We start from the raw sequence: 47,513 nt of genomic DNA, 5'->3' as shown, positions 1-47,513 counted from the left end.
CTATTAAACTTATTAAATATTAAAATCTTAATATATTTTTAAATGGTTAATGAAAAAATTCAAACCTACAAGCTATTTCTCATGTCTTTATAAAGGACTAGATGTAATTTAAAAGCAAAAACATGAAGAATTCATAAAAAATATATGAATTTTGTGTAAACTTTATATACTTTTGTGGGCAATAATAGTTTTTATACTATTATGCTAGCAACAGCATTGTTTGATTTAATACATAATTTACAGTGCTAATAAAACCCTAGTTCAATACTGAATTTTTAACTACGTTTAGTTACTCTGATTGTTGAGCAACTGCGTCTTTTTAAAAGCAGCGATTGTATAGGGAAATTTTTTGTGAATTTCATCTAAACAGGTTCAACTTTAGAAAGATATCGCATGAAAAATTGTTACAAATTAGCAATGACGGCTGCTATTGTTGGATTTGGATTAGGAATGCTGAACGTAGCGCAAGCAGCAACTGTTAGTTTGAGTAGTTCAAATCAAGGCTGGTGGAGTAAGACCGCTGGTAACAGCAACCAGAACGACAACTATATCACTGGAAATCTCGACGCGACCAATTATGCTAACTTTTTTACATTCGATCTTAACGATCTAGCTGGAGTCTCCACAGCAACTTTGCAAGTTAAACGGTTTCAAGGTGCAGGAAATCCAACAAAGACCCTAGGTTTTTTTGATGTTTCAACAGCCGCTGATGTACTTGCTCAAAAAGTTAACAATCCTAATGCTGTTATCTATAATGACTTGGTAAGTGGTAAAAATTACGGTACTTTTAATGTCAGCACTTTTGGCAATTCAGACGAAATCCTAAGTTTTGTCCTCAACTCGGACGCTATTGCAGATATTAACGCCAGCAGTGGACGATTTTTCTCAATTGGAGGTGCGCTTTTGGGCGATATTGGAATTGGAGAGCAGTATCTGTTTGGATTTAGTTTTGATTCATCTGCTACGCTTGTGCTAAATACCGATTTAGCTAGTGTTCCAGAACCTGGCATTCTTAACGGGGCAGTACTTGTTGGTATTACGGTTTTGTTGTTGAAGCGCAAGGGAAAAGCATTCTAAAATGTATAAGTTAATTTAATTTGATACTTATCGAACAAACTATTTTTTCCTAGAAAAATTTTAATGCTCTTGCTAAAAAGCAAGAGCATTTTTGACATTAACTAATAAAGTTAATAGTTATTAAGATTATTCTTCAATACGCTTGGGTTATGCTTTACTTAACCCAACAAAGCCACAGAAATATTGGGTTTCGTTCCTCAAACCAACCTACAAAGTTTAAGGTTTTTGGCGCTAACCTAAGCGTATTAGATTATTCTTTGCTTTCTTCTTCCTCGATCGCTTCAGATTTATCTTGTAACGGCTTCACTACCCGCGCGATCGCTTCTTGAATAAAAGCTTTAATAAATTCATCTCGGCGATTAATTTGAAACTGTTTCTGCACAACTTCCGTCATTCCCCCATCACCCCAATCTTGATCGTGACGAAAATATTCAATAAAACTTTTACCAGCAATTCGCGTTAAATAAGCTGCTGTCACACCTTGAATCGCCCTACCAATAAGAAAGGTAGCAACATTAAGTTGCAAGGCTGTAGATAATAATTGAATTGCTCCCTTGACAATGCCCAGACTAGCAATAGTTTTCGCTAAAGAAAGGGCTAACTCTCGTCCCCGTTCCATATTCAATTCACAGCCGTAGACTCTGCCAATTTCCACAACCATTTGAGCGTTGACTGCGGCTGTCGCCAATAAATCCACAACTGGTATTGGCGTGACTGACACCACACCAGCACCAATCCACTGAAACCGTTCTACGATTTTGTCAGCTTGACGACGACGCTGGCCATCGATGAGTTTTCGCGCCTCGTCTCCCAATCGCAGAGATTGCAAAAGAATGTTATCCGCCACCAAATCTTCACCTTCGGCGCGTAAAACAGCAGCCGTGCGTCGCAGTAAAGGGACAATATCGGGTTCCGGCTGGTAGGTTTCGCCAGTTTCTAGTTGTGCAGATTGGGGATTAGCTGCGATCGCCACCACATCATTAGTAGCAATAAATCCCCGTACCCGTTGACGCAACCTAGCCAGGATGGATTCTTTATCTTCATCTGTATATAAATCGGTTTTGTTCAGCACCAAAAGCGATCGCTTCCCAATTTCTGCTAATCCCCGCAACGGCTCATATTCTGAGCGTCGTAAGTCATTATCCACCACAAATAACAGTAAATCTGCTTCTGTTGCCAGTTCTCGCGCCATTTGTTCCCGTTCCGTTCCCGCCACCCCCGCTTCTAAAATCCCTGGCGTATCTGTAATTAAAATCTTGCGTTCTAATCCCTTCAACCGCAGACAATAGGTTTCTCCAACCTGGGTTGTACCCATCGGTGCATCCACTTGACCCACCATGCGTCCCATAATTGCATTCACTAGGGAAGTTTTGCCAGCACTCCCCGTACCAAATACCACTACTTGAATTTCACCCCGTGCTAAGTTCGCTTCAATCTCGCGCGATCGACTTAATAAAGCCTGACGTGTGACTTCATCTTGAATTTGCGCTACCTGTTGGCGCACAGCTTGGAGAGTTGTAGAAGCAGCGTCAGATTTAGCAGCAGGAATTTGCGCCGCAGTTACTCGCTTGGGGTTGCGGCGCGATCGCTTTTCTCCAGATTGGATTACCAATACATAATAGACAAAAGCCGCAACCAAGGCTCCTATAAGGACAATCAGCAGCAACAGCAGCAAATTGCCAAGCAACGGCGAATAGGACAATTGCCAATAGAGGCGTGATAGGGAATCAATTAGCCATAGGGCTAGCCCCAAAATGACTATCAGACCAACAATTAGCGTTACTATGCGCGACAGAGGCATGGCTAGGAAAGATTAGTGGGTATTTCAGTAGGTAGATGCTTCTGATCTTAATAGTTTCAGTCTTTCTTACCAGAGTAGTAAGAAGCAGCTTTTGCAAAATTTGAACCTTTGACGGTGAAACTTAAGCGCAATGCTGTACCCCACAATAAATCATTCTATATGTCAATACGCTTGGGTTCAGCCTTTTTCTCCCCTCTGCTTCCCCTCCTCTGTTTTATCAACATTCAGTAGGCAGATACTTCTAATCTTCATAGTTTCAGTATTTTTGACCAGGGTAGAAAAAAGCCCCTTTTGATAAACTGAGAGCGCATTTTGTATCAAATGTGTTCCCACTTGCGGCTGGATTTCTTGTTTTTGATGAAAAACCACTTAGTAAAAAAATTCAATAGCGAGTAATACCATGACTGCGATACCTAAATTAAAATACTTTAACTGGGTTCAACAAAGATTCCATCGCCTTAGTATTCGGCAAAAAATTTTTTATGGATACGGTTTGGCTTTGGGAGTTGCAGTTTTAGGAACGACAGCAGGGTTGGTAATAGGCGATCGCTACTTTCAACAAGCTAGACAAGAGATGATCTTAGTAGATGAAGAAGCAAACTTGTTAAGTAGTTTGCAAGGTGAACTGTTAGAAATACAGATCAACCAGCAAGAAATAGTGCCTTCTATACAGCATTTGCAAGCGTTGCAAAGACGAATTTCTGATTTCAAAAGCGATATGGCAGAGGCTGAAACGTTGCTTTCTCAAGCACAGGAATTTAGTCAAACCAATTCGCAAGGGGATTTACAAACTCTGCTGACAAAGCATAACAGTACAATAAGCGGATATTTTGAACAACTCAGGGCACTGATTCAACAAATTTTGCCATTAAGTTCACAGCCAGAGGGAGCTATAAAAGCACAGCAATTAATCTTGAAATTTAGTCAAGGTCAGAATGCTCTGAAGTTTTATCAATTTGCCCATGAGTTAACCGACTTTGCTAAAACACTTCAAGAACGCCAACAGGAAGGAGATGTAGCCCAAAAACAAGCTGCGCTTATCCAAGCCCAAATTATTATTGCTAGTATGCTGCTGTCAGTAGCGATCGCTGCTATCCTGGCTTTCTACACCAGTACAATCATTGCCTATCCGATTAAAGCGGTGACAGATATCGCCCAAAAAGTTAGCCAAGAAGCCAATTTTGACTTGCAAGCGCCCGTAATTACTCAAGATGAAGTTGGGGCTTTAACTAATTCCCTTAACCAGCTAATTCGACAGGTGAAGCACCTTTTAGAAGAACAACAGGCTGAGTCCCAAGTCCGACTAATTCAAAGTGAAAAAATGTCTAGTTTAGGAAGAATGCTGGCTGGTGTTGCCCACGAAATTAATAATCCTGTAAATTTCATTTCTGGCAACCTCGTACACGCGAAAACCTATACTGACGATTTATTAGCATTACTGCAAGTATATAAAGCCGAAGTTCCTCAGCCTTCCACTGCCGTGCAAACTCTCGCAGAAGAAATTGATTTGGAGTTTCTAGAAGTCGATTTGCCAAAGCTCTTTAATTCAATGAAAGTTGGTGCTGAACGCACGCGAGAAATTGTCCGAAGTTTGAAAGATTTCTCTCGTTTAGACGATGGAGAAGCACAGTTAGTCGACATACACGCTTGTCTAGATAGTACATTATTGATTCTGAATAATCGCCTGAAAAATGGCATTAACCTTGTTCGTAGCTATGGAGAAATTCCAGAGGTTCCAGGTTATACAGGTTTACTTTATCAAGTATTTATGAATCTTCTCAGCAACGCACTTGATGCTTTAGAGCAAAAATCAGCTGAAAATCCCGAATTTCTCCCTGAAATCACTATTATTACAGAATGCTGGGAGAATAATTTGGTGATAGTGCGAATTGCCGACAATGGCCCTGGTATTTCACCAGAAAATCAGAAAAAGATATTTGAAACATTTTTTACCACCAAACCACGAGGCATTGGTACTGGTTTAGGGCTAGCGATCGCATATCAAATTGTGGTAGAAAAACATCAAGGTAAGATTACCTGCCAATCTGAGTTAGATAAAGGTACAGAGTTTGCGTTGGCTCTGCCCATCGCAGGTATCGCTCTGCCCATTTCTCATCCTTGAGTTAGTAGCTTTTCAAAGTTAATTTTTTCATAATAATTAACAGCAAGTATAAGGTTGCGTGTTTAAATCTTTTAGTGGACTGACGAAAGTTTGCCTACACAAACACTTCAAGCCAGTTTTGGCAAGCTTTTTGAGAACAAAGGGAGAAATAAATTTATGGGACTTTTCGATCAAATTCTTGGTGCAGTTGCTAATCCCAATCAACAGGGAAGCTTAGGGCAACTGGGAGGAATTATTAACACTGTACAACAATTAAGCCAAAGTACTGGTGCAGACCCTTCTACCATTCAATCAGTTTTGTCAATTGTGGGTGGTCAAGTGCGTTCCGCTTTACAAGACAAGCAAGCCACAGATGGTAATGAAGCCGCACAAAGTTTAGTGAATCAATATGCTGGAACTTCACCTAATCCCCAAGCCGTCAATTCGCTGTTTTCTCCTCAGATACAACAACAGGTAGCTCAAGTTGCTGCCCAGCGCACTGGATTGGATGCTGGTATAGTTCAACAATTGCTACCTTTAGCAGTACCTTTAGTCCTGAATTTTTTGCAATCAGGTGCAAATGCTCAAAATCCCCAAGCTGGCGGGAATCCTGTACTGAATTCCTTCTTGGATGCTGACGGCGATGGTGATGTAGATATCGCTGATGCCATCCAAATGGCTAGTCGGTATATGAGACAGTAAGTAAGTTGGCACAATAAAATCAAACTATGTAAATAAAAAGGAACTAGGCTAAAACCCTATTGCCTATTGCCTATTGCCTTATCCCAAAGACAATTATTTACGCCCACTTACTTAATACTTTTCCTAACTCCAAACTCCCATTTGCTCAGACATCGGCAATTGGGCCTTGCTAGATATTTAGCTAAGGCATAGGCTGAGAAGATGAGAAATTTGTATGTGAATATAAATCAGACAGTCTATGTCTAAACTTTTTGACTGTATTACAGACGAACTGCAAGACTTTATTGCAGCCCAACACCTTTTCTTTGTTGGCTCTGCACCCTTGAGTCCTACGGGTCATGTTAATCTATCTCCTAAAGGTTTAGGATGCTTTCGCGTTCTCTCTCCCAAGCAAGTAGGTTACGTAGACCTTACAGGCAGTGGTAATGAAACCTCAGCCCATTTGCAAGAAAATGGGCGAATAACCTTCATGTTTTGCGCCTTTGAAGAACCCGCATCTATTCTGCGTCTTTACGGTCAAGGAAAGACGATTTTACCGAATTCTCCAGACTGGGACTCTCTGTACTCTCTGTTTTTACCAATGCCTGGAACTCGCCAAATTATCGTTGCTGATATTGAAAAAGTACAGACTTCTTGTGGTTTTGGCGTACCACTTTATGAATATCGGGGTCAGCGCCAGACTTTAGTAAACTGGGCTAGTAAAAAAGGTGAAGAGGGAGTTCGAGAATATCAACAGAAGAAAAATCTTGTCAGCATTGACGGTTTACCAACACCGCTAAGTAAATTATCCTAAATTTTACAAAAGCGGACTTTAGGGCATGAGTTATGGATTATTCTATTCGTCCATTGACACAGGAAGATGAGCCTTTTCTCTGGCTTATGCTTTATGAAGCAGCGCATCTAGAAAAAGAAGGTAATCTGACAGTGCAGGATGCCATAAATAATCCTGATTTGGCAAAATATGTTAAAAATTGGGGATGTAAAGATGATAGCGGCTTTATCGCTATTCTGGAAACTAGTAATCAGCCAGTAGGATCTGCATGGCTGCGTCTATTGACAGGTGAAAATAAAGGATATGGCTATGTTGACGATCAAACTCCTGAACTAGCTATTGCCATTCTTCCCCAACATAGAAATAAAGGTATAGGAACGCAGTTACTCACACATTTGTTAGCAGCAGCCCAAACATCTTATTCATCAATATCACTTAGTATCAGATCGACAAATCCAGCCTTGAGTTTATATAAAAGGTTTGGCTTTGAAGTCGTTCTTGGTAGCGAAATAATCAACCGAGTTGGTAGCATCTCTTTTAAGATGAAAATTGATTTTTGAAATAGTTTTAAAATCCTCCCTTTATTTTGATTTTGCTTTTAGGGAACTCCAAAAAATAAATTATCCAATCTCTGCACTTCACTACGATTTTCCCTCTCCCTGCTTCCTGCCCTTAAAGCGATGGGATATTTTTTTATTTGGAAGTCCCTTATGACCCTTTTGGGTTGGTGTCATCAGCAATTATTGCTTGAAATAAGTTTCCAAGTAAAGAGAAAAATGCCGAAACTAACACTACCAGCATCAAACTAGCAAGGGCAGCAAAGGGAGAAATGATGAATAAGAGTAACAGTGCAAGCATCAAAATCGTTAGTAATGTCTTATTCATCTTTTTCATCTTTACATAGTTGCTATTCTCAATTTAACCAACTAATCTATGAACTTGACCACAGTCAATAGAAAGAATTAGTCTTATTTCTCTGGTAAGAATTTGCAAACTAATTGAATGCCAAAGTTTAATTTATAAACCAAAAATCGAGCCACTATAGTTTTGCAGTCATAGCAATTTCTGATTTTCTAGCACAGCAGTTACAAAAAATTCTCTTACACCTTCTCCTTTGCTGCTGGCACAATGCCCAACTTATTTAAACCTGCATCGATTTCCCTAAGTGCTTTAAAATCCTCCTCTGGTAAGGGATAGCTGCTACTGCTGAATAAACCCCCACTAACAGCAGGCTGCTTTTCCAAAAAAGAGAAAGCTTGACGAAACTGATACGCTTGGGCTTTTATCGGTGCATCAAAGTGGCAGGGAATAATCCACTCGAAGTCCCAACTAGCAACTTTATCAGCCCAGTCAATAGTTTCTTGTGGTGCGCGGTTGAGAATCAACGTCTGTAAAATTGGTGCAACAAACAACCGCCCATTACCTCGCAGGGCATCAAACGATCGCAGCCAATCTGGATTCCATTGAAAGGGGTACAATCCAAAATAAGCTTTCCTTGAGCGTTCTGGGGCTTTCAAGGCATCTTGCAACACCTGATTCCATTGGGGTATATTTAGTGCGCTTGGTTGAAAGTACAAAGCAAACAGACAGATACGCTGCCAACCCTTACGGCGATTTACCTGAATGTCTGCAACAATATCAGAAGCACGATCCTTGGCATGGAATAGTAAAGGATATGGATCTAATAAAACGATCGCAGGTGGATCGTCTGGGATAGAGAGTACAGAATCTGTTACTAAAAGAGTATGCGATCGCTTGTGGAAAAAAGCAACTTCTGCAAATCGACCAGGGCCAAGGTCGATGGGGCCCAGCATCGCATAATCAAACTCGTCAGCAAAGGGTGTTTTGCTACTATCTTCTGGGAGTACCTGAGTCCGTTTTGGGGGTAAACCAAGCCAGCTAAGAGGCAGATTTAGCGGGAAACTCCATTGATGGGGAGCCACAAATACCTGTGCAGTCGGAAAATATCTGGCGAAGGGGCCAACAAAGACTTTGTGTTCTATACCGGAAATAGTCGGCAGAATAATGTACTTAACATTACCGTGTTCCGCCACCAACTCATTCACAAGCCTGATGCACTCTGGGGTTGGTGCAACAGGCGCATAGATAAGAAGACCTCCCGCTTCGAGTTTAACTACAGTCATGCGAATCGGCACAACAACGTAGAAAATGCCCTGAATCTGGTCAAAATTCCAGATTGTGTCCTTAACCACTTCTTTGCGGATTGTCTGCCGCCTGCCATAAGGGTAGAGTGGCAGAACAGGCCATAATCCCCATGAAAAGTCTTTTGGATTTATCTGTTGTGCATTGACTATGCGTTCATCATCAGCCACTCTGCAACCCCCTCCAAATTCCCTGCTCAAATTGTTTTTATTTACTATCCCCAAAGTTGGAGTTTAGCAAATTGTTGAGATCATCAGCTCAATTCTTAATTCTTAATTGTAATTCGTAATATTTACTGCGTAGTTCATTACCGATAAAATTATGCGTAAATATAGAATTTTAAAACCCGATCAAAGTTACACTTTTACTCAATACTTTTTGTTACCTAATCCAACAATAGATGTAGTAGCTGAGTTTGAGTACAGTTACGAACGCACAGAGCTAAAATTACCAATATACTTTGCTGAAGTTAGCTATTTAGAATTTTTACAAAATATTCAAGCTTCTCAATGTCAGTTTAAGCTGATTTTTGCACGGTGTAATTATGCAAGTCTACGCGATCCCCTCATAGAAAAAATTACGTCAATTTTGTGAATTTGATATTAAAGTTTTCCATCTAATTGAATCAGAAATTGATCTTTATAACGTCATTCTTGAAGAATCCAATGATGGGGTAAAAGTCTTAATGATTCTAGGTTTGGAATCCTTATACAATCTACCTCAATTTTGGACTTCTGCTAATTATATGCACAAGGAGTTTTTCAATAATTTTTCTTTTCCTTTAGTGCTGTGGCTCAATAACGATGTTTATCAGCAGATGATGCAGTTAGCTCCAGATTTTGAGAATTGGGCGACTACGATAACTTTCCTATCCTATCTATTTCAATCAAGCTCATTACTCCGATTTAGAGTTCTCTGTACAATTTCTTGTAGTTCTAGCGAAGTTAGTGGAGCCAAGTAATCAAAAATTTTCTTATTACGAACAAATTCATTACTATGAAAAAAAGCATTATTGCAAGCATAAGCAGATAGATTTAAAGGAAATTCATCTGGATCTGAGCCTCTAATGTTGACATCTGCGCCAGCCTTAACTAGCAATTTAACTATATCTAGAGATTCTTCAAAAACTGCATACATTAAAGGAGTCCAATAAAGTTCACTACTGTCTCTAGAATTGATATTTTGCTGAACGGAAATAAGAGCTTGAACTTCTTCCAAGTAATGAAAGCGAATTGCTCGAATCAGTGCTTCGGCAAAATCTTCATCAGGTATAATGTAGTCTCCATACATTATTTTTTCCTCCTGCTAGTTTTTAGAATTATTTAGTACAAGTAAGTGAGCGTAAGTAAATAATTAAAGCTTTGTAGTAAGCGGCTCTTGGTGATTTAGACATATTGCAAGAATAGCGATGACTCATTACATTTTAAAAGCTACTAAGGAAACCGTGCATCTGGGTGGTTTCTCCCATCTGCTAGAACCAGCACTCACTATTGATTCTGGTGATACAGTTGATGTGGAAACTTATACTGGTTACTACGTTTACGATAAAGCACCACCTGAATTTATCACGCCAGAATTTCTCGATATCTGCCAAAATCTTTTACCAGAACGCAAGATTGCTGGGGGGCCGCATTTACTCACAGGGCCAATTTATGTGCGTGATGCCGAACCAGGGGATGTTTTAGAAGTACAATTAGATGCGATCGCACCTAGTGTACCCGTTGGCTTCAATGCCATTCGTACAGGTTGGGGAGCTTTACCACATCAGTTTCCTCAACCTGCGTTGAGATTCATTCCTCTAGATTTAGTCAACAATATCGCTGAATTTCCGGCGGGTGCTGGCATAAAAATTCCCCTCAAACCGTTTTTTGGAATTCTTGGTGTCGCTACCCCAGAAACTTCTCGAACTTCTGTCCCACCAGGTTCTTACGGTGGTAATATCGACAACCGGGAATTACTAGCTGGTTCTCGTTTATTTTTGCCGATTTTCGTACCAGGTGCATTATTTTCTATTGGTGATGGGCATTCTGCACAGGGAGATGGCGAAGTAAATGTCACTGCCATTGAAACTTCCATGAATGGTAGAATTACCCTCAAACTTCGCAAGGATTTACAGCTAACAACACCAATTGCCGAAACTCCAACTCATATCATTACAATGGGGTTTGCCCAAACCTTAGATGAAGCCTTAGAATTGGCTTTAAAAAATATGATTGATTTTCTGGAACGCTTTGCAAATTTATCGCCAGAAGATGCTTATGTATTGTGTAGTTTAGCTGTAAATTTTCACATTACTCAAGTTGTGAACAGTCCTCAAAAAGGCGTGCATGGAATGCTACCCAAATCTATTTTGTCTAATACGGTAAATTTGTAATTTGCAATATATCAACCATTTTTATGTCTAATATCTCGATCCAACTGTTGTTAATCGGTTTAGTTTCTGGCATTGCTGGTGGAATGTTTGGTATCGGTGGCGGTGCAATTATGATTCCGGCAATGGTGTTAGTAATTGGTTTGGATCAGAAGTTAGCTACAGGAACATCTGTGGCTGCTCAAATTTTGCCAATCGGGATTTTAGCAGCCTTAGTTTACCATCGCAACGGTAATCTTAATATCAAATATGCCCTGATTATTGCAGTTGGTTTAATCGTGGGTAACTTCTTCGGGGCATTGTTTGCAAATCAGCCGTTTATTAGCAGTGAGTTGATGAAAAAGCTGTATGGCATCTTTGTGCTAATGATAGGTATTCGCTATCTACTATCAAATTGAAGAATTTAATTAAGCTTCAGCAATATCTTTGTTAAGTCATCGCCTAGCTTTTCAATAGATTGTTGCTGTTTAGGATCTTTTAACGTGCCATCAGGATTAAAGGCTTCGTAAGCTTTGGGTACGGCTAACTGGTCAGGAAGTACCAAAACTTTGATGTTTCCCAAAATAGAGCGCAAGTGAACCAACCCCCGCAAACCACCAAGAGCGCCTGGGGAAGCGCTCATAATACTAGCAACCTTCCCTGCAAAAGCAGCCAATGGTGCTTCATTTGGGGCTGGACGGGATGCCCAGTCAATGGCGTTCTTCAAAACTGCTGTGAGTGAACTGTTATATTCCGGCGAAGCAATCAACAATCCTTGATGAGAAATCATCAAGTCCTTAAACGTGCGGGCGTTGGCTGGTAGTCCTTTTTGAGCTTCCAAGTCTTCATCAAACAGAGGTAGGGGCAAATCGCGGAGGTCTATGTAAGTCACTTCTGCGCCTGCTGCCTTAGCGCCAGCCGCCGCGATTTTTACCAGTTTTTTGTTGTAAGAATCAATCCGGGTGCTGCCAGCAAAGGCGAGGATTTTCGGTGGAGATGCCATAATTCTAGGTTGAATGGGAATAATTAACCTGTTCAGCTGCATTATCCTGTTTTCAGGCGATCGCTATTTGCTACCTTTAGAGTTTCTTTACAAACTTTCTCGTTATGGCGAATTGGTCAGACTCTTATCTCGGCAAGTTACGACAAGTTGTAGGCGATCGCCTACTTCTGATGTTTGGCGCACGTGTGATTATTGAAGATAATTTGGGGCGCATTTTGTTGCAAAAGCGGAGTGATTTCAAAATTTGGGGGCTACCTGGTGGCTGTCCAGAGGTAGGCGAATCTGCCGAAGAATGTTCTGCACGAGAAGTTTTTGAAGAAACTGGTTTAACGGTTAAGCGTTTTGCAGCTGTGGGGTTTTCTTCCAATCCAGCCTTTGAAACTGTAACTTATCCCAATGGCGATCGCGTCCAAACCTTCATTTTAATTTTGCGAGCCGTTGAATGGTCAGGCAGCCTCGCTTGCTTAGATGGAGAATCGCTGGCGCTGGAATTTTTTGATTTGGCGGACTTACCGACGTTAATGCCAAACGATCGCCCCGTTTTAGAAAAGTTTCAAGAATACAAAAAAAGCGGCGAATTTCTGATGTTCTAAAGCATTTTTTCTAAGAACTGCTTGGCGCGATCGCACTGAGGATTTTGGAAAAACTCGCCAGGAGTAGTATCTTCTGCTAGAATCCCCTGGTCGAGGAACATAATTCGATTGGCAACAACTCTTGCAAACCCCATTTCATGAGTAACGATCGCCATTGTCATTCCAGATAATGCTAAAGCTTTCATCACTTCCAGCACATCTTTGACCATTTCGGGATCTAGTGCAGAGGTGGGTTCATCAAACAAAATCATCTCTGGTTCCATTGCTAATGCACGAGCGATCGCTACTCGCTGTTTTTGTCCCCCAGATAGTTTGGATGGGTACACAGACACTTTTTCTTCTAAACCTACCTTAGCAAGCAATTCTAAGCCATATTCTTCTGCTTTTTGCTTGTTTATTCCTTTCACCTTTATGGGTGCATAGGTGACATTTTCCAGCACATTCATGTGGGGAAACAAATTAAAATGTTGAAATACCATCATCAAATGCTGCCGTACTTTAGCGATGTTTACCTTGGGATTGGTAATTTCTTGGTCGTGAAAATAGATTCTTCCTCTGGTGGGTTGTTCTAGCAAGTTTATGCATCGCAAAAAGGTAGACTTACCTGAACCAGAAGGGCCTAATATGGCAACCACTTCGCCTTGGTAAAACTCAGTGGAAATATCTTTGAGTACATCCAGTTTGCCAAAGGATTTACATAAGAATTCCGTGCGAATTACTACATTACTCACTTTCGCGTAACCTCCTTTCTAAAGCCGATGCACCCAAAGTCATCCCCATTACCAAAACATAGTAGATTAACCCTGCAAATAGCAGTGGTTCAAAATAAATATATTTGTTTGCACCAACGATTTGGGCGCTACGTAATATTTCCACTACCCCAATCGTTGACACCAGCGCAGAATCTTTAAGCAATCCGATAGTTTCATTCACCAATGCTGGGAGAATGTTCTTCAATGCTTGGGGTAAAATCACATCCCACATCATCAACCAATAGGGAACACCCATAGACATCGCTGCTTCACTTTGTCCTTTATCCACCGCTTGAATCCCACCTCTGATGGTTTCCGACATATAAGCGCCAGAATTCAGCGTAAAAGTTAGCACCCCAGCCTCCAATGCAGAAATGTCATAGCCTGTAAGCTGTGGCGTTGCGTAGTAAACTAATGCCAACTGTAATAACAAAGGTGTACCTCGAAAAACAGAGGTGTAGGCATTAGCAACCCAGGTAAGCGGCTTGATGCCGAGAATTTTTAATAGAGACAGGATTGTTCCCCAAATTAACCCCAAGGTTACAGATAATAGGGTAAACAACAAAGTTAAAGGGATTCCCCGCAGAATAAAAGGAATATCTGGAAGAATTCTGGTGAAGTCGAGATTTAATCCGCCTTTGACAGGAGTTGAGGATGCAGGGTTAGCGGTGGTGTTCTCTGAAAACCATTTGGTTACTAGTTTAGCCAATGTGCCATCGTCCTTCATTTGTTGAAGAACTTTGTTAAACGGTTCTACAAAAGAAGAACCTTTAGGAAAAGCGATCGCCGAGCCACTTGCTTCCTCTGACGGAATAGTATTAAATTCTAAATCTGGGTTAGCTTGGGCAAATCCCTTAGCGACGGTATCCTCAACAATTGCAGCATCAATTCGCCCAGATTTGATTTCCTGAACTACTTCCGGCACTTTATTAAGTTGCTTTAACTGAATACCCGCAACTTTTTTAGCAATTTTCTGAGCATTTTGTTCTTGTATGGTTCCTAGTTGTACCCCAAGCTTTTTTCCTGATAAGTCTTGGGGTTGCTTCAGGTTGCTACCTTTAGGAGCGACAATCGTATCTTTAGCTTCGTAATAAATAATTGAAAAATCAATATTTTTTTGACGTTCTGGAGTCGGAGTCATCCCAGCCATTACAAAGTCAGCGCGATTTGCTTGGAGTGCAGGGATTAATCCATTAAAATCGGATTCCATTATTTTAAGTTTAAACCCTAGTTTTTCAGCAAGGGTTTTGGCAATATCTATATCAAAGCCAACGATTTGGCGATCGCCTCCTTTAGTATCATAAAACTCATAAGGAGGATAATCTGGGGAAGTAATCATCGTTAGCGTGTCTTTACCTAACGATGAGACAGCTTTTAAAGAATTACTATGTCCTGTAATGATGCTGATTCCTACTACTGCTACAACCAGTATTGTTAATAGCCATGCTTTCTTTTTCTTCATAAACTTGATAATTATATAATCGGTATTCTGCACCTGAAACTGTCACATAAATCAAGCAGATAATACCTGTAACACCAAAATCCTCTCTATTCCTCCTCACTCTGTGTTCTCTGCGTCTCTGTGGTTCGTCAAATTCTCACTTTTGTTGCCTCCAGCAACTTAACGCTGGCATAAATAGCATCAATATAAGGCGTGGGAATTTGAGTCAGTTTTCCCAATTCTGCCACCGCGCCAACAATAGCGTCTATCTCCGTAGCGCGTCCTGATTCAATATCTTGTAACATCGAGGTTTTATGGGCACCAACATTTTCTGCCCCATTAATTCGCTGCTCTAAACTAATACCAAACTTTATACCCAAATTTTCTGCGATCGCTTGAGTTTCTGTCATCATTTGTCGCGCTAGTTCGCGGGTGAGGGGATAGCGGCAAATATCCTCCAAAGTAGCACCAGTCAGGGCACTGATCGGATTAAACGCCACATTACCCCACAACTTAATCCAAATTTCCGTGCGAATTTGATTGCGGATTGGTGCTTTGAATCCTGCCTGTTTTAAAGTCTGTGCCAGTAATTGGATGCGATCGCTTTTACTACCATCGATTTCACCGAGAGTAAAGCGATCGCCTTCAATATGTTTGATCACACCCGGTTCAATTATCTCTGTTGCCGGATAAACCACACAACCAATAGCGCGTTCAGCACCAATACTAGTTTCAATAATCCCATCTGGATCGACAGATTGAATCCGCGTACCTTCATACTCACTGCCATGTTGACGAAAGTACCACCAAGGAACGCCATTTTGGGCTGTCACCACCATTGTGTGCGGATTGTAGAGTGCAGGGAGAAAGGGTGCGATCGCAGGCACACTGTGAGCCTTAACAGTTAGAATTACTACATCCTGTGGCCCCGCTTCCTGAATATTGCTAGTTGCCAAAAACGGAGTAGCAATTTGGCTAGAACCGTCTGCCATGAGCAACTTCAGCCCATTTTTTTGAATCGCCTCTAAATGGGAACCACGTGCAATTAGCGTCACTGCTTCACCTGCCAGTGCCAGTTTTGCCCCTAAATATCCACCGATTGCACCTGCGCCAACAATACAGATTTTCATTTTGTTTAGGGATAGTTAGCAAATAATTAACTACTTATTTACCCTCAAACAGGTAGGCTTTGCATTGCTTTCAGTAAATCTTGATGAACAGATTTTGAGGCAGCTATTATCAATCCGGGCAGACTATAGTTTTGACAAGTATGCAATGGCGGTAAAGTCGAACCGTCCAGAGTAGTTACAATCCAACCAGCCTCTTTCACAATAAAAGCGAGTGCAGCAACATCAATAAATTTACCCGATTTAATCACTGCTCCACTCAAATCACCAGTGAGAATACCATTAAGATTAGGAATTTGAATATCACTAGAGTAATCAGTTGCTATATCGATTACTTGATATTGATCTTTTAGTAAATGTCCAATAGAATTCATTGCCCATCCCAACAAAATAGCAGGTTTGGCAGATGTTATATGTAATGGGGCACAGGCTTCTAGGCTCATGTCCAGAGTCCCTTTAAAAGCACCTTCACCTCGAAGGGCATAAAAATAAATGTTTTGGGCAGGAGAAATGGCGATTACGGCCTCAAAGTCATCTGCATTTAGAATACTGAGAATAATTTGGTAATTAGAATGTCCATCCATGTAAAACTTTGTACCATCGATTGGGTCGAGTGTGACTAAGTAATCACCTTCTGAACCGAGTTCGGTAGCACGAAAATACTTGGTGTTGTTAGAACTTGCATACTCTTCTCCATAAAAGCGAATATCTGGAAAAGTGCCCAGTAATACCACTTCTACTAGATTTTGAATAGCCACATCCGCATCAGTAAGTGCAGCACTAAAAAAGTTGTTTCCTTCCCCTTTAGCAGGAAGTGCAGCAATTTTTGGTTGAAGAAAATGGGCATAAGCTGCTGCTACTTTCAGATGGGGGAGTAAAGTCTCCAAAATTAGTCGAGTAGTTGGTGTTGTGGACATTGCAGCAAACTCCTTTCAGAAATAATCTACCGTTGGCAGAGCGATAGAATTCTATATCTAGACAAAATTACGGTATCATTGTGGTGCAATGATACCACAATCTTTACCAATCTACCGGACGTTCAAGGAACTACGGCACTGATTGGAGAAACTGCTAGTTAATGCCTATAAATGTAAAAGCTGTTGCTGCTTCAGCAGGATTTGTGGAATTGGGGGTGGCTGTTTTTTATCTAACTTCTGAAAATAACTCCAAAAGTTCCTGGCAACTTCTACTGAATTACAAGAAGATGCAAATGATGATGTTCTAAATGCAACATTAACCAGTTTCTAATTATCTGAAATGGGTACAAAAATTATTGGCATTGCTGAATTAAGGGATGATTCTTCTTGTGGGGTGGGCATCCTGCCCGCCTGGAAATACAATGAATGGGCAAGATACCCCATCCCACAAAAATGGTAAAACCATACCGCAAATATGCAACGCCGAATTATTGAATGCTATTAGCAAAGTCGTATTTGCCCCCACGTTCAAGAGCGCGTTTGTAAGCAGGCCGCGCATGGATGCGCTCGATAAATTGTTTAATTTTCGGTCGGCTTGAGATGAGTTCGGCTTCCATAGCGACTATTTCCAAAGGAAAGCTCATTTGGATATCGGCGGCGGTGAATTCTTCGCCTAAAAACCATGTACTTTTACGAAGTTCACCTTCTATATAGTCAAAGTGAAGCTTAATCTGGGGTGCGATAAATCCTTCGTTTACGCTGTCTCCTACACCAAAACGGTTAAAGACGAGATTCATTACCAGAGGTGGCATTGCAGAGCCTTCGGCATAATGCAGCCAATAAGTGTAGCGCAGACGCTCTGGTGTACCAGATGGCGGGATTAGCTGACCATTGCCATAGCGATCGACGATGTATTCAATTATAGCGCCCGACTCAGCAACAGTATTTCCTGCATCTGTGATTACTGGTGACTTGCCGAGGGGATGGACTTCACGCAGGGATGTCGGTGCCAGCATCGTCTTCTGGTCGCGTTCGTAGAACTTAATTTCATAATCGATCCCTAATTCTTCAAGCAGCCATAGCACGCGCTGCGATCGCGAGTTGTTAAGATGATGGACAACGATCATAATAGCTACTTTTTTACAATGGAGTTATTACTGACTTTTCATCATCTGAAACTACCATCAGCTGACTAATTCTTCATCTATCTAATGGTTTGTTTTGCGTAGAGCTAAATCAAGCACTGATTTCTGGATTCGGAATTCTTCTTCAATTTCCTCCTACTGTGATTCAACAATTCGTGGGAAAAAATAACCACTACCTCTTGCTGTGATAATCAACTCTGGTAAGTTGGGGTCATCTTCTACCTTTGTCCGCAACCGGGAGATATGCACATCTACTACACGGGTGTCTAAATGAAGTCCTGGTACGCAACCCCACAATAGTTGCAACATTTCTAATCGGGAAAAAACTTTTCCAGAATTGTTCACTAACAACTCTAGTAAGCTAAATTCCACACCTGTCAGGCGAATACGTTGCTCATTTTTATAGACTTGCCGCTTATTTGTATCAATTTTGAGATTGCCCACATGGATGATTGTGGAATTAGGAGTGGTATTGACACTAGTTTTATGGAAGCATCGCCTTAGTATGCAGGCAATCCGAGCTTCTAGCTCCTTGGGAGAGAAAGGCTTTGTCATGTAGTCATCAGCACCTAACTCTAGCCCAGTAATCCTATCGGCTACGTTTCCCAAGGCTGTAAGCATAATAATTGGTACATCTGACTCTTTCCGTAATTCTTGGCATACACCGTAGCCATCGAGCTTTGGCATCATCACATCCAAAACTATTAAGTCAGGAGTGGTTACACGAAAAGTTGACAAAGCTTCTTCACCATCGCTAGCTGTGACGACATCATAGCCAATCATGGAAAGACGCGTCTCTAAAATCCGACGTATGCTCGCTTCGTCGTCTACTACCAGGATTTTTCCTTTATGACCTGACAAGTTTCTCAATGCTCCTTTACAGCGAGAACTCTTAACCCTCTATTATCAGGCTTGATTGAGTCTAAAACACAAAACGGCCTTGGACTTACTCTAAAGCAGTAGTGTAAATTGCTCAAACCATCTGTGCAAAATTATGCTAAGGCATCTGCACGAAAAAGAGATTTGCACTCAATTAAGAAATTCCTCAGCAGGGGACTCGTATTTTCCATAGATTTAGTGTATCTTGTTTATTCCGTGCAATTATTAACACTCATTTTACCCACGACTTTTTACAACTCTGTTGTCATCCGACTTTTCAGCCAATGGCTTTGATATTCAGTGAGTGAAAACTTTTAATTAATAGATATGAAGATCATCAAAAAATCTGACACGCTGACCCTGAAGAAAATGATGGAAATCCAAGACGCTGAAGACCAAAATCTTCAAGCTGATACCGTCAATTTTTCACCCCCTGTGGTTGATGAGCAACCAGTAGCGATTCCAGAGCCGAGAGAACCCGACTACATCCCATTGCGCGATAATCCCATAGTCCAATCTGTTGGCAATTCCGGTTGGCAAATTTCTGATATTTGGCGGGATATCCGCGTAGATGATTTTTGTAATTTTGGATAACTGTCAACTGTGCTTGTTGAAACTGCTATAAAGCTTTTAACGTATAGGTACTTTGTCAACCTCAAGATTTTAAGGTAATTCCGAATTTATCTTTGATTTTGACTTGGATTGATTGAATCTATGGGTGGTTTATTGTTTTACAATTTTCAACCATCTTTAGTCAAGTTAACTGTATTTCTGGTGTAATCGCCCGACTCAAAGCTAGCAATTATTTACGAGATCCATTCAATACTGTTTTGAGACAGCTTATGGCTTGGGAATCTTGCCCGTCTTTTAACTGGCAAGATACCTATGCTTGTTCTATTCCAAATAAAGGATTGCATACGTCTCCCGACTTTCAATACTAATTGGATGTGACAGCGATCGCTCTAGCGTTACAACTTCCTTCTAACCGCTTATGCACGCGTAATCGATGAATGCTTCTGTGGGGGCTAGATTCGTCGGATTTTTAGTTTAGGCGATCGCAAATATTAGAGACTAAGCCTACTTAGTTCTTATTTCCAGCATTTTCGACAGTGCTGACTCTAAGGAATGTAACCATATAAATTACATCAGTCAATATTATTCCTCATGGTCTTGAAGTGAACCAAGGCTTATGCAAAACTTGAGATCCTTCGCTTCTAGCCTACTTTTAAGGAATTGATCAATGGTGCGTCTAGCCCTGCTGAGTGTATCTAACAAAACTGGTATAATTGACCTAGCCCGTAGCTTGGTTGAAGAATTTGAATTTGATTTAATCAGCAGTGGGGGAACAGCCCAAGCACTCAAAGATGCAGGACTCCCTGTCACCAAAGTTGCAGATTACACAGGTTCACCAGAAATTTTAGGTGGTCGAGTCAAAACCCTACATCCCCGAATTCATGGCGGAATTTTGGCGCGGCGAGATGTTCCCCAAGATATTACAGATTTAGAAAATAACCAAATTCGCCCGATTGATTTAGTGGTGGTGAATCTATATCCTTTTGAGGAAACGATCGCTAAACCAGGGGTGACATTATTAGAAGCTGTTGAACAAATTGATATCGGTGGCCCTGCTATGTTACGGGCATCATCGAAAAACTTCGCTCATCTGGCTGTATTATGCGATCCGGCACAGTATGACGAGTATTTGGAGGAATTGCGGCAAAATAACGGCGTAGCATCCCTAGAGTTTCGGCAAAAGGCAGCTTTAAAAGGATTTTCGCATACAGCTAGTTACGATCAAGCGATCGCATCTTATCTCGCAGAAGCACAGCAGTACACCCTTAGCGGCACACAATTACAATCTCTGCGTTACGGCGAGAACCCACATCAACCCGCCACCTGGTATCAAACTGGTACTACTCCAACGGGATGGGCAGGCGCAACGAAACTCCAAGGCAAAGAACTTAGTTACAATAACTTGGTTGATTTAGAAGCCGCACGCCGAATTATTGCTGAATTCACTGATACCCCAGCCGCAACGATTATCAAACATACAAATCCCTGTGGTACAGCATTGGGAAGTAGTATTTTCGAAGCGTATCAAAAAGCTTTTAATGCTGATTCGACTTCTGCCTTTGGTGGGATTGTCGCACTCAACCGTCCGATTGATGCGGCTACGGCGAGCGAGTTAACCAAAACATTTTTAGAATGCGTGGTTGCACCAAGTTGTGATGCGGAAGCTCAAGAAATCCTGGCTAAGAAATCTAACGTGCGGGTTTTGACTCTAGCTGATTTGAGCAGTGGCCCTAAGGATACAGTGAAAGCGATCGCAGGTGGTTTCCTCGTCCAAACTAGCGATGACATTATTGCTGATACTAGCCAATGGCAAGTTGTGACTGAACGCCAACCCACCGACAGCGAATTAGCCGAATTACTGTTTGCTTGGAAAGTTTGCAAACACGTTAAATCGAATGCCATTGTTGTAACTAGCGATCGCACTACACTAGGAGTAGGTGCTGGTCAAATGAACCGCGTCGGATCAGTTAAAATTGCCTTAGAACAAGCTGGAGAAAAAGCCAAAGGTGCAACTCTCGCCAGCGATGGATTCTTCCCCTTCGATGATTCCGTCAAAACAGCCGCAGCCGCAGGAATTACAGCCATTGTCCAACCAGGGGGAAGTCTGCGCGATAAAGATTCAATCAAAGCTGCTAACGAATTGGGTTTGCTGATGGTTTTAACTGGTGTACGTCACTTTTTACACTAAATCATTGCTTATTAAGTGTGCGGTTTACAAAGTGTCACACTATATACTTTCTTTATGATTGAAGCAATGATATTATCTAATCGTGTGTGAGGAGCAAGTTAAAAATAAAAAGCGTTTGGGGTGGAAACACGGCAACACTCCCAAGCGCTTTTTAATTGTTCAGAAATTGGATTGCTTGTGCAGTTTTAAAAATGTCACTCAATATACTTGCCATCAGATAGAAGTAGTGATATTGTTTATTTGTGTGTGAGGAGCAAGTTGAGAATAAAAAATGCCTGGGGTGGAAACACGGCAACACTCCCGGGCATTTTTTAATTTATATATAAAAAATTGGATTGTTGGTACGGTTTTAAAAGTGTCACTGACTTTAATCGCCTTTTCATTGAACCAGTGATAGTATTTAGCTGTGTGAGGAGCAAGTTAAAAATAAAGAGCGCCTGGGGTGGAAACACGGCAACACTCCCAGGCGTTTTTTAATTGGTATGTAAAAACGATCACTTGCAGATCCTCTGGAATTATTGAGATAATCAGCTACAGTCTGAAATCCAGTAAACCTCACACCAAATCAGAAATTCAGGTGCAAATCAATCGGCTGACTCAACAAATTCAATTCATCATCGAAATTGATCGATTGAAGCATATAATGCGGCAAACCCTACTTATGGATGGGTCACGCCGAGAAAATAGTGCAGAACACTCTTGGCATTTAGCTGTAATGGCGATCGCCTTAGTAGATTATGCCCCAGAGGGTGTTGAGATATTCCATGCCATCAAAATGCTGCTAATCCACGATTTGGTAGAAATTGATGCAGGTGACACCTTTTGTTACGATATGCAGGGTAACGACAGCAAAGCAGTAAGAGAAGCACAAGCAGCATTGCGTTTATTCGGACTTTTGCCAGCAGACCAAGGTAACGAGTTGCGTTTACTCTGGGATGAGTTTGAAGCAGGAGAAACAACCACCGCCAAATTTGCCGCAGCCTTAGACCGTATACAGCCTTTGCTGCATAATCAGCAAACTCAGGGTGGGACTTGGCGTATTCATGGCATTAGCCGCAATCAGGTGATGAAACGGGTAGCACCAGTAGAAACAGGTGCGCCGGAACTGTGGCCCTTTGTCCTGCAATTGATTGATGATTGTGTGACAGCAGGATATCTTAAAGATGATGCTGCCCTAATTACTCAAGATTTTCGCGCTGAAAATTATTAGATTTTTTCTAAGCCTAAATATATAAACATATTTATGTTGGGTTACGCTATCGCTGCACCCAACCTACAAAACTTATATTTATGAGCATCAATCATAAGTTTATCTCAACCAAAACATTTACCCATAATTGGTTGTTTTAGGGGTACATTGGATTGAAGTGAGAGAAAACTGAGAGAAAAAATAAATACTTAAAAAGTGGGTGACGAGGGATTTGAACCCGCAACCAATAGATTAAGAGTCTACTGCTCTACCGTTGAGCTAGTCACCCACACGAATAACCATCATAGCACAACTTCTGAGAATTTAGCTAGTGATACGTCCAAAAAACGAATTAAAGGGGGAATTTGATGGTGAAGGTGGTTTGACCGGCTCCACTCTCTACATAAATTGAGCCGCCTAAATGTCTGACCATTTTCTGCACTAATGCTAATTCCAGCCCAGTGCCGCTGTGTTTCCAAGGATCGTGCTTGGAAAGGTGATAAAAAGGCTCAAAAATCCGTGACAGTTCATTGCTGGTAAGCTCTAGTCCAGAATTGCTAATATTAAGCTCTACTGCATCCCCTCTTAAGTAGGCAGAGACTGTGACTGATTCACCTGCTGGGGTATATTTGCAGACATGGTTGAGTAGTTCGGTGATAATCCTCTCCATATCTGTGATATCTGTCTCTAAAGGCGGGAGTGCGCGATCAATACTCAGTTTTAAATGCTGTCGCTGACAGTTGGTGAGGTCTCGAAAAGACTCGACAATGGGCTGAAGCCAGCTTTGTAAGTCAATGGCAATCAATGTTGGGGGTTCGGGTTCTGCTTCAAGATATGTGAGTTTGAGTAGATCGTTAATTAACTTGCTTTCTCGCGCACACTCGTTATGCAGAATCTGCAAGAGTTGTGGAACTATTTCTATCTCTAATATTTCTGCTGGTGTTAAGACACTTTCGAGGGTTTGGACTGCAAGGCTGATGCTAGTTATTGGGGTTCGCAGTTCTTGAGAGAGATTTCGGAGAAATTGGTTTTTGAGCCGATCGCAATTTTCTAATTCTTTAACTTGTGTCTGGGTTTGTTGGTAAAGTTGAGCTTGGCGAATTGCGATCGCACATTCATTGGCAACCTGCTGCACTAACTCAATTTCAAATTCATCAAATGCCTCTTGTGATGGTCTTGCCAACCAAAGATTTCCCAAAATCCCTTGAGTATCGAAAATTGGACAAGCCATCTGGGACATAACCAACAACTTTGGTTGCCATCCAGGGGCAACTTCCAAAAATTGCAAAGGTTGTTTTTGCAATAAGGGTTGATAAACTTCCAGACGGTCTGTAATCTGTCTAGTCAGTTCTTGACACTGCGGTAGATTGTTGATGCTGTACTCGTAGGCAATAGTTACCAGGGTTTGACAGGGGCTATAGAGTTCAATTTGGCAACGTTCAAGGTTCAGTAACTCTGTTAATTCCTGAGTGACAGTCTGCAACACCTGAGCTTCATCCAGACGATCGCGGATTTGTTCTGTCATCCGTCGCACCAAGGCTTCAAAGTTTCGTACCTGCTGCAATTGATTTTTGTACTTCTGTTTTTGCAACTCTATTTCGACTTTGAGATCCTGAAGCTGCTGACGAAGTTCTGCTTGTTGCACAGCAATGCCGATTTGAGTTGCCAACTGTTTGAGTAAGCCAGTTTCTGCTTGCTGCCATTGACGTGATTCTTGGCAATGATGGGCAATCAATAGCCCCCACATATCTTGCTCTTGGAAAATCGGCACGACTACATTGGCTCTAATCTGCAAAGATGCCAGGAAATCTATATGGTAAGGATGCAAGTCTGCTGCATAAATATCCTCAACAACTTGAATGCAACCTTGCCCGTAGTGTTCTGGATTGCTACTAAAGCAGGGATCGATGATGTTTTTTCCCAAGAGTGAATCGCTTGCAGCGACGCTTGCGGCAACGCTTGCGGCAACAATTACCCCACTGCCATCAGGCTGGAAGCGATAAACTAGAACGCGATCGCAATTCAAAAATTGCCGCAGTTCAATTGTTGTCTGATGCAGAATTGTCTCTAATTCTACAGATTGGTGAATCCGTCCGGCGATCGCTTCTAGCAATTGCTCCCGTTCAAACTGGAGTCCGACTGCTTCTTGGGCTTGCTTCACAGGAGTGATATTACTACTAGTACCAATCAGTCGATAAATCCGAGAGTTAGCATCCCTTAGTGGCGTGAGAGTCGTACTCCACCAAGTAGTAACCCCCTGGAATTGTAAACATTGTTCGTAAGAAATAGTTTTACCAAATAGCACACAGTCAGCATAGTGCTGACGCACCCTACAAGCATCGATGGGGGAAAGAATATCCTCTGGTTTTTTGCCTCGGAGATCGTCTGAGCGAATGCCTATCCACCGCTCATGAGTGGGATTAAGTGCCACATACTGAAAATCTCCATCTTCTAGAACATCTACTACAAATATTGATGCCTGCACAGAATCGTACATGCTCAGTAGAAATTGCTCACTACTATTTTTCTCCTCTACTTCCGTGCCAAAGATAATTTGAGGGGGCGATAATTTTGTCAACTCCATAGTTGATTCTGCTGGATTTTTATTCATGCGAGAGTCCCTTTCTGGTATTACTGACTCTTCTAGGCGCTCTCTTATCGTTATGCTTGTAGTAGATGCACTTTAGCGCCTATAGCAAAGTATTGTCAGCTGTTGCTCATCGAAATTAAATCTTTCTCTACTTCTGGTCAGAAATCTAGGAAAGCTAATATAAGTCAGCTTAACAAATCCTGCTTTTTGAAGGCGAAAATACATTTGCAGTTGAGGGCAAATCTAATGATTTTTTGAACAGTTTTCCAAGATTTTTGCATATACTTAAGTACAATTATCATACTATAACAATTAATTTTACAATTCTTAATAAAATTATTGGGTGAGGCTGGGTAATAGGAACTCACGACCGCAATTTATGAGCATTCATTCCGGTGAGGATACCAACTAGCAGCCAAGTGATAGCTAACCCCATAACTTCGCCTAAGAATAGTTGCGTTAAGTCGTGCAAAATCATTCCCACAGCAGAACCCACGGGGACAGCAACAGCCCAACTGACCGAAGAGACAAATATCCATCGCCACGCCACAGGCTGGGGAATTGCTAACCATTGTGTCAATCCAATTCCCAAGCCGCCAAGTGCGCCATAAATGGCTCCCGACAGGATTCTCAAAGGAAGAATCTGAATACTGGGTACAATCCAACCTACCGCACCAATACCGATCGCAGTGATGATACTCCAACCCAAAAGACTTGACAAAATCCACCTGATGCAAAATACAGGTTCTTTGAGAAGACAACCTTGAGGAAGTGCGATCGCAAATCCACCAATAGCTGCTTCTATCACCCCAACATCTGCCTGATCGCCAACTTCAATAAAAAGTAAACTCAATAAAAAACCGCCACAAGTAGCGAGAGTCCACAGCAGTGTAAAGCTAAATCTAGTATTTTCCGGCGCGAATGACATTAAGGGGAATTGGGAATGGGGAATGGGAGCAGAGTAGAAAATGACAAATGACGAATGACGAATGACAAATGACAATATCAAAGTTTTTTTGGTTTGAATTGTCTGACAGTTCTAGCATTAAACATCTCAAAAAAAACTTTGCGTCGCTGTTGGGGCGATTCCGGTACAATGTAACCCCAGAGACTCTCCCAGTAGAAAAACGATATACCATTAAAATTGCGATCGCGTACTGCTTGAACCTGTTCTCTAACTTGTGCCATTTTCACAGGATTACGCACAGTTCCCGTTGATATACCAATTTGTACAGGAATTAGACTTTGAGCCAATTTCACAGATGGTTGTTCTAATTGAGCGATAAAAGAGCTTTTATCATTTCGATAAACTTGCAAAATTAACTCATTAACTAAACCTTTTTTTACCCAATTCTCCCAGTCTTGCAAATAGTATTTGTAGGCAAAAGCTTGATAGTTTGGAGATAGGGATATTTTGACTTTGGGTTTCACCGCCTTCACAGCTTGATAGAGTTCTGCCATGAAATCAGTAATTTTGTCCGCTCGCCAACGCATCCATTCTGAGTTAAAAGGGTCAATGGGAGGACTTTTGCCTTTATGTTCTTGCTGGTAGAGTTCAATCGTGAAGCGATCGTAACCAAACTGTACAGGCATCCCAAAATGATCGTCAATCTGAATACCATCCACATCATAATCCCTGACTACTTCCAAAATTAGCCCTCGGATAAACTCTTGCACTTGCGGATGTAAGGGATTCAACCAAGCTAGCTTACTTACTAAACTATTATCAATTTCTTCTGGTGGTGCATCTTGGATAGACTTGAGACCTTCTTGTCCAATTGTTAACCAGTCGGGATAACGCCTTGCTAACTGTGAATAATGCGGTGTCATAAACCCATATTCAAACCAAGGAATAACTCTCAAATTTTTCCTTTTGGCAAGTGTCACTATCTTTGTTAAAACATCCTGTCCACCGTGCATGAAATTGAGAAAAGGTTGAGTATTTGAGCCTGTAGTCATTTCAGCTACTGCACTTTTATAAAAAGTATGCCCTCGGTTCCAAACTACAGGATAAATTGTATTAAAGTTGAGGGACGATAATTGGTTTATAGCCCGGTTAATGCCCCAAGGGACAAATAGTACACCACTAGCAACATTAGTGAGCCAAACGCCGCGAATTTCTGTAGGTAAAGGAATTATTTTTTGGGAATAAACTGGGAGTGAAGAAACTGAAGAGAATGAAAAAACTGTTAAAGTGGCTACTAATCCCAAACACATTAAGTAAGAAACACAACGGCGAGCAACCCGATTCATTTGTAATCGTGACCTAGTGCGATCGGAATATATATAACTACAAAATAAAGTTGTAATCCTCCGGATTATGTAAAGAAATGATGATTAATAACTCAGAATTCAGAAGTCACAATTCAGAATAGTTGAAAGCATACGGAGGCAGTTTTTGTTATGAATATACTTAACGATACCAAAACCTAATAAATTAGAATTCCAAATTCTAATTCTTACTCCTAATACCAATTTTTTATGAAGCTGCATATAATTCGATCCCCCCTAGCCCCCCTTAATAAGGCTACAGTGTACACACAAGTCTAATTACCCCCCTTAATCTCCCCTTGGAAAGGGGGGAAATAAGAAAATCTAGTTCCCTTCCCTTTCCAAGGGGAGGGTTAGGGTGGGGTAAAACCTTGTTTAATCAACTATTTCAAACTTGTGTGTACACCGTAGCTTAATAAGGGGAGAACCGGAAAAACATCTATCAAAGTCCCCCTTTTTAAGGGGGATTTAGGGGGATCAAGATATATGCAACTTCACATTAAATTGGTATAACTTCTAATTCTTAACTCCTGACTCCTGAATTCTGAATTCTTTCTTCTTAAAATCTTTCCACACCTTCAAATTGCTTGACAGCAGACGCATTTGCTGCCTCCCCACAAGTTCGTGGCGTGGGGAATATCTTTTCAGGATTTGCTAACCCTTTAGGATTAAAAACTTGCCGTACCCATTGCATAGTTTCTAAATCAACTGGGCTAAACATCTCTGGCATATAGCACTTTTTCTCCGCACCAATACCATGTTCACCAGAAATACTGCCACCAACTTGGACACAAAGCTTGAGAATTTTTCCACCCATTTCTTCTACTTGTTCCAATGCTCCAGGTACAGAATTATCATAAAGAATTAATGGATGAAGATTGCCATCTCCAGCATGAAATACATTAGCAACACGATAACCATATTGTTCGCTTAATGCCTCAATCTCATGCAGAACATAAGGCAACTGAGTCCGGGGAATTACACCATCTTGCACATAATAATCTGGACTTAAATGCCCAGCCGCAGCAAAAGCAGCTTTACGTCCTTTCCATAATTTCAATCTGGTTTCTGGGTCACTAGCAGAAGTGACATTTCGTGCCCCATTCTTTTTACAAATTTCGGTCACTCGCTGCTTATTTCCTGCAACTTCTACTTCTAACCCGTCAATTTCGATTAGCAAAATAGCAGTAGCATCACGGGGATAACAATTTGTGGCAACAACATCTTCAACTGCATTGATGCTGAAGTTATCCATCATTTCCATACCGCCAGGAATAATTCCAGCGCTGATGATATCAGAAACAGTTGCTCCGGCAGCTTCAATACTGGTAAAATCTGCCAACAGCACGCAAATTGATTCTGCACTTTTGAGAATTCGTAAAGTAATTTCTGTGGCAATTCCTAAAGTGCCTTCAGAACCAACAAACACACCCGTTAAATCATAACCAGGCATTTCAGGCATTTGTCCGCCTAAATCGACAATTTCTCCTTCTGGCGTGACAATTTTTAATCCTAAAACGTGGTTAGTGGTGACACCATATTTAAGACAATGTACGCCACCAGAGTTTTCAGCAATATTCCCCCCAATAGAGCAGATAATTTGGCTAGATGGGTCAGGAGCGTAGTAAAAACCAGCACCACTAACGGCTTGTGTTACCCAACTATTAATCACGCCTGGTTGAACAATTGTGCGTTGATTTTCCAAATCAATGCTGATGATTTGCCGCATTAAGGAAGTGACAATCAAAACAGAGTCTTCCACTGGTAAAGCACCGCCAGATAGACCAGTGCCAGAACCGCGTGCGATGAAGGGGATAGAATATTGATTGCATATCTTTACCACTTGGGCAACTTGTTCTGTTGTTCTAGGTAATACCACTACAGCCGGGCGTTGGCGATAGCCAGTTAAACCATCACATTCATAAGTAATAAGTTCTTCGCGGCGTTGCACTACACCATTTTTGCCAAGGACAACCTCGAATGCTTTGATAATAGGTTTCCAGTTGTGTTGTTTTTTATCTTGGGTCAGCATAGTTTTTAAAGTTAACTATAGTAACTTAGAGTTTAAAACAATACCCAAGTTTTTGAGGGATTTGCCAATAGTTTTGAGCGGTTAACGACGTTTTAAGCATTGCGGCGTTCTTTCTAGCTTTACCGCAGACTCTACCGCTTTAAAACTTACTGAGCTTAGTTGCTCCACTTGAAAAACTTGATATTGTCCATTCGTTACGAACAAAGTTGTTCTGGTAACAAAAGGTTGTCTATTTGTAGCAACTACTTATGTATTATTTGCAAAGACTTAAGCAAAACTTATTAATAATCCCCCAATCATAATGTCAAAGTAGTGATTGTAGATATGCAAAATCTTTCAATATATGTTCAAATACTTTAAATAAGTTTAAAAATAGCGAATATTCATCATTCTTACTCTATGGCATTGGTATATCTAAAAAAAATCAAAGATTTTATATCTACCTTAAGAAACAAAAATACAATTTGGTTTTATGTCTTCAGGTTTATGAAATCATGACAAACAATGCCTATAGTTGGGTCTTAGGTAGTCACATACCTAATTTCGTAAGTGAGGCTAACAATCATGTCACATCAAATAGTTGCATCTGAGTTGCTTAATGAGTTATCTGATGAGCAACAACAGATAATAGTCGGTGGTGCCGACTTTGAGTTAAGCGGCAGCAATTACGGTAACAGACGGAATGGTTTACTGGGAAAAACCAATTCCGGTCCCCAAGGTAGCAGCTCCGTCTCCGTAGGCACCAGTAATGCCATCAATACGGCTGCACAAGATTTCTTGGGCTTGGGTGGAACCATTCCTACAAGTGTTGGAGCCTTAGGTCTTTCACCAACTGGTGGCGATCCAACTGGTGGCGAGCAAACTGGTGGCGAGCAAACTGGTGATTTAGGTGGCGAGGAAACTGGTGGTGCATAGTAACTATAGCTCATAGGTGTCTCAAAAAATCAGATATCATATCAAAGCGCCATACATATTTAAGCAGGGAATAGTAAATGGAGATTCTTAAACATTCAAGACTGAAGAATGAATCTTTTTCATCAGACTTGTTTTTTTACTACTCCCCTACTTAAAATGTGCAACTTTGAACAGAATAACTGATAATGCAGAGTCACCTATTCCATTTCTCAGACGGTAGCGCCAACTCCTGTTTCGTGATAGTGCTGAGTAATATAGGTGCTCAAGGTTTCTCCTCCTTGGGTGCTGGAACCAGCCCTAGATTCCAGAGCTTTCCTGTCATTTTCCCTTTTGTACAACCCAATTATCTGGCTAAATCCCTTAGGGAAAACTGTATCAGTGAGTTAGCCTCTGGAATCTTTTATTAAAGAGCTACATAAATGAGGCTAACAATCATGTCACATCAAATTATTGCATCAGATTGAGTGGATCTGTTCCTATAAGAATCACAGTTTTGCCCACCCCTTTATCCTTTTAACTATTCCCACAAGTAACCTGCAAAAGTTGTCACGTCAAAGCGCTTCGCAAATTTAAGCAAGTAATGGTAAATTAGGGTTCTCAAATAGTTAAGAATGAAGATCGGTTTACCCAAATAGCACAGTCAACTTTGATATTGTGATGGTGTTAAGTAATTTCCCCACTCAAAGTTTCTTATCATTAAGTATGTAGAAGCGATCGCAGATTTTCAGAGATATTTTGTCTACAGATGTACTGTCTTTTATATAACCCCCATATTTCCAATCAAGAGGTTAGGAAGAATTTCATCACGAGTCAATCTCCTGAATGCTGATTCTTAATTAGGTTCGCCTAAGTGAGGCTAACAATCATGTCAAATCAAATAATCACATTTTTGGGGAATAAATAATAAAAGGGGGATGAAGGAGACTATTATGACTCGCTCAACGTAAGTGAGGACTTTGAGAGAGTTTGAGCGTTTTCCTCCGTTTTTTTCAACGCGTTGCACACGTTAGAAATATGAGGAAGGTGATTTTAGCGCATTGCGCATACCTTTCTCTCCCCCCTTAATTGATTATATAACATCGTAAAGCATGATGTTTGTCACTGTTAGTAACATACGTTACCGTTTCACTTTTTAGCCTGCCTAGTACATAGCCTTGCTACAGGATTTCGCAATGCGGCGTTGCTTTGCTTTTCATCCTGAATGGATGAGCCGTAAACCCCTTATTTAGCGTGATTCTCAAAGAGTAACCTTTAGCAATACCTGCGGCAAGATGCCTTCGTGTCAACGCAACAGGCTTGAGTTTTAGCTCGCCTCATTTTTTCGTGTATCCATTCACAACAAAAGGTGCAATACCGTGAAATCCTTACTCACAGAAGGGGAATCTTCTTGGAATAGGTTTAATGAACCCAATCCAGACCAGCTTCATTTAGTTGAAGTTAACGAGTTTCTCCCCCATATCGGTAAATGGACAAACTTCGGAGGAGGAATTCTGCTGAGTATTTTTGTGGTAGCTGTGAGTCTGACATCGGTTCTAAATTACAATGTCACGGTCAAAGTCCCTGCAAGTATCCGACCTGTTGGAGAACAGCGAATTGTTCAGTCTGCTATGAGCGGAACTGTTCAAAAGATTGATGTTCAAGAAAATCAGGTGGTGGCTAAAGGGCAAGCTATTGCTCATGTTGATGATTCACAACTCCAAACTCAAAAGAGTCAATTAGAAAGCAGTATTCAGCAGAGTCAATTACAACTAAATCAAATTGATGCTCAACTCCGTGAAATGAATGTCCAGATTGGGGCGCAGGCAAGCTTAATTAACCGCACGCTTATTGCTGCACAAGCTGAGTTAGGTGGTACCCAACGCAACTATCAAGATCAGCAAATTAAAGCTACAGCTGATATGACAGAAGCAGAAGCAGCCTTGACCTTAGCCAAGGTGCAAAGAGAGCGATTACAGCGAGAAAAACTTTTAAGAGCAACTGTGCAAGAAGCAGAAGCAGCCTTGATCTTAGCCAAATTACAAAGAGAGCGATTGCAGCCGATAGTAGTATCGGGAGCAGTTCCTCGCAATCTGTTTGAAGAAAAAGAACAAGAGGTTAAGTCGGCTGAGGCGAAGCTAGAACAAACTAAAGCCAACGCTCAAAGTCTTCTAGAGGAAAAAGAACAAGCTCTTAAGGTCGCCCAAATAAACCGAGAAAAGGCTAAAACCGCGATCAATCCTAGTAATGCTCTTGTAACCGTGGCATCTGAACGGATTAAGCAGGAACAAGCAAGAGGTGAGGCTACCTTAGCCGCTTTGAAAAAAGAAAGAGAGACTCTGTTGCAGCAGCGCCTTGAACTGCATAAGCAACTCGTTAGCACTGGCAAAGAACTACAACAAGTAAAAACCGATCTGAATAAGAGTGTAATTCGATCGCCAATCGAAGGAACACTGCTGCAATTGAATCTTCGCAACCCAGGACAGGTCGTGCAACCCAGTGAAGCGATCGCTCAGATTGCTCCTCTTAATGCACCTTTACTAATTAAAGCTCGTGTCCCAGATCAAGATATCGACAAAGTGAAACCGGGACAAAAAGTTCAAATGCAGGTTTCTGCCTGTCCCTATCCAGAGTATGGCACTCTCAAAGGAACCGTCGAAACAGTTGCACCAGATGCCGTACCAACTGTAAAAACCATCGCAGCTCAGAGCCAAGTCCAAGTACTCGCCTATCAGGTAACTATTCAACCACAAAAATCATATTTGGGTAGAAGCGATCGCCAGTGTCATCTGAAGTCCGGGATGGAGGGTAGAGCAGATATTATTTCCCGCCAAGAAACCATACTTCATTTCATTCTCAAAAAAGCACGATTAATGGCAGATTTTTAATTCAATATTGCTCTGCTAACTTTGTGTACCAATTTTATAGGTCGGTGAACATGTTTGATCTATTTAAATTCCATAAAAATTATCAGTGTGTTTCACAATTGAGTGAAGAAGACTGTGGGGCAGCTTGTCTAGCTACAATTTCTAAGCATCACGGACATTTTTTAAGCATCAATCGCAGCCGAGAAGCGGTAGGGACTGGACAACTAGGAACTACTTTACTGGGTTTAAAACGCGGGTCTGAAAATCTGGGTTTCAATGCCAGAGCAGTTAAAGCGTCACCAGCCATCATAGACAGAATCACAGAAATAAACTTGCCAGCGATTATTCATTGGCAGGGCCACCACTGGGTTGTTTTATACGACAAGCGGGGGAAAAAATACGTTATTGCCGATCCTGGTGTGGGTATCCGTTATGTCAATCGAGAAGAGTTAGCAGCAGCTTGGAACGGCGTAATGCTCTTACTGGAGCCAGATCCAGATCGCTTTTTTAAACAGCCAAAAGAAAAAGCAAAAGGTGGCTTAGGTCGTTTTTTAATGCGGATCTTGCCTTATAGGGGATTGCTGAGTCAGGTTTTGATGATCAACATTGTCATGGGTTTGCTCGCTCTAAGTACCCCAATCCTAATCCAACTACTGACAGATGATGTCCTTGTGCGCGGCGATACCCAGTTGCTCACTGTTGTGGTTTTAGGTGTTATTGTTATGAGCTTATTCAGCAGTGCCCTGCAAGTATTGCAATCCATCATGATTGCTCATTTTGGTCAACGGCTGCAACTAGGGCTAGTTTTGGAATTTGGGCGAAAAATTCTCCAATTGCCCTTGAATTACTATGAAGCTCGCCGCAGTGGCGAAATCATCAGCCGACTGCGAGATATTAACGAAATCAATCAGTTGGTATCACAGATCGTAGTTCTTTTACCTAGTCAGTTTTTTATTGCAGTAATTTCTTTCTGCTTGATGCTGTTTTATAGCTGGCGGTTGACGCTAGTAGTCATCTTCATCATCTTCTTAATGACCGTATCTACCCTGCCTTTCTTACCCATCCTCCAGCAAAGGACACGCAGTCTCTTAGTCTTGGGGTCAGAAAATCAAGGCGTTTTAGTCGAAACGTTTAAGGGAGCGCAGGTGGTCAAAACCACAAATGCTGCTCCCCAATTTTGGGATGAACTTCAAAGCCGTTTTGGTCGCCTTGCTAATCTCACTTTTGGTACTATCCAAATCGGAATTATCAACAGCACCGTTGCTAGACTGATTTCCACCATTGGTGGCGTTATTCTACTAGGGCTAGGAAGCATCCTGGTGATTGGTGGGGAGTTAAGCATAGGTCAAATGCTGGCTTTTAATGTCCTACAGGTTAACGTTTTAGCTTTAATTAACTCGTTAGTTGGCTTAATGGATGAATATGTTCACTCCCAAACAGCAATCTCTCGACTTCTAGAAGTTATCGATGCTACACCAGAAGTAGTCGGGAGCGGTCAAAAACCGAGTGCACAAATCTCTTATGATGCAGACATTCGTTGTTCCGATCTCCAATTTCACCATGCTGGCAGAGTTGACTTAATAGAGAATTTTTCTCTCAAGTTACCTGGAGGAAAGGTGATTGCTTTAATTGGCCAGTCAGGTTGTGGTAAAAGTACTTTTGCAAAATTGATAGCAGGCTTATATCAGCCGAACTCTGGTAATATCCGCATTGGTTTTTTTAACATCCAAGACCTTTCCCTTGATTGCCTGCGACAACAAGTAATTTATGTACCTCAAGAGCCTCACTTTTGGAGCCGCTCGATTTTAGATAATTTCCGCTTAGGAACGCCTTATATTTCCTTTGAAGAAATTGTTAAAGCTTGTGAAATTGCTGATGCAGACGGCTTTATCAGTCAACTTCCTAATAATTATCAAACTGTTTTAGGCGAATTTGGCGCAAATCTCTCTGGTGGACAAAGACAACGATTAGCGATCGCTAGAGGCATCCTCACCAATCCACCTATACTGATTTTAGACGAAGCGACTGCCGGACTCGATCCGGTAAGCGAATCTCACGTACTAGATCGGCTTTTGGAATACCGAAAAGGCAAAACTACGATTTTGATTACCCATCGTCCCAGCGTAATCAATCGCGCTGATTGGATCGTGCTACTAGATAAAGGTCAAGTGCAACTACAAGGAACTCTAGAGACTTTTCTATCTAAACAAGGAGAGCATTTAAAGTTTTTATCACTGTAAAAATTAGGCTCTGTATGAGCAAATAAAACTATGTCTGAAAATACCAAATCCCAAAATTCTAAATGGTTCAGGGATTTGTCTGAAAAAGAACAGGAAACCCTCGCTGCTGGTCAAATCCCGAATCTACCAGATGAAGCTATGCCAGTTGAAAGTAATTTTTTTCTCCAACAAACTAATATCCAAACTACGGCAGACAATACATTAAATCTTGCAAATGGTGATGTATCTTCTCAAAAGACTAAATATATATTGTCAAAAGTGACACTAGGGTTTTCTACAAAAATTCGGGTTCCAAATTTTTCTTTATTTCTAAATGAATTAAATAATTTTATGAGAAATTAAATCCTTTGTTTAGTTAAAAGCTAGCTTGTTTGTATTTAATTACTTCAAATACATTAATTAATCATGTACTTGAAGTAATTAATGCTATTTATACAATATGCATTTATTTAAAATTAGGCATTTAAACTAGTTAACAAAATAACACTATTTGCCAACATTTCTATTAGTTAAAATTTTTAGATTGTTGTTAGTTTGTTTTATAGTTTCATGAGCCAAAAGAAGTAAATGTGCCTGGATGTTTTCTAACCTAAGAGTAATTTATTCGCTTATCAAATAGTTAATAATAAAAACATAGGTGATTAGCACCTATACCAGTAAGTGAGGTAAATAATTTATGTCAACTCAAATGATGATGTCTGATTTGCTTGTGGATCTATCCACAGAACAACAACAGCTTCTGACTGGGGGACAAATAAATGAATCCACTGACGATGAATCAGATGACAATGGACTTTCCGGTCCTTTAGGTCGAAATCGTCGCGAAAATCGTCGCGAAAATCGTCGCGAAAATCGATTCCGCATCAGGGGCATTGTTACCCTCCAAAAAGTTAGCTAAACTTTGCAATTAGCGGGGGATATTGAAGCTAATATAACTCGCTCAAAATTTAATTTATTTTGAGAAAGAGCTTTATTTGTCTCTTATATTCCCTGAAGGCATGAAATCAACAGCCTAGAGATAATAAAGGTAGATGCTATCCTTAGCATCTACCTTTATGCTCGCCTCTTACTTCAGATCAAAATAGTTTCGACTAATTGATGAGTAAAGCTTTTGCTGTATAACTCAAGGCACTAGACATTCTTTTGCACTGTACAAAAGTGAGGCAAAAAATTATGTCAGATCAAATCATCACGTCTGATTTGCTTGTGGAGTTATCCACAGACGAACAGCAGCTTTTATGCGGCGGACAATTCATAGGTGGCTTCGACGGAGGCTTCGACGGCGGCTATGACCGCGGCTATAAAGACCGAGGTGGCAAAAAGTGCTATCGTCGCTACTGTTAGCGTCGCTAATCCAGAGACTGATTTACGGATGCAGTTTTTCTTTCTAAGTTGAAAAAACTTAAAGGCTGGGTAGTCTTGTAATCTAAACTTTGCAATAAGCAAGGTGAGTAGAAGGCTCATAAAAATCGCTCAATATAAATTAAGTTTTGAGATAATTTGTGTAGTCTCCTATGTTCTTTATAATGAATTAAATCAACTGCCCAGATCCAAGAAAGGTAGATGATATGCCTAGTATCTACCTTTCTGTTTCCCCCTCATTAGTTTCAGCAGAACAAATGACTAATCTACATTCTGAAAACTTTGGCGGTAGCTGAGTGGAAATTATGCCTCCAATTTTCCCGAGTCTATTAACAGCGATCGCTCCCAAATCCAATCAAGTAAAATCGGATTGACTAACTCTGGTGCTTCATCTTGGGGACAATGCCCAACTCCTTCTAAAGGAATAAACTTTTGTACCTGTGGGAAATTAGCTAATTCTCTACCTAACTTAATTGGTTCCCACGGATCGGCCGTTCCCCACAAGATAATTGCAGGACAAGGTAGCAGCGGTAAAAGGTCTTCTGGTAGAGGCCCTGTAGAATAAGAAGTAAAGGCAAGGAAAACAGCTACAGCCCCCGGATCGCTTGCGGGTGAAGTGAGAATATCCACCAATTCATCTGTCACCATCTCAGGATTCGCATAAGCTTTTAGTAAAATCTTCCGCACTGTTTTCGGTTTGGCAAGTTGATTGAAAAAGAAATCGCCAACTGGTTTGATAGAAAGCAAGCGTTGCAGTAAAGGCGCTCCGACACGACGAGTCCAAGGTAAAGTTATACGTTTGCGATCGTGCAACAACCGTAAAGAACAGTTGAGCAATGCAACTCCCAAGGCAATATCTGGATTGCTAACAGCTGCTTGCATGGCTACAATACAGCCAATAGAATTTCCAACTAAAAAAGCAGGTTCGCCGACAACTTCACGGCAAAAATCTGCTACTTGTTGTCCCCATGTTTCTAGAGTGTAGGTAATTTTTTCACCAGGTTGAGGTTTTGCAGAAGCGCCAAAACCAATCAAATCAATAGCATAAACTCGGCAATTTTGTGCTAACACGGGAATATTTTTCCGCCAATGCCACCAAGAAGCGCCAAATCCATGCACGAGGACAACAGGCGGCCCAGTGGTTCCTTGGGTTTGATAGCAGATAGGGAAATCTTGCCAAATCCAGGTTTTTGTAGAGGTAAATGCTGTTTTTGAACTTGAGGTTGTCATAGGAAATTTGATGAATACAAGGGTAAAAGCTCGTCAGCAGCAAGGCGTAAGTAAAATTATTTTGAATTTGAATAAAATTTATCAGATTTTCAAATAAAATTATTTGGTCTAGTGATAACTTAGACATACACTAGAAAAGCTTCTAGGCTGATGGTTTTATCCAGGTAGAGAGTTTTTATCTTGTTGATAGAGGTAATTTCCTCACAACTTAGATTATGTCAGCATTAGGAATCATCACTTCTATAATGTGAGTAATATTTTTGCCATTTTTTTAGATGTGAGTGAATTAGCATCAGTGCTAGATTCAGTAGATTCACAATTTACGATCGCTATTTTGGTCTATAACATTGTCAGAATATGAGGCATCGGCTAAGGGGTGGTTTGCAACTGGAAACTGACGCTGAATTTAACAACATTTTTCTTGTTCCTAGTTCTGCGAGCCAGACAATATGAATATACTAGAAACAATCGATACTCCCATCGGGAGCTATGCACCCGATTTTGAACTGCCAGGAATTGACGGTCAAGTACACCATCTCAGGCGTTATCTTGAGAAGTTCCGAGCAGTGGGCGTTATTTCCATGTGTAACCACTGTCCTTATGTAGAGTGGTATATAGACAGGTTAAAAAAGATTCAAACCAAATTTGCCCCCAAAGGCTTCACACTAATTGGGATGAATGGTAGTGATGGTAATCATGAAACTAGGTCAAGCTTTGAAAATATGAAAGCTTTTGCCGAGCGTCACAATTTGAACTTTCCTTACCTGTGGGACTCGACGCAAGATGTAACCCAAAGTTTTGGTGCTACGAAAACACCAATGGCCTTTTTAATAGATGCCAATGGTATAGTCCGCTACAAAGGCAAAATTGACAATCATCCCCAAGATGCATCAGCAGTGGGAGAAGAATATTTAAGAACTGCGATCGCCTCTCTATTTCTTGGTCAGGCAATAGATGTACCACAAACAGAACCAGTAGGTACTACATTGATTTGGCGTAACTAGACATAGATAGTCCCTGTAACTGCTATCTTAAATTGGAGGCAATTGCAACTTTTTTGATAAAGCGTAACTTCATGGGAACGAATTACCGACGGGTTTTACTCAAACTGAGCGGTGAAGCCTTAATGGGCAACATGGGCTATGGCATTGATCCAGAAGTGGTCAAAGGAATAGCTCAAGAGGTAGCAGAGGTGATAGCCACTGGCGTTCAAATGGCCATCGTTGTTGGCGGCGGCAATATTTTTCGTGGCGTGAAAGCAGCGTCGGCGGGGATGGACAGGGCAACCGCTGACTATATTGGGATGATTGCCACGGTAATGAACGCCATGACGTTGCAAGATTCGCTAGAACACATAGGGGTACAGACGCGGGTGCAAACTGCGATCGCCATGCAAGAATTAGCAGAACCATATATCCGTCGTCGTGCCATCCGTCATCTTGAAAAAGGGCGGGTGGTAATTTTTGGGGCTGGTTCTGGAAATCCCTTCTTTACCACTGATACTACTGCGGCACTCAGAGCAGCAGAAATTGATGCGGAAGTGATTTTTAAAGCCACCAAAGTAGACGGTGTATATGATGCTGATCCTGAGATTTATCCTAACGCCAAGCGTTACAATAGCCTTACCTACGCGCACGTTTTAGCCAAAGATTTGCGGGTGATGGATAGTACTGCGATCGCCTTGTGTAAAGAAAATAATATCCCAATTCTGGTATTTGACCTAACGGTGCGAGGTAACATCCACCGGGCAGTATTGGGAGAATCCATCGGTACCCTTGTGGGAGGTTCTTGTGATATTAGCTGACGCGAAAAGCAAAATGCAAAGTTCTGTTGAGTCAACTCAACGAGCTTTTAACACGATCCGCACTGGTCGCGCCAATGCGAGTCTATTAGATAAGGTATTAGTGGACTATTACGGTTCGCCTACACCCTTAAAATCACTGGCAAATATTAGCACGCCAGATGCATCGACAATTCTAATTCAGCCATACGAGCGCAACACCCTAAACATTATTGAGAAGGCGATTTCTCTTTCAGATGTGGGTTTAACCCCCAGCAACGATGGTTCTGTAATTCGGCTGAATATTCCGCCTTTGACAAGCGATCGCCGAAAAGAATTCGTCAAAATGGCTACTAAGTACGCTGAAGAGGGTCGTGTTGCTATTCGCAACATCCGCCGCGATGCCATAGACTCGATTCGCAAGCAGGAGAAAGCCTCTGAAATCTCCAAAGATGAATCAAAAGACCAACAAGACAACTTGCAAAAACTCACAAACGAGTATACAGCCAAAATAGACGCACTCTTGGCAGAAAAAGAAAAAGACATTACGACTGTTTAAAGTCTAAAGTCTGAAGCATAAAGGCTGAAGGATGATGGTAAAATTCTTCAGCCTTTATCATTTTTTAGGTATCTCACAAAAATTAAACAAGTAAGTAGACATAAATAATTAAAGTAGGGGCAATTAATGAATTGTGCCCCGACTCAAGAGAAAATCAACTAATTCAGGAGCCAAAATTCAGCCTTATGTATGACTGCATCATCGTCGGCGCTGGGCCAGCTGGTGGAACAGCTGCATATCATTTAGCCAAGCAGGGTCGCTCAGTATTAGTATTAGAAAAAGAATCCTTACCAAGATATAAGCCTTGTGGTGGTGGTGTATCTCCAGCGATCGCTCAATGGTTTGACTTTGATTTTAGCCCAGCAATTTCTGTAAAAGCTGACTCCTTTCGCTTTACCTGGAAATTAGGCGACCCAGTGGAAGCAAAAATCGCCACAGAAGAACCAGTCTGGATGGTGCGACGAGATATTTTTGACCATTTCCTAGTGCAGCAAGCACAGAAGCAAGGGGCTGAACTGCGAGATAATACTGAAGTAACGGGTATTGAATTTAAAGGTGAGTATTGGCAAGTTAACACAGCCAATGGGCCAATTACAGGTCGCTACTTAATCGCGGCTGATGGTGCTAAAGGGCTAATGGCAAAATGGCTAGGCTTCAAAGAACGTAAACGCCGTTTAGCAGCAGCTTTAGAAGCAGAGGTTTCCACCACTGTGAAAGACAAATCCACAATTCATATTGAGTTGGGGTTGGTGAAAAATGGCTACATTTGGAACTTCCCGAAAGCGGATGGTTATTCCATTGGTATCGGTACGTTTGGCGGTGGCGAACCCCAGGATTTTAAGAAGATTTTAGATGAATACGCGCGATCGTTTAATCTAGATATCAAAACCAGCAAGAAGTATGGTTATCCCCTTTGCTTGTGGGATGGAAAGCAAAAGTTGCATACCCAAAATGCTGTTTTGGCTGGCGAAGCTGCTTGTGTAGTTTATCCTATGACAGCAGAAGGCATTCGTCCTTCAATTTTTAGTGGCTTGATTGCAGCAGGAGCCATTAATGAGGCCCTTTCTGGTGACATCAACGCTTTAGAAAAATATAGTGAAGCTATTAATGAAGAATGGGGTACTGAGATGGCTTGGGCACAAAAATTAGCTGGAGCATTCTATCGGTTTCCTAGTATTGGCTACAAAGTTGGTGTTAAGCATCCCTCTGCTGCCAAAATCATGGGTCAGATTATGTGTGGAGAACTGCGCTATAGCGATGTTACCGATCGTGCCCTCAAGCGTTTAATTCCTGGCTTTGGAGGTTAGTCAATAGTTGTAGGTGGGTTCCTTAATGCTCTCAGCTTTTGACGAAACATGAATTCAACGAACCTATTTGCTGTCTTGAACTTTTAGTTATAGTCTATCCCTCTCCAAGTCGGAGCTACGGTGTACACACAAGTCAGATCCAGTTTTAGTTTTATCCCAAGCGTATTGGGATAAGCCAGAAAGCCCTCATGTAGAGACGCGATAAATCGCCTTCCTGAGAGAGAATGTACTCGTCAATTATTCCTTGACAGACTACATTGTGCATGAATTAACCAAGCCCCAGAAGACATTTAACACCAAATTAAAAATACTTAGAGAAAAGCCAAATATTTATTCCAGTTCCCAGTACACAAATAATTCCCGCCAAACCCGCTAGGGGTTTTTTATTCTTACCTGTTAACCAGTCAGAGGCTTTACCTGTGTAAGTAATTAATTCTGCTGTATCTAGGGTTGCGATCGCCCATACCCATCCTGCGTGTAGTCCCCAAGCTAAACCCAAATTGTTGTGATCGGCAAAACGTGCCAACACCAATACCATTCCCATCAGCCACAATCCTGGGAGTTGTGGTGCAGTTTCACGTTGCTCCCAAACTAGATGTAGCAAGGCAAAAATCAAGCTAGAAATTGCTGCTGCTACCCAAACTGGATAATCCTGTGCTAATTCAGTGAACAGAAAACCCCGAAAAACTAACTCTTCTATCCCACCGACTAACAATGCTATCAAGAAAATCGGTAGCAAGATGGGTAATAGTAACTTGAAATTCGTTTTTTCAAAAGAACACCAACCTAATCCGAATTGCCCACTAAATACCATCGTTAAGCTTACCACTCCCAAAGCGAAACCTAATGCTAAAGAACCAAAATTTGAAAGATTCCCAACAAAGCCGTAATCCGAAAAAGATTTATTGGTAAGCCAACTAACTCCCCACAGAATCAGGGGAGCTAATAGGTAAAGTGACAGCAATAACGGCATCTTTTGCTGTGGCTGCAAAGGTTTAGGGGGTTGCCAATTGAGCAATATTGCTGATACTGCTGCGACTGGCAACCAAAAAACTATCCAGCAGGCAAAAAATGCCATCACTATAACTAGTGCTGGTGCATTTTGCATAAATGCTAGTAAGGCGTTGACCGAAGTCTCAAAAAAAGTTATCAAAAAAAACACGATAGACTTCTTGCACTATAGATTTCTTGCTGATTTATCAAGAATCTACTAAATTTGGCAAATTATGCAAGGGGTCTAATCGTATTTTTTATCTGGAACAAAATTTTTTCAATAGAGTTACCAGTTTGCTGTTGAGGTAAGGACAAGTTATCATACCTGATACTTATCCCTACCATCAGCAAATTTACTCTTCGTCTTCCAAATCTTCGTCCGATTCGTCGGAGTCTATATCTGGTGAGGTCAGTTTTTTATCACTTTCACCAAGTTGAATCAAGTGAATATGCTTGTATCCCAACCTAATTTCAAACTCATCTCCAGACTTTAAGCCCATTGCTTTGGTATATGTGGCACCAATCACAATCTGACCATTTTGATGGACACTAACCCGGTATGTCGGTTCACGACCACGACCATCTTTAGGTGCTTCTGGACTTAGAGGAATTCCTCTAGCCGATAGCAAAGCGTCATAAAAATCTGTGAGATTGACACGAACCTGGTTATTCTTAGTAACAGTGTAATAGCCGCACTGTTTGGCTCTTTCTCGGCGTGGCAAAGTGGAAAGTTCTTTTACTTTCGCAAGTAGTGCTTTTCCAGTTAATGGCGCGGTTGCAGTTTCAGTCATTATGCTCAAATTTTCCTTACTCTCTCCAAGCTGATAAACGATGTAGTCTCATGCCAGCATTTGGCTTTTTAGCATGTGCATAGAGCTACTTAGGACTCTAGTGTTAGGGGTGAATCACTGCCGATAGGAGACAAAAGCACTTCATATTATGGTTGTCTACAACCAATTAGAGGTCATAGTTGCCATAGAAATTAATTTTGCTGATTTCACGGCACTTTTAACCATTATTCGCCATCAGAAATGAAATTATTTTCTCTTTTGGCGCTACTGTAGCGGTGTAACTTTCAGCCACCTTTACAAATGGGGTTGGCTCTACTCCAAATAAGTCGTAGACCCAATAAATCGCAGGTTTTTCACTTTCAGTGCTTGCCCTTCTCGCTAATGAGCTAATGAGTAGGTAGAGTTTTCTCTACTCATCCTCTCAAGCTTAGGACAGCATAGTATTTCAATAGAGTCCTACGGGCTTATGCCCTTTGTCCTGCCAGTAGAGACGCGAATTTTCTTGTCTCTACATTACGAATCAACAAAGCAGTAGTAGCCGCGCTGATACGGCTATTGATTCTGGTTTTGTGAGTTCGTAATTTTATATTAAATACTAGCATGGACTAATAATAGCAAAATAGTTGTTTAATTTTGAATTAAAGTTGCTGGTAAATTTTTATTTAAATTTCTGGACTTAAAGGTTGGAAAAAGCCGTGACGATTTTCCTAACCCTTTATTGCATTATAAAAATTTATCTAATTTAGATGAGCAGTTTTGACCAATTAGTTAAATCCAAGATTTTCTTGATTGAGAGGCTGCAAAAATCTCAAAGTCTCGCCTATCCGGGATTCTTCGATGCGCGAGACTTTTATTTGAAAGTAGTAAGGATTTTTCCTCGGTTTATTACTGTAAGCTCAAAAGCGGTCAGAGGATTTTCTACGTCTGTCTATGGGAAGAATAAATCTCTTAACATACGCTTAGCACTTAATTGCCACTACTATATATTGAAGATGTGCTTTTACACTTCTATATAATCAAAAAATTCTGTCAAGCGTTAGCGAAGGCGGAATTTTCCAGCTAGGATTGCTTGACTCAAGTTGATATGAAGACCTGTTGCTAACGGTAACTGCATTTACCTTGGATACGATCGCTAGACCAAAGATAAACCTGAGTCCCTTTCTAAGTAAAGCCCTTTCCTTTACATTCTCAAACGACTAAATTCAATGTCAAGCGACCATTACATTTTTGGCGTTTTATCTCAGAATTTGACACAAATCTTGCCTACAGTGCTGCTAAAAGTAAAATTTTAATGGTTATCCTTAAACTAGAATCAGTTTCCCTTTAATCGTCAGCCTATTAACACCAGGCTTTGAATTGAAGGCAAAAAAAGTATAGCTCACTTTTCGTAACTATCAGCCTTGACTCATGATTGTTAAGGCTGGTGAAGCAATTTTAGAATTTTGGTTAGTAGTCATGGAAGTTATTTTTAAGGTCATTCGACAGCAACAAAATTCCTCCCCTATTGTGCAAACCTATCTTGTAGAGGCAGAACCAGGTAATACAATCCTGGATTGCCTTAATCATATTAAGTGGGAGCAAGATGGAACGTTGGCATTTCGCAAAAATTGCCGTAATACCATTTGTGGTAGCTGTGCTATGCGAATTAATGGGCGTTCGGCTTTAGCTTGTAAGGAAAATGTTGGCAGTGAACTTGCTAGATTACAACAAATACCATCATCCCAAAGTAAAGTAAATGTCATTCCTGAAATCACGATCGCACCTCTCGGCAATATGCCCGTGATTAAAGATTTGGTTGTAGATATGAGCAGTTTCTGGAATAATTTAGAGGCAGTTGCTCCTTATGTGAGTACAGCAGCACGACAAGTACCAGAAAGAGAGTTTTTGCAAACACCACAAGAGCGATCGCGTCTCGATCAAACTGGTAACTGTATTATGTGCGGTGCTTGTTACTCCGAATGCAACGCCCGTGAAGTGAATCCAGATTTTGTTGGCCCCCATGCCCTTGCCAAGGCTTACCGCATGGTAGCGGATTCTCGCGATAGTGATACCGAAAATCGTTTAGAAATGTACAACGAAGGTACTAAAGGCGTATGGGGTTGTACCCGTTGTTTATACTGCGATTCAGTTTGTCCAATGGAAGTTGCACCATTAGAACAAATCACCAAAGTTAAACAAGAAATTCTTACGCACAAAGAAGCTAGCGATAGTCGCTCAATTCGTCACCGGAAAGTTTTGATAGATTTAGTTAAAGAAGGTGGTTGGATTGATGAACGTCAATTTGGTTTACAAGTAGTCGGTAACTACTTTAAAGATTTAAAAGGATTACTCAGTCTTGCACCCCTCGGTTTGCGGATGCTCCTGCGAGGTAAGTTTCCCTTGTCCTTTGAACCTTCAGAGGGGACAGAACAAGTGCGATCGCTCATTGAATCTGTGCAGAAAGAAGAGGGACTGGGGACTAGGGATTAGGGATTAAGGATTGGGTATTAGGGATTGGGTATTAGGGATTGGGTATTAAGGATTGGGTATTAGGGATTGTGATTAAAAGAATTCTTCCCCAGTCACCAGTCACCAGTCCCCATTCCCCATTCCCCATTTTTCAACGCGGTTCTTGAGGTATATTCAACGGTCGCCCATAACGGTCATATACTAAAACATCCCACTGCCCGTTGTTACTAGACTCAAAAGCAATCCTGCTACCATCAGCGCTAATTGTAGGGTTGCGGACTTCAGCTTGTAGGTTACTAGTTAAATTTCGTGATTGGCGTGTTTCCCGCTCGTAGAGAAAAATAGCCGATCGCCCCTGGCGGCTAGCCGCAAACACAATATAACGACCATCTTGTGAAACGCTAGGATGATTTGCGATCGCATCAAAGGAATTTAAACCTGACAAATCAACCAAATCACGAGTCACCGTATCAAACATATAAACGTCTTGGCTACCGCGTCGGTCAGTAATAAAAACAATGTATCTCCCAGAAATTTGGGGGTTTAATTCTGACGCTAAACTATTGAGACTCCGACCCCCCGGATCAAAGGGATAACTCAAAAGGCGAGGGTAGCCAAAACATCCAGTCAATAAACTTAAGCAGAAAAATACAGGTATAAAAAAAACACGTTTCATATATTGGGCATTGGGCGGGCATTAATTATTCTCCCTCATCTCCCTGCTCTCTGCCTTCTATGGAGGTGAACCTACGGTTGCACCGTTGGGAATATCTAACTCAATATTTGGCCCTCGGTCTAGGACTTCAATATCCCACTGACCACGACTGGCGCTTTCAAAGACAACATAACGTCCATCTGGGCTGATATTTGGTTTTCTGATCCAGCCGCGATAGGTTGGTGTAACGATTTGCGACTGTTGCGTAGCGCGATCATAAAGCGCCACTACTGGTCTACCTTGGTCACTAGTAAGATAAGCAATATAACGCCCGGTGTAGCTCAAGCTAGGACTTTCAGCAATTGTCTCTGCTCGGTTAATACCCGGTGTGCCAATAAACTGTTGCCTCTCCAAATCGAAAACCAATAGCTGTTGATTACCATTCCGATTAGATACAAAAGCTAAAAAGCGCCCATTTCCACTCAAAGCAGGTTGCTCCTCGGTGTAGCGACTGTTGAGGGAAGTAGGCCCTATGGGAATATTGTTAGAACCACAAGATGCAAGCAAACTTGTTAAACCAAAAACCAGGCTCCAATGAATTGGTCTTTGGAGCCAAAATGTAGGCGTAAATTTTTCCACCTCAACTGTTTTCCGTTGCCTTTAAACCTATTTCCACGCCAACTGTTTTAAACATCGTCATCAAAATCAGTCGAATTATCTGGCC

General features: G+C 41.3%; 44 protein-coding genes and 1 tRNA gene (1 of these 45 only partly in view). 23 read left to right on the top strand and 22 right to left on the bottom strand.

Annotated features, from left to right (window positions below):
• Positions 1-393: 393 nt before the first annotated feature.
• Entirely contained in the window at positions 394-1,077 is a 684-nt protein-coding gene (locus G1O98_RS03600) for a hypothetical protein (protein ID WP_163927312.1), read from the top strand.
• Positions 1,078-1,327: 250 nt separating this feature from the next.
• Here G1O98_RS03600 and G1O98_RS03595 read toward each other — a convergent pair whose 3' ends face one another.
• Positions 1,328-2,878, bottom strand: coding sequence for a GTP-binding protein (locus G1O98_RS03595; protein ID WP_163927310.1), 1,551 nt, complete (start codon positions 2,876-2,878; stop codon positions 1,328-1,330).
• 400 nt (positions 2,879-3,278) lie between these two features.
• On the opposite strand from G1O98_RS03595, the gene G1O98_RS03590 reads away from it, so the two are divergent.
• The 4 genes from G1O98_RS03590 (at position 3,279) to G1O98_RS03575 (ending at position 7,013) form a co-directional block, all read left to right on the top strand.
• Positions 3,279-5,000 carry an ATP-binding protein gene (locus G1O98_RS03590; protein WP_163927308.1) on the top strand — a complete coding sequence of 574 codons (1,722 nt, stop codon included), beginning with the start codon at positions 3,279-3,281 and terminating at the stop codon, positions 4,998-5,000.
• Positions 5,001-5,156: 156 nt separating this feature from the next.
• Positions 5,157-5,681, top strand: a complete 525-nt coding sequence (locus G1O98_RS03585) for a DUF937 domain-containing protein (RefSeq protein ID WP_012412549.1) — start codon at positions 5,157-5,159, stop codon at positions 5,679-5,681.
• A 238-nt stretch (positions 5,682-5,919) separates the two neighbouring features.
• Positions 5,920-6,474: a pyridoxamine 5'-phosphate oxidase family protein gene (locus G1O98_RS03580; RefSeq protein ID WP_163927306.1), complete on the top strand. Its 555-nt coding sequence runs from the start codon at positions 5,920-5,922 to the stop codon at positions 6,472-6,474.
• A 32-nt stretch (positions 6,475-6,506) separates the two neighbouring features.
• Positions 6,507-7,013, top strand: coding sequence for a GNAT family N-acetyltransferase (locus G1O98_RS03575; protein ID WP_163927304.1), 507 nt, complete (start codon positions 6,507-6,509; stop codon positions 7,011-7,013).
• Positions 7,014-7,161: 148 nt separating this feature from the next.
• Here the strand turns inward: G1O98_RS03575 and G1O98_RS38705 are convergent, their stop codons facing one another.
• Positions 7,162-7,338, bottom strand: coding sequence for a hypothetical protein (locus G1O98_RS38705; protein ID WP_167306175.1), 177 nt, complete (start codon positions 7,336-7,338; stop codon positions 7,162-7,164).
• Between the two features lie 215 nt (positions 7,339-7,553).
• Complete coding sequence (locus G1O98_RS03570) at positions 7,554-8,786, bottom strand: DUF4336 domain-containing protein (RefSeq protein ID WP_163927302.1); 1,233 nt, start codon at positions 8,784-8,786, stop codon at positions 7,554-7,556.
• A 151-nt stretch (positions 8,787-8,937) separates the two neighbouring features.
• Between G1O98_RS03570 and G1O98_RS03565 the strand changes: the two genes are divergently transcribed.
• Entirely contained in the window at positions 8,938-9,210 is a 273-nt protein-coding gene (locus tag G1O98_RS03565) for a hypothetical protein (RefSeq protein WP_163927197.1), read from the top strand.
• 288 nt (positions 9,211-9,498) lie between these two features.
• Here the strand turns inward: G1O98_RS03565 and G1O98_RS03560 are convergent, their stop codons facing one another.
• Positions 9,499-9,906, bottom strand: a complete 408-nt coding sequence (locus tag G1O98_RS03560) for an ankyrin repeat domain-containing protein (protein ID WP_163927300.1) — start codon at positions 9,904-9,906, stop codon at positions 9,499-9,501.
• A 118-nt stretch (positions 9,907-10,024) separates the two neighbouring features.
• On the opposite strand from G1O98_RS03560, the gene G1O98_RS03555 reads away from it, so the two are divergent.
• Both G1O98_RS03555 and G1O98_RS03550 read left to right on the top strand, forming a co-directional pair.
• A complete protein-coding gene (locus G1O98_RS03555; protein ID WP_163927298.1) occupies positions 10,025-10,990 on the top strand; it encodes an acetamidase/formamidase family protein in 966 nt (321 codons plus the stop codon).
• 23 nt (positions 10,991-11,013) lie between these two features.
• On the top strand, positions 11,014-11,385 hold the full coding sequence (locus tag G1O98_RS03550) for a TSUP family transporter (protein ID WP_012412541.1): 372 nt from the start codon (positions 11,014-11,016) through the stop codon (positions 11,383-11,385).
• Between the two features lie 5 nt (positions 11,386-11,390).
• On the opposite strand, the gene G1O98_RS03545 is transcribed toward G1O98_RS03550, so the two are convergent.
• Positions 11,391-12,011, bottom strand: coding sequence for an NAD(P)H-dependent oxidoreductase (locus G1O98_RS03545; RefSeq protein WP_202985782.1), 621 nt, complete (start codon positions 12,009-12,011; stop codon positions 11,391-11,393).
• Between the two features lie 62 nt (positions 12,012-12,073).
• On the opposite strand from G1O98_RS03545, the gene G1O98_RS03540 reads away from it, so the two are divergent.
• Complete coding sequence (locus tag G1O98_RS03540; protein WP_163927296.1) at positions 12,074-12,562, top strand: NUDIX domain-containing protein; 489 nt, start codon at positions 12,074-12,076, stop codon at positions 12,560-12,562.
• Here the strand turns inward: G1O98_RS03540 and G1O98_RS03535 are convergent.
• The 6 genes from G1O98_RS03535 to G1O98_RS03510 all read right to left on the bottom strand — a co-directional run bounded on the left by G1O98_RS03535 (position 12,559) and on the right by G1O98_RS03510 (position 18,805).
• A complete protein-coding gene (locus tag G1O98_RS03535) occupies positions 12,559-13,293 on the bottom strand; it encodes an amino acid ABC transporter ATP-binding protein (RefSeq protein ID WP_163927294.1) in 735 nt (244 codons plus the stop codon). The two genes, G1O98_RS03540 and G1O98_RS03535, sit on opposite strands and share 4 nt — an antisense overlap.
• Positions 13,286-14,776 (bottom strand): ABC transporter permease subunit, encoded by a 1,491-nt coding sequence (locus G1O98_RS03530; protein ID WP_163927292.1) that lies wholly within the window; start codon positions 14,774-14,776, stop codon positions 13,286-13,288. The genes G1O98_RS03535 and G1O98_RS03530 overlap by 8 nt, the downstream gene beginning before the upstream one ends.
• A gap of 128 nt (positions 14,777-14,904) precedes the next feature.
• Positions 14,905-15,885, bottom strand: coding sequence for a 2-dehydropantoate 2-reductase (locus G1O98_RS03525; protein ID WP_163927290.1), 981 nt, complete (start codon positions 15,883-15,885; stop codon positions 14,905-14,907).
• Positions 15,886-15,929: 44 nt separating this feature from the next.
• Positions 15,930-16,799 (bottom strand): inositol monophosphatase family protein, encoded by an 870-nt coding sequence (locus G1O98_RS03520; protein ID WP_163927287.1) that lies wholly within the window; start codon positions 16,797-16,799, stop codon positions 15,930-15,932.
• 488 nt (positions 16,800-17,287) lie between these two features.
• Complete coding sequence (locus G1O98_RS03515) at positions 17,288-17,926, bottom strand: glutathione S-transferase (RefSeq protein ID WP_163927285.1); 639 nt, start codon at positions 17,924-17,926, stop codon at positions 17,288-17,290.
• Positions 17,927-18,079: 153 nt separating this feature from the next.
• On the bottom strand, positions 18,080-18,805 hold the full coding sequence (locus G1O98_RS03510) for a response regulator transcription factor RpaB (protein ID WP_163927283.1): 726 nt from the start codon (positions 18,803-18,805) through the stop codon (positions 18,080-18,082).
• A gap of 345 nt (positions 18,806-19,150) precedes the next feature.
• Here G1O98_RS03510 and G1O98_RS03505 point away from each other — a divergent pair, with 345 nt between their 5' ends.
• The 3 genes from G1O98_RS03505 to G1O98_RS03495 all read left to right on the top strand — a co-directional run bounded on the left by G1O98_RS03505 (position 19,151) and on the right by G1O98_RS03495 (position 22,794).
• Entirely contained in the window at positions 19,151-19,417 is a 267-nt protein-coding gene (locus G1O98_RS03505) for a hypothetical protein (protein WP_175586497.1), read from the top strand.
• Positions 19,418-20,063: 646 nt separating this feature from the next.
• Entirely contained in the window at positions 20,064-21,584 is a 1,521-nt protein-coding gene (purH, locus tag G1O98_RS03500; RefSeq protein ID WP_163927281.1) for a bifunctional phosphoribosylaminoimidazolecarboxamide formyltransferase/IMP cyclohydrolase, read from the top strand.
• 577 nt (positions 21,585-22,161) lie between these two features.
• Positions 22,162-22,794 (top strand): HD domain-containing protein, encoded by a 633-nt coding sequence (locus tag G1O98_RS03495; protein WP_163927323.1) that lies wholly within the window; start codon positions 22,162-22,164, stop codon positions 22,792-22,794.
• Between the two features lie 196 nt (positions 22,795-22,990).
• Here the strand turns inward: G1O98_RS03495 and G1O98_RS03490 are convergent.
• The 5 genes from G1O98_RS03490 to glcD all read right to left on the bottom strand — a co-directional run bounded on the left by G1O98_RS03490 (position 22,991) and on the right by glcD (position 29,666).
• Positions 22,991-23,062, bottom strand: a tRNA-Lys gene (locus tag G1O98_RS03490).
• 63 nt (positions 23,063-23,125) lie between these two features.
• Positions 23,126-25,384, bottom strand: coding sequence for a GAF domain-containing protein (locus G1O98_RS03485; protein WP_163927279.1), 2,259 nt, complete (start codon positions 25,382-25,384; stop codon positions 23,126-23,128).
• A 343-nt stretch (positions 25,385-25,727) separates the two neighbouring features.
• A complete protein-coding gene (locus G1O98_RS03480) occupies positions 25,728-26,291 on the bottom strand; it encodes a hypothetical protein (RefSeq protein ID WP_163927277.1) in 564 nt (187 codons plus the stop codon).
• A gap of 77 nt (positions 26,292-26,368) precedes the next feature.
• Positions 26,369-27,616 (bottom strand): glycoside hydrolase family 10 protein, encoded by a 1,248-nt coding sequence (locus G1O98_RS03475; protein ID WP_163927275.1) that lies wholly within the window; start codon positions 27,614-27,616, stop codon positions 26,369-26,371.
• A gap of 577 nt (positions 27,617-28,193) precedes the next feature.
• Complete coding sequence (gene glcD, locus G1O98_RS03470) at positions 28,194-29,666, bottom strand: glycolate oxidase subunit GlcD (protein WP_163927273.1); 1,473 nt, start codon at positions 29,664-29,666, stop codon at positions 28,194-28,196.
• Between the two features lie 564 nt (positions 29,667-30,230).
• On the opposite strand from glcD, the gene G1O98_RS03465 reads away from it, so the two are divergent.
• The 6 genes from G1O98_RS03465 (at position 30,231) to G1O98_RS03440 (ending at position 37,008) form a co-directional block, all read left to right on the top strand.
• Positions 30,231-30,581, top strand: a complete 351-nt coding sequence (locus tag G1O98_RS03465; protein ID WP_175586496.1) for a CTB family bacteriocin — start codon at positions 30,231-30,233, stop codon at positions 30,579-30,581.
• Between the two features lie 1,355 nt (positions 30,582-31,936).
• Positions 31,937-33,445, top strand: a complete 1,509-nt coding sequence (locus G1O98_RS03460) for an HlyD family efflux transporter periplasmic adaptor subunit (protein WP_163927271.1) — start codon at positions 31,937-31,939, stop codon at positions 33,443-33,445.
• 50 nt (positions 33,446-33,495) lie between these two features.
• On the top strand, positions 33,496-35,664 hold the full coding sequence (locus G1O98_RS03455; RefSeq protein WP_163927269.1) for a peptidase domain-containing ABC transporter: 2,169 nt from the start codon (positions 33,496-33,498) through the stop codon (positions 35,662-35,664).
• A gap of 30 nt (positions 35,665-35,694) precedes the next feature.
• A complete protein-coding gene (locus G1O98_RS03450; RefSeq protein ID WP_163927267.1) occupies positions 35,695-36,006 on the top strand; it encodes a hypothetical protein in 312 nt (103 codons plus the stop codon).
• A 334-nt stretch (positions 36,007-36,340) separates the two neighbouring features.
• Positions 36,341-36,562 carry a hypothetical protein gene (locus tag G1O98_RS03445; RefSeq protein WP_163927265.1) on the top strand — a complete coding sequence of 74 codons (222 nt, stop codon included), beginning with the start codon at positions 36,341-36,343 and terminating at the stop codon, positions 36,560-36,562.
• Positions 36,563-36,807: 245 nt separating this feature from the next.
• Entirely contained in the window at positions 36,808-37,008 is a 201-nt protein-coding gene (locus tag G1O98_RS03440; RefSeq protein WP_163927264.1) for a hypothetical protein, read from the top strand.
• A 321-nt stretch (positions 37,009-37,329) separates the two neighbouring features.
• Here the strand turns inward: G1O98_RS03440 and G1O98_RS03435 are convergent, their stop codons facing one another.
• Complete coding sequence (locus tag G1O98_RS03435) at positions 37,330-38,256, bottom strand: alpha/beta fold hydrolase (protein ID WP_163927262.1); 927 nt, start codon at positions 38,254-38,256, stop codon at positions 37,330-37,332.
• A gap of 449 nt (positions 38,257-38,705) precedes the next feature.
• On the opposite strand from G1O98_RS03435, the gene G1O98_RS03430 reads away from it, so the two are divergent.
• From G1O98_RS03430 to G1O98_RS03415, 4 genes are all read left to right on the top strand, one after another.
• Positions 38,706-39,260, top strand: coding sequence for a thioredoxin family protein (locus G1O98_RS03430; protein ID WP_163927260.1), 555 nt, complete (start codon positions 38,706-38,708; stop codon positions 39,258-39,260).
• Between the two features lie 71 nt (positions 39,261-39,331).
• Entirely contained in the window at positions 39,332-40,060 is a 729-nt protein-coding gene (gene pyrH / locus G1O98_RS03425; RefSeq protein WP_012412364.1) for a UMP kinase, read from the top strand.
• Positions 40,047-40,595 (top strand): ribosome recycling factor, encoded by a 549-nt coding sequence (frr, locus tag G1O98_RS03420; RefSeq protein WP_163927258.1) that lies wholly within the window; start codon positions 40,047-40,049, stop codon positions 40,593-40,595. Before pyrH ends, frr begins: the two co-directional genes overlap by 14 nt.
• A 185-nt stretch (positions 40,596-40,780) precedes the next feature.
• The gene (locus G1O98_RS03415; protein ID WP_163927255.1) at positions 40,781-41,902 is read left to right on the top strand and encodes a geranylgeranyl reductase family protein; all 1,122 of its coding nucleotides are present in this window, start codon (positions 40,781-40,783) and stop codon (positions 41,900-41,902) included.
• A 301-nt stretch (positions 41,903-42,203) separates the two neighbouring features.
• Here G1O98_RS03415 and G1O98_RS03410 read toward each other — a convergent pair whose 3' ends face one another.
• Together G1O98_RS03410 and G1O98_RS03405 are read right to left on the bottom strand one after the other, a co-directional pair.
• Positions 42,204-43,010, bottom strand: a complete 807-nt coding sequence (locus G1O98_RS03410) for a CPBP family intramembrane glutamic endopeptidase (protein WP_175586505.1) — start codon at positions 43,008-43,010, stop codon at positions 42,204-42,206.
• Between the two features lie 238 nt (positions 43,011-43,248).
• A complete protein-coding gene (locus tag G1O98_RS03405) occupies positions 43,249-43,686 on the bottom strand; it encodes an AbrB family transcriptional regulator (protein ID WP_012412178.1) in 438 nt (145 codons plus the stop codon).
• Positions 43,687-45,141: 1,455 nt separating this feature from the next.
• On the opposite strand from G1O98_RS03405, the gene G1O98_RS03400 reads away from it, so the two are divergent.
• A complete protein-coding gene (locus G1O98_RS03400; RefSeq protein ID WP_175586504.1) occupies positions 45,142-46,155 on the top strand; it encodes a succinate dehydrogenase/fumarate reductase iron-sulfur subunit in 1,014 nt (337 codons plus the stop codon).
• 130 nt (positions 46,156-46,285) lie between these two features.
• On the opposite strand, the gene G1O98_RS03395 is transcribed toward G1O98_RS03400, so the two are convergent.
• The 3 genes in view from G1O98_RS03395 to G1O98_RS03385 are tightly spaced (at most 57 nt apart) and all read right to left on the bottom strand, a layout consistent with a single transcriptional unit that may run on beyond the window.
• On the bottom strand, positions 46,286-46,810 hold the full coding sequence (locus G1O98_RS03395) for a PD40 domain-containing protein (protein ID WP_163927252.1): 525 nt from the start codon (positions 46,808-46,810) through the stop codon (positions 46,286-46,288).
• A gap of 57 nt (positions 46,811-46,867) precedes the next feature.
• Complete coding sequence (locus G1O98_RS03390; protein ID WP_163927250.1) at positions 46,868-47,428, bottom strand: PD40 domain-containing protein; 561 nt, start codon at positions 47,426-47,428, stop codon at positions 46,868-46,870.
• 47 nt (positions 47,429-47,475) lie between these two features.
• On the bottom strand, positions 47,476-47,513 hold the 3' end of the coding sequence (locus G1O98_RS03385; RefSeq protein WP_163927248.1) for a Ycf66 family protein. It continues 877 nt past the right edge of the window; only the last 38 of its 915 coding nucleotides appear in the window; its start codon lies off the right edge, out of view; it ends in the stop codon at positions 47,476-47,478.

It is taken from the genome of Nostoc sp. UIC 10630 (assembly GCF_010747425.1).
Lineage (GTDB): Bacteria > Cyanobacteriota > Cyanobacteriia > Cyanobacteriales > Nostocaceae > Nostoc.
Note: the sequence above shows the minus strand (reverse complement) of the source record. Positions and strands in the feature narration are given on the sequence as shown.

What these genes read in the sequence shown, in the direction of transcription:
- G1O98_RS03585 (WP_012412549.1), top strand. Translation starts at nt 5,157, where the DNA reads ATGGGACTTTTCGATCAAATTCTTGGTGCAGTTGCTAATCCCAATCAA.
- G1O98_RS03475 (WP_163927275.1), bottom strand. Translation starts at nt 27,616, where the DNA reads ATGAATCGGGTTGCTCGCCGTTGTGTTTCTTACTTAATGTGTTTGGGA.
- G1O98_RS03525 (WP_163927290.1), bottom strand. Translation starts at nt 15,885, where the DNA reads ATGAAAATCTGTATTGTTGGCGCAGGTGCAATCGGTGGATATTTAGGG.
- G1O98_RS03530 (WP_163927292.1), bottom strand. Translation starts at nt 14,776, where the DNA reads ATGAAGAAAAAGAAAGCATGGCTATTAACAATACTGGTTGTAGCAGTA.
- G1O98_RS03400 (WP_175586504.1), top strand. Translation starts at nt 45,142, where the DNA reads ATGGAAGTTATTTTTAAGGTCATTCGACAGCAACAAAATTCCTCCCCT.
- G1O98_RS03465 (WP_175586496.1), top strand. Translation starts at nt 30,231, where the DNA reads ATGTCACATCAAATAGTTGCATCTGAGTTGCTTAATGAGTTATCTGAT.
- G1O98_RS03410 (WP_175586505.1), bottom strand. Translation starts at nt 43,010, where the DNA reads ATGCAAAATGCACCAGCACTAGTTATAGTGATGGCATTTTTTGCCTGC.
- G1O98_RS03600 (WP_163927312.1), top strand. Translation starts at nt 394, where the DNA reads ATGAAAAATTGTTACAAATTAGCAATGACGGCTGCTATTGTTGGATTT.
- G1O98_RS03485 (WP_163927279.1), bottom strand. Translation starts at nt 25,384, where the DNA reads ATGAATAAAAATCCAGCAGAATCAACTATGGAGTTGACAAAATTATCG.
- G1O98_RS03560 (WP_163927300.1), bottom strand. Translation starts at nt 9,906, where the DNA reads ATGTATGGAGACTACATTATACCTGATGAAGATTTTGCCGAAGCACTG.
- G1O98_RS03540 (WP_163927296.1), top strand. Translation starts at nt 12,074, where the DNA reads ATGGCGAATTGGTCAGACTCTTATCTCGGCAAGTTACGACAAGTTGTA.
- G1O98_RS03405 (WP_012412178.1), bottom strand. Translation starts at nt 43,686, where the DNA reads ATGACTGAAACTGCAACCGCGCCATTAACTGGAAAAGCACTACTTGCG.
- G1O98_RS03545 (WP_202985782.1), bottom strand. Translation starts at nt 12,011, where the DNA reads ATGCAGCTGAACAGGTTAATTATTCCCATTCAACCTAGAATTATGGCA.
- G1O98_RS03445 (WP_163927265.1), top strand. Translation starts at nt 36,341, where the DNA reads ATGTCAACTCAAATGATGATGTCTGATTTGCTTGTGGATCTATCCACA.
- G1O98_RS03480 (WP_163927277.1), bottom strand. Translation starts at nt 26,291, where the DNA reads ATGTCATTCGCGCCGGAAAATACTAGATTTAGCTTTACACTGCTGTGG.
- G1O98_RS03430 (WP_163927260.1), top strand. Translation starts at nt 38,706, where the DNA reads ATGAATATACTAGAAACAATCGATACTCCCATCGGGAGCTATGCACCC.
- G1O98_RS03555 (WP_163927298.1), top strand. Translation starts at nt 10,025, where the DNA reads ATGACTCATTACATTTTAAAAGCTACTAAGGAAACCGTGCATCTGGGT.
- G1O98_RS03590 (WP_163927308.1), top strand. Translation starts at nt 3,279, where the DNA reads ATGACTGCGATACCTAAATTAAAATACTTTAACTGGGTTCAACAAAGA.
- G1O98_RS03395 (WP_163927252.1), bottom strand. Translation starts at nt 46,810, where the DNA reads ATGAAACGTGTTTTTTTTATACCTGTATTTTTCTGCTTAAGTTTATTG.
- pyrH (WP_012412364.1), top strand. Translation starts at nt 39,332, where the DNA reads ATGGGAACGAATTACCGACGGGTTTTACTCAAACTGAGCGGTGAAGCC.
- G1O98_RS03435 (WP_163927262.1), bottom strand. Translation starts at nt 38,256, where the DNA reads ATGACAACCTCAAGTTCAAAAACAGCATTTACCTCTACAAAAACCTGG.
- G1O98_RS03575 (WP_163927304.1), top strand. Translation starts at nt 6,507, where the DNA reads ATGGATTATTCTATTCGTCCATTGACACAGGAAGATGAGCCTTTTCTC.
- G1O98_RS03515 (WP_163927285.1), bottom strand. Translation starts at nt 17,926, where the DNA reads ATGATCGTTGTCCATCATCTTAACAACTCGCGATCGCAGCGCGTGCTA.
- G1O98_RS03520 (WP_163927287.1), bottom strand. Translation starts at nt 16,799, where the DNA reads ATGTCCACAACACCAACTACTCGACTAATTTTGGAGACTTTACTCCCC.
- G1O98_RS03415 (WP_163927255.1), top strand. Translation starts at nt 40,781, where the DNA reads ATGTATGACTGCATCATCGTCGGCGCTGGGCCAGCTGGTGGAACAGCT.
- G1O98_RS03550 (WP_012412541.1), top strand. Translation starts at nt 11,014, where the DNA reads ATGTCTAATATCTCGATCCAACTGTTGTTAATCGGTTTAGTTTCTGGC.
- purH (WP_163927281.1), top strand. Translation starts at nt 20,064, where the DNA reads ATGGTGCGTCTAGCCCTGCTGAGTGTATCTAACAAAACTGGTATAATT.
- G1O98_RS03455 (WP_163927269.1), top strand. Translation starts at nt 33,496, where the DNA reads ATGTTTGATCTATTTAAATTCCATAAAAATTATCAGTGTGTTTCACAA.
- G1O98_RS38705 (WP_167306175.1), bottom strand. Translation starts at nt 7,338, where the DNA reads ATGAATAAGACATTACTAACGATTTTGATGCTTGCACTGTTACTCTTA.
- G1O98_RS03595 (WP_163927310.1), bottom strand. Translation starts at nt 2,878, where the DNA reads ATGCCTCTGTCGCGCATAGTAACGCTAATTGTTGGTCTGATAGTCATT.
- glcD (WP_163927273.1), bottom strand. Translation starts at nt 29,666, where the DNA reads ATGCTGACCCAAGATAAAAAACAACACAACTGGAAACCTATTATCAAA.
- G1O98_RS03450 (WP_163927267.1), top strand. Translation starts at nt 35,695, where the DNA reads ATGTCTGAAAATACCAAATCCCAAAATTCTAAATGGTTCAGGGATTTG.
- G1O98_RS03580 (WP_163927306.1), top strand. Translation starts at nt 5,920, where the DNA reads ATGTCTAAACTTTTTGACTGTATTACAGACGAACTGCAAGACTTTATT.
- G1O98_RS03505 (WP_175586497.1), top strand. Translation starts at nt 19,151, where the DNA reads ATGAAGATCATCAAAAAATCTGACACGCTGACCCTGAAGAAAATGATG.
- G1O98_RS03565 (WP_163927197.1), top strand. Translation starts at nt 8,938, where the DNA reads ATGCGTAAATATAGAATTTTAAAACCCGATCAAAGTTACACTTTTACT.